The organism is Amycolatopsis echigonensis, assembly GCF_014174495.1.
Lineage (GTDB): Bacteria > Actinomycetota > Actinomycetes > Mycobacteriales > Pseudonocardiaceae > Amycolatopsis > Amycolatopsis echigonensis.
Map to the genome: position 1 here is coordinate 1 of NZ_JACJHR010000016.1, position 57473 is coordinate 57473.

Below are 57473 nucleotides of genomic sequence, written 5' to 3' on the forward strand. Positions count from 1 at the left end.
CCCGCGATGACCCCGACACACGGCCACGACTCACCGGGAGACGGCTCCCAGGAGCACAGCCCGACCGACCCCCCGACCGTCCCGATCCCGCTACCGCACAGGCGGCGAACACCGCGCCTGCGCACCCTGCGCCTCAACCTGCGCCACCGGCGTCCCGCTCGGCCGAGCACCGTCTGGCCGTGCGCGCAAGACGACCTCCGCGAGGGCACCGGACTGCTCGCCAACTGGCTGCTGACCGCGGTCATCAAGCTCGTCACCACCTACACCCAGCCCGGCCAGCGGGTGCTCCTGCTCGACCCCGCGCCCTACCTCGCCCCACCCTCGTCGTGGTCGCCAACCGGGGGCCGCAACCAGTCCCGGCCCGGCCCGTACGCCGGACTACACGAAGCGGGCTGGACGGTGGTCCGACTCGGCCGCGGCGTCCAAACCCAGACCGCAGTCGCGCACCCCGACCCGGTAGACGAACACTCCGCTGACGCGTCGGTCGAGTCCGAGTCCGGACCCCGACCGCGCACCGACAGTCCGACCACCGACCAGCCCGCCGGGCCGTCGACACACCGCCGTCCCGGACCGGACTCGACCGCGACCGGCGCGGGTCCGGACCGCTACGACCTCGTCATCACCGCGGCCGACCCGCGCACCCTCGACTGGTTCCGTCCGGCCGACTGGGCCGGTCTGCTCACCCCGACCGGCACCCTCGCCGTCATCACTCACAGTGACCGGTCCCGTGATCGGCTCACCGACCCCGCCGGCTCGTTGGTGCGCGCCGCGCAGCACGCCGGACTGCACTACCTCGATCGCATCGCCCTGCTGCGCGTCCCCGTCCGCGACGGCGCCCTCGCGGTCGCGACCCCGGCCCCGCACCCCCGACCGCAGGGGCCAGCGCGCCCGCTCGCGACGCCCGCTCGGCACACCCAGGTGCATGACGACCTCTTGGTGTTCACCCGCCAGCCGGCCCTGACCGACGCCGCCGACGGGGAGGAGACCTCCGATGACTGACCGCCCCACGTCGCCTTGGCCGCTCCCCCTGCCGCCGGGGGAGGAGCCGCCGATGCCGCCGCTGTCGGTCTGGCCCACCGGCCAGCGCGACCCGCTCGCGCAGCTGCGCGACGCCGGCTGTGTGTCCGGCACCGAGACCGACATCGACCGGATTCCGCCCGCCGTCGCCGCCCACGCGATCGCCACCTACACCCGTCCCGGCGACCTCGTTCTCGACCCGGACTGCGGCGCCGGCACCGTCCTCGTTGAGGCACTGCGCGCCGGCCGTCACGCGCTCGGACTCACCTCCCGCACCCGGTGGTGGACGCTCGCTCGCGCCAACGTCACCGCCGCTAAGACCGCGGGCGCGTGGCGCGACGGCTCGGTCCTCGACGCCCGACCGAAGGTGCTCGCGACCGTCCGGGCCGCCGGGTTGATCGGGCGAGTCGGACTCGTCCTGACCACCCTGCGCACCGCGCCGGACCGCGCGAACGGTCCGGACCGCGACCCGGTCGAGTCCGCCCTCGCCGACCTCGCCACGACACTGCTCTACTGCGAGCCGCTGCTGCGCTCCGGCGGACACGTCGCCATCGTGACGCGACCCCTGCGGAACCCGGACGGCGCGCTGGTCGACCTGACCACCCCGCTCATCGCCGCCGCGACCTCGGCCGGGCTGTCCCCGGTCGAGCGGTGCATCGCACTAACCGCCGGACTGCGCGGCAACCGACTGGTCACCCGCGCCTCACTGGCCGAGCGCCGCGCCGCCGCCCGAACCCGCGCCGCCGGTACGCTGGCCGCGCTCACCGCGCACCACGAGGTGCTCGTCTTCCAACTCGCCCACGACGCCGAACTCGCCGCCGCCGCGGCAGCCGGCACCCCGTGGCCGACCGAGGACGAGGTCATCCGGCCCGCCGTCAACGGCGCCGAGTACCCCGGCTGGAGGCGAGCGGCATGACCACCCGCCTGTACTGCCGCGAGTGCGGCTGGCACCCCGAGTTCCGCCGCAAGCGCACCGCGCTTCGCGCCGCCGCATACCACCATTGCACCGGCACACCGGTGGCCGAGACCCGTCCACCATGGTGGGCCCACCTGTGGACAAACCTGTGGACAAGTCAGTCGGGTGCAACCGCCGTCGACCCCGAAGCACGAGCGGATGACCAGTCCGATGACGACGTATTGGTCGATGCCCGCGGCAACCGAATCCAGTGGGCCCCACTCGCCGCGCACCACGCCGAGACCACCCGCCGCGCCCGTCAGGCGATGGTCGAACTCGTCCGCGCCGGCTACCAAATCGGGCCGCCGCCCTACGGCTACCGAGCCCTGCGCATCCGGGTCACCGACCCCAGCGGACACAGCAAACTACGCGCGGTCCTCGTCCCGGACTGGCAGACCGCCGCCGTCGTCAAACAGATCTTCACCTGGCGCGCCGACCACGGCATGACGTTCGCCGTCATCGCCGCACGACTCAACAGCGACCCCCACCAGTACCCCGCCCCTGTGCCCAACGGGCGCTGGACCGCCAAGGGGGTCCGGCGGGTTGTCACCAACGTCAAGTACACCGGGCGCCAGGTCTGGGCTCGCACCGTCGCCGGCCGCCCGGCGCCCATCGAGCAATGGGTCACCTCGGCGCCGAAGGTGCACGAGCCACTCGTCGACGAGCGCACCTTCCACCGCGCCCAGCCCGGCGCTGCTGAAGGTCCGTCCGGCGCGGCGGACTCGGCCGACTCCCCGCCGAGCGCGGCATGACCTCCCGTCGGTGGACCCTCGCCGTCGCCTTACGCCGACTCAGCGTTCTCATCTATCTGCACGCGAACCCAGTCGGTGGTCACCGACCAAAACAGTGCCTTGTCCCACCGCCCGAGGATGCCCGCCCACACACCGGTGATCCCGTACTTCTCCACGTCCGGGGCACGGCTGGGCAACTCGTCCATCCGCAACGCGCGCAGCGCACTCCACCGACTCTGCCGGGCCCAGAAGAAGACCTGCCGATCAGCCTTGCCGGGTACTTGGAGCTTTCGCCAGTTGTCCGGCTTGTCCGCCAGGCATTGCTCGATCGCTTCCGGCAGATCGTTGGGGCCATGGCACACCTGCCCGTGAGCCAGAGACATGAAGATCTCCGGCGGACGCAGGCCCTTCACGTCGAACGCGGTTGCCGAGACCACCCTCAACCGCGCCAGGCCGTGAAACGGGCACGACGGATCATCACAGAGGCCCTGGACACGAGAAGACCAACGACTCATCTCCGACTCGCCCCGGCGCTCCATCTCCACGAGTTGGTCTTCGATCCGGTCAGCCAGCCCGCGGAACTCGGTGTTCCGCTCGTCAGTCCGAAGTTGTTCGGCATGTCGACCATCACCAGCCAGGTCCTGGTCAACCGAGACGAGGGCCTCGATGTCGTTGCGCGGCTGGCACGCCTCAACACGACCTCCGCGCCTTCATCAGCCAGGCTGGTTACCTCCAGCGCGCCGTCCTTGCCGATGTTGAAGTCGTACCTGGAGCCGCGACCACCACCTTCGTCCCAAGGGGTTACCGGCACGCCGCGCACCGACTCCACCAGCCGTCGAGCTTCTTCCTCGCCCTCCTTGGACATCGCACGCTTCGTCATGGCCACCATGCTGGCATCCAGCCAGCCGCGCACGCACACCACTTCCTCATCTTCGGAGTCCCCGGCGGACTGTCTGCGCTTCGCGCTCAGCTGGTATCGGCTGATTCGAACCACGTTGGTTCGGCAGGACTGTTTGCGGACAGCGTGTCCCCCGCAGGTATTGGGGAGGGCCGCGTGATGGCCGTCGCCGCATTCGCCGCCGCGGGCTCACTGCTCGCCGCGGGACTCCGTGGTGTCCGGTTCGACGAGCGAGACATCGCGTGGCGTGTCGATTCCGAACAGCTCGTTGGGCGTGCACCGCAGCGTCGTGCACAGCGCCTGCAAGGTCGCCACTTTCACCTGGACCGGCTGCTTCTTGATCAGCACGTCAACCGACTGGAGGGACAGTTCGAACCCGGCGCGTTGGATGAGGAGTTCGCGCAGCTGGGTCGCCGTCCAGACGTCGCGGGAGGCCATGACTTTCCGCAGCCGCCACTCGATCTGCACCCGCTGCCGTCCCGTCCCCGTCGCTCCGAGGCGCTTCGCGCCGTCGCCAACCGACGCTCAGTGTCCCCGATGGCGACCGAAGCCGGCCGCCGCACGTTCGGCGTGTTCAGCAGACACACACCCATGCACAGATGACACTTGAGATACACAGGCTGCACTAGATCTATTCAGGTGTTACCTTAGTTGAATGGCGCACCTGTCCCCGGTTCAACAGAGAGGAGGTGCTTCGGCACCCATCACGTTCATCGCCATGCCGACGCGCCGCCGTTCGCGGTCAGCGCCGGTAGCGATCTTCTGGACTCGCGTCGACCGCCCACCTCGTGCTGACGAGGTGACCCAGCACCAGTTCGGCAAGGCACACAGTCCTACCGAACGGCAAGAGTCCAACACGGCCACGAGCGCCGGCCCCACACAGACGCATGCGGGGAGTAGAGGCCCGTTGGTCGTGACAGCTTTGGCGGTCCCAGCTCATTCAACGCACGTCATGGTGCGTGCCCGCATCGCCGCGAAACCCGCTTCGCGCGGATCGGCGACCGCAGGTGTCGGCAGCTGGGAGTGCCCGCTGTGTCGACGGTTCCTGTCGCCGACCAGCAGCCCTGTGAACCTCCGCCAGCCGCGGGCTTCACGGGCACGAAGGGGGCGCTCATGTGCGCTCAACCTCGCAACCCCGATCAGGCCGACAACAACTGCGCCGACGTTCCTGCTCCGGCCGACCAGGAGCAGCAGGGAAGCCCCGTCAACGCGCCGAGCAGGCAACCCCGACGGCGCGTTGGCGCGAGCAGAGCTGTGCGCAACGTGGTGGTGCGCGGTGTCCGCCGCGATCCCCCCGACATGCGCAAGCTCGCGCGGGTGGTCGCCAGCCTCGCGGCAGACCTGGCGCAGGCCGAAGCCAGCGAGCAAACACTGCCCGCCGAGCCAGGCACCTCAGACGCCAGCCACCCCGATCACCGCCGCGACGCGGCATGACGTCGCGCGTTCGCGTTCGCGCAACGAACCCAGCGGATCGAAGCCACTCGCCAATGACTCGAAAGGAAGGTTCACCACAATGCCGCCTGCCACTTGCGATCCCCGCAGCCGTCGGGCCGCACACCCACGGACTCGACGGCTGGTACGCGTCGGCCTCTACCCGCGGTGGCCCACGCTCCGCGAAAGCGATCACCTGCAGACCTACGTCGCGGCCCAACCCGGTTGGCACATCGCTCTCCGCAGCAGCGACTACGCATCAGGCGGCACGCTGAAGCGTCCTGGGCTGCAACGGGTATTGGCGGCAGCCCGATCCGGAGTCATCGACGTGCTCGTCGTCAACCACCTGTACAGCCTTTCCCGCAAGACGCAGCACCTCGCCTTCGTGCTCAACGAGCTGACGTCCCGAGGCGTGCGGGTCGTCTCGGCCGCTGATCCCGCCCTCGACACGGAGACCGCGCACGGCCTCTTCCTCGTACGCGTGGTGAGTGCCGTCGCGGAGATCGAGCAGACCGGCGCACTCGCAGATCGTCGCGACCGTCGTCGCCACGACCAGCAATCCGCCGACGAGTCACCGCTCGCCGGGTAACTGCAAATCCCGCCGGGGCCCACTGCGCCGACCAGCACATCCCCATCCAGACCGACTCGTAACGAGGTGTCATGACCACCGACTACGCCAACTCGGACAACGAACTCCAGCCGTCGGATGCCCCTGCGCCCACCACCCGCGCGGTGATCTACACGCGCGTGGCCTCGCTCGGACGGGCCGAGACCGACCACAGCGTCACGGCCCAGCGTGCGGCATGTCTGCGCAAGGCCAGGGAACTGGGCGTCTGGCTCATCGACGAGTACGTCGACCCAAACGCTCGACTCTGGCGACGGCCGAAACGCCAGCTGTTCCGACGCATGCTCGCGCGGTTCCGCAGCCGTCGAGAAACAGCAACCCGGCCATGAATTCGCCGCTCGCCGGGAGCGCGCGATCCAGCCGCCAGGACCCACTCGCCGGTTGCACGGTCCTCCGTCCAGGCCGCCCTCAGAAGGAGGTGTCATGACCAGCGCCTATGCCGACTTCATCGATGAACTGCAGCAGGACGTCACCATCCCCATCCAGCCGCCGATGGACGACCTTGCCCCCGGCACTCGCGCAGTGATCTACCTGCGCGTGTCCTCGACCGGGCAAGTCCGGACCGACTACAACCCGGAAGGCATCTCCATTCCGGCCCAACGGGAAGCGTGCTTGCGCAAGGCGCGGGACCTGGGCGTCACGGTCATCGACGAGTACGTCGAGCCCGGACGCTCAGCCATGGAGATGACTAAGCGCGAAGCATTCCAACAGATGCTCGCGCGGGTGCGCAGCCAGGGCGACGTTGACGTCATCATCATCTACCAGCTCTCGCGCATGGCGCGGAACCGCTACGACGACGCGATCGTCATGGCAGACCTGCGCAAGCGCGGCGTCACCCTGGTCTCGGCCACCGAGGCCATCGACGACACCCCGGTCGGCCAGCTGATGCACGGCATCCTGGCCACGTTCAACGAGTACCAATCCCGCCAGTCCGGTGCCGACATCGCCTACAAGATGGGCCAGAAGGCCCGCAACGGCGGCACGCTCGGCCGCGCGAAGCTCGGCTACCTCAACCACATCGACCACTCCGACGGCCGCGTGATCCGCACGATCATCGTCGACCCCGAACGAGCGCCCTTTGTCCAGCTGGGTTTCGAGCTCTTCGCCACCGGCGACTACACGCAAGAAGAGCTGGCTGACGAGCTCTACGACCGCGGCCTCCGCACCAGGGCCACCCGGCGACACCCAGCCAAGAAGGTCTCCGAGAACAAGATTTCGCAAATGCTGCGCGATCGCTACTACCTCGGATACGTCGAGTACGACGGCGAAGAAATCCAGGGGCGACACGAGCCCCTCATCGACGAGGACCTCTTCGACACCGTCCAGGAGATCCTCGAATCGCGCATGACGGCACAAGAACGCCGTCGCGTCCACCACCACTACCTCAAGGGATCGCTGTTCTGTGGACGCTGCCAACGCGACGGCATCAAGCGGCGGATGATCATCCAACGGACCATCAACTCGAAGGGTGCCGAGTACCTGTACTTTTTCTGCCGCGGCCGGCAAAAGGGGCTGTGCCAAGCACCCCACGTCAACGTCACACTCGTCGAGGACGCGGTTGAGCGCCACTACTCCGCGATTCGCTTCAGCCAGCCGTTCATCGCTGACATGCGCGACCAGATCGATGCCGTGCTCGGCGAGCAGGAAAAGTCCGCACGCCTGCTGCGCAAGCAAATCACCACACAGCTCAAGGAACTCGACACGAAGGAGGAGAACTTGATCGACCTCGCCGCCGACAGCACGCTGCCTCGGACCAAGGTCAAGGAGAAGCTGCGCGACATCGCCCGCGAGCGCCGCCGGCTGGAGGAGCGCCTCGACACAGCCAACGCCGACCTCACCGACAGCGCCCAGCTCGTCAACGCCAGCCTTGCCCTCCTCGAACAGCCCGACCAGCTGTACCGACGCTGCAACGACCAACAGCGCCGCCTCCTCAACCAGGCGATCTTCCACGCCCTCTACATCGAGGACGACAAGATCACAGACGGTGAGCTCCGTGAACCCTTCGGCGAACTCCACGCCATCCAAGGTCAGCGGACCGCCGCATCCAACGCGGAGGACACAAACAAAAGGACCACCCGCAACGCGGGTGGTCCTTGCACGCCGTCAAGCGTCACGGTCCTACTTCGTGGCCTTCATTCAGGCACTTGTTCTAGTAAGACCCCTAGGGTGGAGCTAAGGGGACTCGAACCCCTGACCCCCTCACTGCCAGTGAGGTGCGCTACCAGCTGCGCCATAGCCCCGAAGCAGAGGTGAACTCCGCATCTCGTATGGACATACAGTACACCCCGGCTTCAGCGCCTTCGCCAGGGGGTCGGTTACGTGCCGCAGGCGCGTGGGAGAGGTTTGCCGATCTGGTCGAATCGACTTTCCTGTCGACGGCTCCGGGCGTATTAGTGCAGGTCGTCTGCCCTTCCTGACTTTTCTTCAGGTTTTCGTTGAGTGCCGGTGTGTCCGCGGTTACATTCCTCACGCAGTCGTGACGTCGAGCCGACCGTCGCCATCTGGCGGACCGCGTCTCCGGCCGGGGGCCGCCTGGTGGTCCGGTCTCAGCGAGGAGGTGGCGATGAATCCCGAATCACGGAGAGTCGCGGCTCTAGCGCTGACGCCTCCGAACTCGGCTGGTTACTTTCCCGCCCGGAACGATGGAGCGCTGCCCGATCAGCCCATCGGGGCGAACGCATGGCCTGGCCAAACCGCGACGGCGAACGCTGCTCCGCCGCTCGCCACACCAGTCTCGCTCGCCCGCTCGTACACCGGCACCGGAACAATCGCGCACGATTGGCACTTCCACCTCACCCTTGAGGGCGACGACGAGGCGACCACCCGGCCCTCCCGCTTTGCCCCGGCAGAGGACAAGGACATCTCGGGAAACCGCTGGACCGCAGTCCCGCAGCGAGCGCCGTCCACCGCGCCTGACCCGCAATGGCCAGCACATCCGACTACGCAGGTTGTGGATCTTGGCTCCGGCCGCGTCTGCGAACCGCGCCCGGCCGGACTGGCTGCCGACCGTGCGGAGCCGCAGGAGCACGGCCGTCCTGACATCGCCGACCGGTCGTTCACACTGGCCTCTGTGGGTGGCACTACTTCTTCGCCGCCGGGACAAGTGGACCTGGGGCCGAACGTCGTTGTTTTCGATCCGTCGATGCCGTGCGCGAGCATCCAACGCAAGCTCGACGCGATCTTCGCGGAGCAGGAGAAGAACCAGTTCGGCAGTCAACGCTACGCGGTGCTGTTCAAGCCGGGCACATACTCCAACGACGTGAACGTCGGCTTCTACACCCAAATCCTCGGGCTGGGCAGCACACCCGACGCCGTGACGATCAACGGCGCGGTGCACGTAGAGGCAGACTGGCTTCCCCCGAACAACGCGACCCAGAACTTCTGGCGCGGCGCGGAAAACCTGTCAGTGAACCCCGTCGGGGGCGCGGATCAATGGGCTGTTTCGCAGGCGAGCCCGTACCGGCGCATGCACGTTCGAGGCGACCTTCGCCTCGACGACGGCGGCGGCTGGTCGAGCGGTGGTTGGATCTCGGACACGAAGATCGACGGCCAGGTCCGCTCAGGGTCGCAACAGCAATGGATCTCGCGTGATTCGCAGTTCGGCAGTTGGAATGGATCCACCTGGAACATGGTTTTCGTCGGAGTGGAAGGTGCTCCCGCCGGCAATTTTCCGGACCCGCCCTACACGACGATCGGCCAAACCCCGGTCGTCCGCGAGAAGCCGTGCCTCCAGGTCGATGAGTCCGGTGACTACCGGGTGTTCGTGCCGGCACTGCGAAGCAACACATCCGGGGTTACCTGGGAACATGACACCGCACCAGGTGCGGCGCTGCCCATCGACCAGTTCTTCATCGCGAAGCCTGGCGCTACCGCGGACCAGATGAACGCGGCGCTGACGGCGGGCAAGAACTTGCTGATCACCCCAGGCGTGTACCACCTTGATCAGCCGCTCCACGTGACCCGCCCGGACACCGTTGTCCTCGGGCTTGGCATCGCGACCTTGGTGCCAGACGGCGGCATCACCGCGATCGATGTCGACGACGTGGACGGGGTGAAGATCGCCGGCCTGCTGATCGACGCCGGAACGACCTCGTCGGCCATGCTCATGCAGGTCGGCGCTCCAGGAGCGGGCGCGGACCATTCAGCGAACCCGACCTCGCTGCACGACGTGTTCTTCCGCGTCGGCGGTGCCGCTGCTGGCAAAGCTCGCACCAGCCTCGTCGTCAACAGCAACGGCGTGATCGGCGACCACCTGTGGCTCTGGCGAGCCGACCACGCAGCCGACGACAGCCACGTCGGCTGGAGCTCTAATACTGCCGATACCGGACTGGTGGTGAACGGCAACGACGTGACCGTCTACGGGTTGTTTGTCGAACACTTCCAGAAGGCGCAGGTGGCCTGGAACGGAAACGGGGGGCGCACCTACTTCTTCCAGAACGAGATGCCCTATGACGTCCCCGACCAGGCAGCCTGGATGAACGGCGAGATTGCGGGCTACGCCGCGTACCAGGTCGCCCCGGAAGTGACCAGCCACCAAGCCTGGGGCTTGGGCAGTTACTGCTTCTTCAGCACGAACCCGTCGGTGGCCTGCTCGCACGCCTTCGAGGCACCGACGGCACCGAATGTGCGGTTCCACGACATGGTGACGGTTTCGCTCAACCACCAGGGAACGATCACTCGCGTGATCAACGACGTCGGCGAAACCACCCCGGCGGGGACGAAACCGGTGAACTTAGTGCGCTACCCGTAGCCGCCTCCTGGACAACCGGTGCCCGTCGCGGTGGCGGCCGCGACGGGTGCCGGTCCCTGGTCTTGTTGTTTGCCACGACAGCCGGCGGGACACCGTAGGCTGTGCCGTGTGAGCCAGCCGATCCTGATGACCGTCGACGACGACCCCGCCGTTTCGCGGTCGGTGGCGCGCGACCTGCGTCGCCGCTACGGCAAGGACTACCGCGTCATCCGTGCCGACTCGGGGGCCGACGCCCTCGACGCCCTTCGCGAGATCAAGCTCCGCGGCGACGCCGTCGCGGCGATCCTCGCCGACTACCGCATGCCGCACATGGACGGCATCGTCTTCCTGGAGAAGGCGATGGATCTTTTCCCCAACGCCCGGCGCGCGCTGCTGACGGCCTACGCCGACACCGACGCCGCGATCCAGGCGATCAACGTGGTCGACGTCGACCACTACCTGCTCAAGCCCTGGGACCCGCCCGAGGAGAAGCTGTACCCGGTCATCGACTCTCTCGTCGAGACCTGGCTCGCGGTCGGCGATCGTCCGGTGGAAGAGACGAAGCTGATCGGGCACCGGTACTCGGCGCCGTCGTTCCGGATGCGCGACTTCCTCGCCCGCAACGCCGTCCCGTACCGCTGGTACTCGGTCGACGACGAAGAAGGCAGCCGCATCCTCCAAGCCGCTGGGGCGTGCGAGACCGACATCCCGGTCGTGGTGACGCCGGACGGCACCGTGCTGAAACAACCATCGGGAAGCGAGATCGCCAACGCGGTGGGCCTTTCTACCCAGCCCGCGCAGGACTTTTACGACCTGGTGGTGATCGGCGGCGGACCGGCCGGACTCGGCGCCGCAGTGTACGGCGCTTCCGAGGGACTGCGAACCGTGCTGGTCGAGCGCAAGGCCACCGGCGGCCAGGCCGGGACCAGCTCCCGGATCGAGAACTACCTGGGCTTCCCGGACGGAGTGTCCGGCGCGCAGCTCACGGACCGAGCCCGCCGCCAAGCGCAGAAGTTTGGCGCCGAAGTGCTCACGGCACGCGATGTCGTGGGTCTGGAAGCGCGGGGGTCGAGCCGGGTCGTGATCTTCGGCGACGGATCCGAGATCGCGGCGCACTCCGTGATCCTTTCCAGCGGCGTCAATTACCGAGCGCTGGAAGCCGAGGGAATCGCGGAGCTGACCGGCCGCGGCGTGTACTACGGCTCAGCCGCGACGGAAGCACCTGAGTGCTCGAACGACCACGTGTACATCGTCGGCGGCGCGAACTCCGCGGGCCAGGCAGCGGTGTTCTTCGCCCAGCACGCCACCGACGTGACGCTGCTGGTGCGTGGCGCGTCGCTGGAATCGTCGATGTCGCACTACCTCATCGAGCAGATCGCTGCCATCGAGAACGTCCACGTCCGCACGCACACCACGGTCGTCAAAGCTCATGGCGACGATCACCTCGAAGCCATCACGGTCTGCAAAGACGGCGTGACCGAGAAACTGGACACGGAACACCTCTTCATCTTCATCGGAGCCGCTCCGCGAACGGAGTGGCTGGGGAAAGGCGTCCTCCGGGACGCCCACGGATTCGTCCGGACCGGCCCAGACCTCGTGGAAGACGGGCGCAGGCCGCCGGGATGGACTCTGGACCGCGATCCGCATTACCTGGAATCGTCAGTGCCCGGCGTGTTCGTGGCCGGAGACGTGCGCTCGCAGTCGGTGAAACGCGTGGCGTCCGCCGTCGGCGAGGGCGCCATGGCCGTGACCCTGGTCCACCGTTACTTGGAGGAACAGTGACTCAGCCCGCCTTGCCGCGCGAGGAACTGCGCAGCCTGTTCTTGTTCGAACATCTCTCCGACGCGCAGCTCGATTGGATCGAGCAGAACGCGGTGCGCGAGGAGTTCAAGGCCGACTCCGTGGTGATCCGCGAGGGCGACCCGGCGACGTGCTTCTACGTCCTGCTCAACGGCGCGCTGCGGATGACCCGCGTGGTGGCCGGAGCCGAGGTCGAGATGAAGCGGTCCGACCAGCGCGGTTCCTATTGCGGTGCAACGCAATTTCTGGCCTACCAGGACAGCGAAGCCACCTACGGTGCGACGATCTACGCCGTCAGCGACCTGACTTTCCTCACGCTTCCCGCCGCCGAGTTCGCCGTCGAATTCCGGCAGTGGTTCCCGATGGCGGCGCACCTGCTGGAGGGGATGTACCTCGGCTGGCGCAACACCGATGCGCTGGTGTCGTCGCGCCGCAGGCTCGTCGCCCTCGGTGAGTTGTCCGCCGGGCTCATGCACGAACTCAACAACCCGGCCGCGGCCGCGGTGCGGGCGACTGCCGCACTGCGCGAGCGCGTCGCCGGCATGCGGCACAAGCTGGCGATCCTGGCGAAGAAAGACATCGACCCGGATCTGCTCGAGCTGCTGCTCGACGTGCAGGAACGCCTGGTGAAACAGGTCGGCGACGCGCCCAAACTCTCCGCGATGCAGCAGGCCGATCGCGAGGACGAGATCGGCGATTGGTTCGACGACCACGGCATCGACCAGGGCTGGGACCTCGCCAGTATCTTCGTCGCGGCCGGGCTCACTCCGGAGAATCTCGACCGCGTTCTCGAGTCGGTGGGCGAAGGACTGCTCGACGGCGCGATCCGCTGGCTCGCGTACGCGCTCGAAACCGAGATGCTGATGGGCGAGATCGAAGACTCGACCAGCCGGGTTTCCACGCTCGTGGGCGCGGCGAAACAGTACTCGCAAATGGATCGCGCGCCGCACCAGTTCATCGACGTCCACGAAGGACTCAACTCCACGCTCGTGATGATGTCGGGCAAGCTCGGCGAGGGAATCCGCGTGGTCAAGGACTACGACTGCTCGATCGACCGGATTCCGGCCTACGCCGCCGAGCTGAACCAGGTGTGGACGAACATCATCGACAATGCCGTCAGCGCAATGGGCGGCGAGGGAACGCTGACCCTGCGCACCTGGCAGGTCGGCAAGCAAGTGCGGGTCGAGATCGGAGACACCGGGCCGGGAATCCCGGAGGAGGTGCGCCAGCGCATCTTCGAGCCGTTCTTCACGACCAAGGACGTCGGCGAAGGCACCGGCCTCGGGTTGGACATTTCGTGGCGGATCGTCGTGGAACGGCACTCGGGCGACATCAAAGTGACGTCGGAACCGGGCGACACGCGATTCGAGGTCTGCCTTCCGGTCGAGGAACAAGCGTCGCTCTGAACGCGTGCTGGTCTGTGGAGATCCGGCGCAAGGCCGGGATCTTCGGTTTCTTCGGAGCAGTTCTGCGGCGGCTGTCATCAGTGGTGTCCCCTCGGAGCGAACTGACGGCTCGCTTCCGAGGTTAACCGACCGCACCGACAGGATTTCCGCTCGTGTTCCAGTTTCCCTTGTGCGCCAACGGTTTTCGATATATCCCTGATCGGGTGATGATTTAGAACTGTTGTTCGAGCACTCTGGAACGCGGCAGTGCTGCATCCAGTGATCGGGCCCAGAGGGGGTCCGGTGGGTGCCGCCGCCGGTTCAGGGGAGGGACCGTGATCCGAATCCGGGAAGTGTCAGTGTCATTGCCGCTGTCGTCAGCCAGGTCAGCAGGTCCGGCAACGGAATCCGGGCGAGCCGCCCGGGCCATTCGTCGGCTGCGATCGTCAGCGCGAGCTTGTCTTCGTCCGGCCGGATTCCGGTCAGGCGCAACCCTTTCGGCAGATCCGGGAGGGGGAGCACGATCGGCCGGATCCGCTTCGGCGGACGCCTCGTCCACCGTCCGACATGGAGCGCGGTCGGCGTCAGCACTATCGCTTCGTCTTCGATGTCTGCGGCGAGAGTCAGAAACCCCCAGTGCGGACGCTTCCGCCAGCGCACCCGGAACCCTTCCGCATGCGGCGTCGCGACCAGATCCGGACGTGCCGCGGCGACCCGATCCCGCACCACGGTCCCGCTCATTTCTATCTCGAGCTCGACAGATCCGGGAATCACCGCAGGCGAAGGCAATCCTCGAAGCCGTACGTCCTTGGCGAGCACAGTTACCCGCCGCAGCGGAATGCGGTCGACGTCTGGTTGTGCGGGCGTCTCGGCAGTTGGCCGGGTTGCCGGGTCGGCTTCGCGACCGGTGGACGCCCGTCCGGAGTCGCGTCGAGAAGTCGGTCGTTCAGCTTCGGATCGTCGCGCGCTTGGTGCGTCAGGTCCCGAGGTGGGGTTACCTGCTGCGGCACCTGGTGTGGCTTCCGCGATGCGGCGATCATGTTGCGATTGACCAGAATCCGACGATGCCGTGTTCTCTTGTGGACCGGACAGGCGTGCGGCAGTTCGGTCGTCGGTGGACTGTGCGACGCGGTCAGGCGCAAGACCATCCGCATCCGGCGGGCCGTCGTGCTTGCTCGTTTCGTCGGCGAGGGACTGAGTGCCCGGCGCAGCAGGCGCACCGGACGCGTCCGCGGTGGTCGGGTCCGTCTTTTCGCCACGCGCGTTCGACGTTGCTGCGGCCGCTCCCGTTCGAGACGAACGGGCAGTGCCGGCAAGGCTGCCAGGGCCGTGCTCAACGGGGCTCGCCGAGCTGTTCGGAACGGGCCAGTCGACATCTTCCGCGACAATGCGGACGTCCCCCACCCGACCGGTGGCCAGACGAAGCGAGTCCGCCGGATAGTCGAGTTCGGTGAGGGTCAGGCCCACTTCGTGGCCTTGCACCGTGGTCGTAAGGCGACGGCCCACCAGTTGCTCGGTGACGGTCCGGGCGAGTGCGGCCGGGGTCGCGGGCACTGCGGGCAGCAGTGCTCGGCCCGCGGCGGCCAGGCCCGACAGTTCGGGCCAGGGCACCCAGGCATCGAACCATCGGCCTTCGCTCATTCGGCCATCGTATGGCGGTCCTGAGGAGACCGCTCCTCGCTGTGGCATGAGCCGCGTAACAGAGGGGAAGTAGCCGACCACGCAAGCCGACCGAGCAACAGGCGGCACGGCAAGTGTTGCGGTCCTGGTGATTCTGGCCACCACCGGCCAGAATCCCGTGGCGACGAGACGCTTGGCTTTGCATCCGGCACCTCACCGGCAGGGCGGCGAACTAGGCTTGGCGAATGTCTGAACACGGCCAGGAGCCGTCTGGTGCCGAGACCGTCGAGGACCGCGTCTACCGGCGGGAAGACTGGTACGCGGAGGAGTTCGCGGCGCGTCGGTTCGCGCGCTGTGAGTTCCACCAGGTCGACCTCACCGAGGCGATCACGCGCGGTGTCACCTTCCTGGACTGTGTGTTCGGAAACGTCCAGTTCAACGCTTCCCGGCACACCGACTCGGCGTTCACCGGTTGCGTGTTCAAAGGGTGCAACCTGTTCGATGCCGAGTTCACCGGGTGCAAGCTGGTCGGCAGCCGATTCCAGGACTGCGACTTGCGCCCTCTGCGCGTGACCGGCGGAGACTGGTCTTTCGTCGGCTTGAACGGCGCGGACCTGCGTGGAGTCACGTTCCAAGGGGTCCGGATGCGGGAAGCGGACCTGACCAAGGCGAAGTGTTCGGGAGCAGTGTTCACCGACGTGGATCTGTCCGGGGCGGAGCTGCAGGACATCGACCTCACGCGCGCTGAGCTTCGGGGAAGCGATCTGTCGTCGCTCGACCTGACTCGTGCGCTGCTGACCGGCGCGATCGTGTCTCCGGAACAGGCGGCGGTGCTCGTCACGTCGCTAGGGCTGCAGGTCCGCGGGTAGTCTCGCGTCTGGAGGACTGAGCTGTCGGATATGTCCGGAGGGAGCGCGATGGGCATCGTCACACCAGGCTTCACCGGACGCGCCCGCGGTGCCAATCCGCGGCTGCCGCCAGGGCAGTATCTCGCCGAAGACTTCCCGGTTCTCTCGGCAGGCCCCACCCCTCGGGTGAGCACAGAGCGATGGGAGTTCGCGGTCGTGACCGAGCGCGGCGAACGTCGCTCATGGTCGTGGCCGGAACTGATGGCGTTGCCGAGCGAGAAGATCACAGTCGACATCCATTGCGTCACCCAATGGTCCAAACTGGACACTCATTGGCGTGGCGTGCCAGTGGACGCGCTCGTCGGGGATCTCGATACGGCCGCTGATTACGTTATGGCGCATTCCTACGGCGGCTACACCACAAACCTTCCGCTCGCGGACCTCCTCGGCGGGCAAGCCTGGATCGCCTACGAGTACGGCGGCAAGCCGCTCACCCCGGAACACGGCGGTCCCGCCCGGCTGCTGGTGCCGCACCTCTACTTCTGGAAGTCCGCGAAATGGGTGCGTGAGCTGCGACTCGCGACGAAGGACGACCCGGGCTTCTGGGAAGCGGCCGGTTACCACGACTACGGAGATCCATGGCGGGAACAGCGGTATCAGGGCGACTAGCGTGGCGTGTCGCCAGGCTCGCCGAGATCCGGCAGGAGACACCGACCGCGCGCACGCTGGTCTTCGACATCCCAGGATGGCCGGGGCACCTCGCGGGACAACACGTCGACGTTCGCCTCACCGCAGCTGACGGCTACACGGCACAACGCAGTTATTCGCTCGCCGCGCCCGCGAACGGGGATCGAATCGAACTGACCGTGCAACGGGTAGCCGACGGCGAAGTGTCCGAACATCTCACCGGCCCGTACGCGGTCGGCGACCCGGTCGAAATCCGCGGTCCGATCGGCGGCTGGTTCGTGTGGCGTCCCACCGATTCGCCCCCTGTCCTGCTCGTCGCCGGCGGCGCGGGCATCGTCCCGCTGATGGCGATGATCCGGGCTCGGCGCGAAGCTGGCAGCAAAGCACTGTTCCGGCTGGTCTACTCGCTGCGTACCCCAGCGGAGCTGTACTACGCCGAGGAACTTCGCCGACCATACGCGGGCTTGGACATCACTTACGTCTACACGCGGGAACTTCCGGAAGGACAGTCCGGCATTCCGCGGCGCATCGACGTTGCGACGTTGAACACCGCCGCGTGGCCAGCTGACTTCGGTGCCACGACGTACATTTGCGGGCCGACCGGGTTCGTAGAGACCGCCGCGGACATCATGCTCGCGTTGGGACACTCGCCGCAGTCGATCCGGACTGAGCGTTTCGGCCCCAGCCGGGACTGAGGCCGTCCACGACTCAGTGCACGGTCGGTTTGGCGAGCAGTTCGCGCAGGGTCGCGAGAAGTTCGCGACGGTCTGCGGCACCGAGTTTGCCGCGGATGCGCGCCATGTGATGTTCGACAGTCTTGCCGGAGATGAAGAGTTTGCTGCCCGCTTGTTTGTAAGTCAGACCGTCGACGACCAAGCGGGCGACCTCCAGTTCGCGTTCGCTGAGTGCACTCAAGCCGGTCGCCGCGCCTGGCGTCGGGGTAGTGGACTCAAGACGCCCCGTCGTGCCCTGGAACTGCCGAGCCGCCTCGAGTAGCTGGACCATCGCCTTGCGGTCAGAGGTGCGGATCGCGGCTTGTCCGGCCAGCCGGGCCGCGTCCCAGCGCAGGTCCAGTTCGTGAAGTTCCGCGGCTGCTGCGGAGATTTCTCCTGGATCGAACGTGCCGCTGAGCACCGCGAGCCAGCACCCGGCGGCGCGGGCGAGCGCGGCTGGGTAGCGGCCGCAGTCTGCGAAGTGGTTCAGTGCTGCCAGTTGCCGTTCGGCGGTGGCGCGGTCTTCCGTGGTGATCGCGGCGTGCAGTTCGTGCCAGCACAGCGAGACCGTCCACAAAGGAGGATTGCCGAGGCGGTCGAGCATGGCGTGCGCGCGCTCCAGCCGACGGGACAGCTTGGCGTGCGCGCCGGTCCGAGCGGCTGCGATTGCCAGTTCGCCCAACGGCAACAGCGTGAACAAGTCCACTTGCTGTCGCATGGACGCCTGATATGCCCGCTCCCACGACTGTTGCAGTCCGACCAGGTCACTCGCTCGCCGGGCGAGGCCGAGTTCCAGGGTCGCGAAGAACAACTCGTCGCGGGCTTCGAGTTTGGTGCCGGCGACGGCGTCTCGGTGTTCAGTCGCGGCGGCGAGATGGCCGCCGGTCATCGCGACCCAGCCCAGCAGCAGCCGGTGCCGGGTCGCGAGCAGATCGCCGCCGACACTGCTGGCTAATGCTCGTTCCAGCACTGATTCTGCGAGCGCCAGCTCGCCCGCGTGCAGACCGGCGAGTGCCGCGAGTGCGGCGGGACTGTCCGACAGCGGTGCGCCGCCGACCGCTGGTTCGAGCATCGCTGCGGCGCCTACGAGCGTCGGCAACGCCTCTGTTCCGCAACCGAACACCGATTCGACGATCCCGCTCGCTGTTCGCGCTGCGGCCCCGGTGAACAACGTCGGCGCGACTCCCGGCATCGGGACGTTGGAGACAGTTTGGCCGTCGGTGGCCTGGCCAGTTCCGACGAGGGCGATCGTGGCGAACGCGTCCACCGCGCCAGGGCCTACCCAGCGATAGCTCTCGCCGTTTGGTTGAGGCGAGGTGGGGAACGGGGGTGGGGAAGAGGGATCTGTAGGCACTCCCGCAGCGTTCGCCTGGTGGGGGAGCGCGGAACCTTGAGAGTTTGTCGAGTCGGCTGGCGTCAAGTGGTCTGTGGCTTGGGGGTTCGTTGCCGCAGCGAGGCTCTCGTTGCCGGGACCGGTGGAGTCATGGCCACCGGAGTTGGAGGCCGGAGTAGCTATGTGTTGACGAGACCAGTTGTCCGTGGCTGCGGCCCAGCGGTACAGCTCCGCGGTTCGGGCCAGTTCGCCGCGGTGGGCCAGGACAGTCGCGGCGATCTCGGCACCAGCGGCTCGGGCTTCGGGGTCTTCGCCGGACAACATGCCGTCGCCCAGGCGGAGAGCGGTGTCCAGATCGCCGGACAATGCGGCGGCGCGGGCCCAGCCGGTGGTGGTCGCGGCATCGCGGGCACCGGCCTCGGCTGCGGCTTCGAAGAGGCGCGCGGCGTGCTTTGGGTCCGTGGGGAGGGCTTCGTTCGCTGCGGTTGCGAACGCGGTTGCCGCGGAGGCACCGGAGCTGCCTGCGTCGAGCAGGGAGGTCGCGAGGTCAAGGACGGGCAGGCCGCGAGTCAGCTGTGCTTCCACGAGTTGCTGCAGCACCGCTAGGCGTCGGGCGGGCGGTCCGTATGCGCGGACTGCTTCGGCGGCGGCAGGTAGGAGGACGTCTTCGGCGTCGAGGAGGCCGGTGGCGCGGGCTCCGTCGACGACTTCGGGCAGTTCATCTGGTGTGCGCTCCAGCAGCGAGCAGAGCAGGTCGAGGTTGCGGGCCGCGCCGGCTTCGGCGGCGATGAGGTAGCGGAGAACGTCGTCGTCGAGTGTGGCCAGCTCAGCGCGGAAGTCGGCGAGGCGGGCGGTTACGACCCGTTCCACGAGACGAGGAACACCGCCGGTGCTGGCGTGCAGGGCGGAGGCGTCGGCAGTGCGGCCGGTGAGTTGTTTCGCCAGCTTGCCGACTTCGTCGACAGTCAGCGGCGGCAGCAGCAGCGTTTCGCCGAGAGCTCGCAATGCTTGCGCGCGAGGGTTTGGACGGTGTGCCACCACGAGCGGCCCCTCCTTGGCGGCCGCGAGCATGGTGAGTCTGGTCAGGTCTTCGTCGTCGAGCTGGTCGGCGTCGTCGATGACAGTGGCCTCGACGCCCGCTTCGCGGTAGCTGCGGTCGAGGGCATCCAACAAGGCAGTCTTGCCGTAGCCGCCAGGTGCGACGACCACGAGCCGAACTGGGGCCGCGGGGGTGTCGGCGAGTTCTTCGAGGAGGCGGCGGGCTGCGGGGTGGACGGCGTCGTTGCCGGTTTTCGCCAGCAATGCGTTCAACAGTGACCTTCACCGGAGGGAGCTGTGGCTGGGTGGGCGCACGAGCTCAGGACAGGGGGACGGGGAGAAACGGGTTCCTTGTCGGCGGTCGCTTCGTGTGACGTGAGGACCGCGATCAAGATCGAGGAGCTGATCGCCAGCACTGCTGCCGCAGCGGCGAGCGGTCGCCATCGACGCAACAGTTTGGCAGCACCCTCCGGCTCCGGCAGCGTGAATGGAGTGATCTCCACCGGCGGCCGCTCGGGTCTTTCCGGAAGCTCGGGTTCGCGGTCGACGCGCGGCAGCAAGGTGGTCTCGGGGGCGGGGGCTTCCCTCCGCGCGAGAGGCCTCGTCCGTTGGCTGGCGAGGACCCCGGCGCCGATGGCGGCCGTATCCGCGGGTTGCGGGCCGAGGAAAAACGGGCAGGGCAGACGTCCGGGGAGGGCGCCGTGGCCGGGTTCGCCGCAGAACACGATGCCGGCCAGCGACTCGGGGGCGACGTTGGCTGCCTGCGCGAGGCTGAACGCGGTGCTGACCGCGGAACCCGGCGCGACGCCTTCGCTGCTGTTCCGGGCGATCCAGCCGCTGGCTCCCGAGGCGGTCGCCAAGGTGACCGTGACGCCATCCGGACCGAACTCGCACACCGCGGCCGTCCGGTCGCCCGCACCGGGTTCCGGGAGGTGGGCGTACAGGGCGGCGACCGCGCTGGGAACGAGAGTGACCGCGGAGAACCCGGACTCCGCGAGCGACTGGCGCAGGAGTTCGCGTCGGTAACCGCCCCAGTCACCGGGGTGGGTGATGACGAGCTGGCGCGGCGGTCCGCCGGCCTGGCTGGCCGCGACGTCGGCGATGCCCTCGATGAAGACGGTCGTCAGGGATTCCGGGGTGAAGGGTTCGCTGCCGATGAACACCGGCACGTCGTCGCCGATGCGGCGGTGGAAACCGGTGACCAGCCGGGACGGCACGGCAGCACCGGCTTGCGTGGCCGCATCGCCGGTGAGCAGGTAGCCCTCGTCGTCGAGGAAGAGTGCGGTCGCCGTCGCGGGCGAGGTCTCGCCCAGCCACAGCGGCTCGGGATCGTCCCACCGGTCACCTTGCCTGCGGCGGAGCGCGGCGTGGGTCCGGACAGTTCCGAGGTCGATGCCGAGCACGTAGGGCACCGCCGCTTCCTCCCTTCGTCGCAGTCCGGGTTCGGCCAAGGGGCGTAACTCACTGAACGGATACGCATCCTCACCCGTTCGGGTCAGACGGGCAAGAGTGGGGTGGGATTTAACCCAACCGGGTTCCGCGTGTCCGATCCCCTAACTCCCTAACGATCTCATATCGACCCCCTAACGGCTGAGCGAGGCGCGACTGGGTGTAAACCCCGATGTGAGCGGGGGCGCCCCGTCCCTACGTTGAGCGCCACGCCTGGCCCGGGAGGGCCGGGCTTTCCCCGTAATCACTACAAGTGGAGATCCCCCCATGGATTCGGTGCAGACTCTGCACGACTTCACGCTCACCTTGCTCCAAGACCCGTCCGCGCTCGCCGCTTTCGGCCAGGACCCGCAGGCCGCGCTGGCCGCTGCTGGGCTGGGCGACATCAGCGCCGCCGACGTGCACGAGGTCGCGCCGCTGGTGCTCGACTACGTCCCGGTGGACCACCTGGCCTCGCTTGGCCACCTGCCCCAGGCGGGCAACCTGACCACTGCGCTCGGCGACGGCCCGCAGGGCGCGATCGAGCAGCTGCAGGCGCTCACTGCTTCGCTCGGCGCCTCGGGTGGCAGCGCGTCGGCCAGCGGCGAGGCCGCTGGCGGTGCGGAGGCGTCCGCGGGCGGCCCGGCGCTTCCGGGCCTCGGCGAGCTGCCGGCGGTCCCGGGCGTGGGCGAGCTGCCGGGTGCGGGTGCGGTGCCGGGCATCGGCGACCTGCCCGTCGTCAGCGACGTGGCTGGCACTTCGCCGCTGCCCGCGGCCGGTGAGCTGCCGGGCCTCGGCGAGCTGCCGGCGGCGCCGGGTCTCGGCGAGCTTCCGGGCGTCGGCCACCTGCCGGGTCTTGGCGAGCTGCCGGGTGCCGGTGCGCTTCCGGGCGTTGGCTCGCTGCCTGGTGTCGGCGACGTCGCCAGCGCGGTTCCGGCGCTTCCCTCCGCCGGCGAGCTGCCGTCCGTTCCGGGGCTGCCCGCGGCGCCGGGGCTCGGCGAGGTGCAGAACGCCGCCGCGTCCGTCACCGCCCTGGCGCAGAACCCGGCCAGTGCGCTCGCGCTGGGCAACGACCTGGCCAGCGGCCTGGACTCCAACGCCGTCGCGCAGGCCAGCGGCCAGGCGGCCACCGCGGCTGAGGGTGCTGTCTCGCAGGTGCAGCACGTCGGCGGCGAGCTGGCGGCGGCTTCGCCGGTCAACGTCGGCGACCTGCCGGTCGCGAACTCCGGCGCACAGTTCGCCAACCACGCGGCCGAGGCCGGCGGCGGGATTGCCGGGCACGTCAGCGACGCGGTCGGGACCGCCACCGACAACGTCGGCAGCCTGAGCAACACCCTCAGCGCCAACGGGCTGAACCACGCTGTGAACGGTGTCACCCAGCAGGCGCACTCGCTCATGTCGCACGGTGACTCCGAGCGTTCCGACGCGGTCAACGAGACGCACACCGGGACCGACGCCGGCGTCGGCATGGTGCACGACACCGTCTCGTCGGTCTCCGACCTCGGTCACCAGGGCCTCGGCCTTGACCTGCACGCCGGCGCGGAGTCCCCGCACGGCGGCGGTGAGCTGCACATTTCCCTCTGACCAAGGGTGATTCGCGGGTGGCTCCGCGGTCTGGGCGAGACCGCGGAGCCACCACCCGGTTCGGATACTCCCCGTACACGGGGGACACTGGTTCGCCGTGACGGCTCCAGCTTGGCTCGAAGTGCTCGCCGAGACCGCGGATGCCTGCCGGACGCACGGCCGGGAAGACCTGGCGCAACGTCTTCGCCGGCGTCAGGACCGGCCGCCGGGGGGCACGCGGGTCGCTGTGCTCGGCTTTCCCAAGCAAGGCAAGGGCTACCTGGTCAACGCGGTGCTCAACGCGCCGGTCTGCCCGGTCGGCGACGCGGCGACTCCCGCGGTGCCGATCGAAGTCGGGTATGCGGCCGAACCCGGTGCGACGCTGGTCGGACGCGCCGACGAACGCGTCCCGGTCGACATCGAGAAGCTGACCGGCGAGGTCGGAGCCCGACCGGCCGGGTCGCTGCGGCGGGTCGAGGTCGGGGTCCCGCGCGACTTGCTTTCCGCGGGCTTGGTGCTCATCGACACTCCCGCGATCGGTGACCCGAGGTCGCCTCGCACGGCTGCGGCTCTCGACGTTCTCGCGGACGCCGACGCGGTCATTCTCGTTTCCGACGCTGCCGCTCCGCTGGACCAGGCCGAGCTGGCGTTGGCGCGGCACGTCCGGACGTGGTGTCCGCACGTGGTCATAGCGCTGACCAAGATCGATGTCAGCGCCGGATGGCGCACGGTCGCCGAACAGAACCGGACCGCGCTCTCCGCGGCCGGGATCGACTCGCCAGTGCTGCCGGTGTCGGCGACGGTTCGTTTCGCCGCGGCCAAGGGCGGAGATCAAGACCTCAACGCGCGGTCCGGGTTCCCCGAACTGCTGTCCTGGATAGCGACGCAGGTGTCGCGACCGGCGGAGAGCACGGCCGCGTTGCTCGCCGCGGTGAGCGTGCGCGCAGCGGCGGCCGAGTTGGTCGAGACGTTGCGGGCGCGCGCCGAGGCCGCCGGGCAGGAAGCAGGCGTCGACCAGACGACGTTGCTGCAACGCTCCCAACGTCGCGCTGACGAACTGCGCCGACGCAACAGCCGCTGGCAGAACCTGCTGGCGGACGAAATCGCTGACCTGCAGTCCGACGCGGAGTACGACCTGCGCGAACGCACCAGGAAGATCGTCGAGACGATCGACGAGACCTTCGACCGCGGGGACCCGGTGAAGGTGTGGGACGAGTTCGGCCCGTGGCTGGACCGCACGCTCGCCGAAGCCGTCGAGACGACCTACACGTTCGCGGCCGAGCGCGCGGAATGGATCGCGCAGGCCGTGGCGGCGGCCTTCGGCGCGCAGTACGACCTGCCGGAACTGGCCTTGACCGACTCCGGCGCGGACCGGATCGCCGAAGTACGGCAGCCGCGGATCGAACGGTTCAAGATCGGGCAGAAGGCGTTCACCGGTCTGCGCGGTTCGTACGGCGGCGTGCTGATGTTCGGCCTGGTGACCGGGTTGGCGGGGTTGCCGTTGATCAACCCGGTGTCGATCGGCGCCGGCGTCGCGTTCGCGGCGAAGACGATCAGCGACGAGGGCGGCATGCGGCTGCAACGCCGGCAGGCGGTGGCCAAGATGACCGCGCAACGGCACGTCGACGACGTGTTTCTGCGGTTCAGCAAGGAATGCCGCGACGCGATCCGGCATGTGCAGCGACGGTTGCGCGACCACTTCACCGAGCTCGCTGACGCTCTTGCCGACGAGTTGACGCGCGAACGCGAGATGATCATCGCCGGCTCGGCCGAGCGGGAACGGCGCAGTGCGGCGCTGCGGCGGGAGATCGACCGGCTCGCGGGATTGCACAAGCGGGCTGGGGAGTTGGGGATGCTGGCTAGCCGGGTGCCCAAGGAGTTGCCTGCGTGACCTCGGCGGGGAGAGCACGGTGTTCCGGCGGCTCTCCACCCGCCGGGGTGCCAGGCAACTGGTCGCCTGAGTGACTGCTTGTGCAACGTCGGGCGGTTCGGCGGCTCTCCGCGGACGGGGGCTGAGCAACCGGTGGCCTAAGGGACTGCTTGTGCGACGTCGGTCGAGATGGCTCATGGTTCTGTGCGGAGAGGGAATGCTGGCCGAACGGGTGCCTGAGGAGTTGGTTGCGTGGCTTCGGTTTGATGGCTGGGTGCGGGGCGTTTAACCGTGCTCGTGGCCGTCTTCGGGCTTGAGTGACCTGAATCTCCGATGGGGTTCGGTGCTGGGCTTCGGAGTCGCTGCGGAGCGGGTTCCGCATCATGGGGCATCTGGCGCGTTGAGCCGTTTTGTCGTGTCGCAGGCGGTTCGGCGGGTCCGGACGAGTCTTGCGTGGTGGATCCGCGCCGGTTGAATGGTGGCTTGCTTCGGTCGCGGGAGCTGGGGCGGGAGATGCGGAGGGCTCGGTCGTCGGAAATGTGCCGTACTTGGGCGGTTGACGTCGGCTGGGTTCGCAACAGCGGGCTTCGGTGAGCGGCGTATTGCCGGGTAGTCGAGGATGTTCGGGGCTGTGCCGGTGAATCGAGCGAGGAGTGGTGTCGCGCGTGGTTGAGGACGTTCGGGCTCTTTTGGCGGATGCTTGTGCGTACTACCGCGACAGTCCGCGGGCTTCGGCGTTGCTGGGGGAGGCTCTTGACCACCTCGACGAGCCACTTCGGGTAAGCATCGGAGGGCCTGCGGGGACGGGGAAGACCACGCTGGCTGCCGCGTTGGGGGATTGGCCGACGCGGGCGTTGCGCGATCTGGAGTTCCTCGATGCGCCGCATCCGTCGACGCTCACTGACGCGTCTGTACAGCTGCTCCGTCACCTTGAGCCCGACCAGTTGGCGACGCTGCGTCCGACAGCGCCTTCGGCGTTCGCGCGGCAGACGGCCGTTGACACGATCCTTGTGCTTGCGCGTGCGGACGAGACCGGCGCGGGGCGGATTGACGCACTGCTCACCGCGAAGCAGATTGCGCGGCGCGCGTGGCGCGAAGACCCACTGTGCAGCGGGTTTCAAGGCGTGATCGCAGTGGCGGCGCAGCTTGCGTACGGGGCGCGCGCGTTCACTGATGACGAATTCGAGCTTCTCGCGGCCTTCGCGGCTGTGCCGCGCGAGGAATTGGAACGGTATCTGCTGTCGGTGGATACCTTTACTGATCCGGCGTTTCCGGGGCCAGTGTCGGTCGAGACGCGACGGTCGTTGGTGGTGCGCTTCGGGTTGTTCGGAGTGAAGCTCGCGCTGACGCTGATCCGTACGGGCTGCGATGACCGCGTGAAGCTGTCGGCGGAACTGGTGCGGCGTAGTGGTCTTGGCGAGCTTCGCGACACCATTGCGGGTTGTTTCGCTGCGCGTGCGGACGCGTTGCGTGCGCGGACGGCGTTGATTCGGTTGGAGACCGTGTTGAACGCGGAGCCTCGTCCGCACAGTGACCGGCTTGCGGCGCGGGTGGAGCGGTTTTCGGCCAGCGCGCATGATTTCCGCGAGTTGCGGTTGATCGCGGACATTCGCGGCGGGCGTACTGCGTTGGCGGGGGAGTCGGCGGAGGAAGCTGTGCGGTTGCTGGGTGCCGAGGGGACGGCGTCAGAGGAGCGGCTGGGGCTTGCGGCGGGCACGGATCCGCGGGAGATGTATGAAGCCGGTCTCGACGCGGTGATGCGGTGGCGGCACGAGGCGGAGCGGCCGGACCGGGCGCTGGCGGAGCGGGCCGCGGCCCAGGTTGTGGTGCGCAGTGCCGAAGGATTGCTGGCGCAGTTCGTTTGACCGGGACGGTTGGCCGCGGATGACAGACTGGGGCGGTCGGCCGAACCTCGGAACCTCAGGCGTTGCCCAGCACCCGCCCGATGGTGAGTTCCAGCACGACTCGCTGCGGGTTCTCACGCGGTTTCCGGTACCGCCGCGCGTAGCGCTCCTCGGCGTCGCGGACTGAAGCAGCATCGTCGAGGAGCCGGACTCGGCCTTCCAACGTGGACCAGGTCCGGCCCTCGAATTGGCACACCGCGGCGGCCAGCCCCGTGTCGCCGGCGGCGCGGATCAGGCGGGCCTTGTACGAGGTGCCGGAGGCGATCACGCGGGCGATGCCCTGCTCGAAGTCGACGGTCACTCCTACCGCTACTACGTGCGGCGTTCCGCTGGGGCGCACCGTCGTGAGCGACGCGAGCCGCCGTTCGGTCCAGAACTGGCGGAAGCTCTCGTCGAGTGTCATGTCCGCACGCTAGACGAGACAGAAATTCAACTGCTTGTTGACCTCTTTAACAACCAGTTGTAGCGTCCCGCGGAACCAACGACGTCCTGGAGGGTCCGCATGTGGTCGCTTCGTTCCCGTGCCTGGCAGGCCGCACTGCTCGGCGGCCTGCTCGCGTTCGCTACTGCCTGTGGAGGAGGCCCTGACGGGGCAGGCGGCGGGCAGCAACAGCAGAAGCCGAGCGCTGTTCCGGACAACACGGCGCTGCTCGGGGCGATCAAGGCCGACCCGCAGCTCGCCGGTGCGCTGCCGGCGGCTGTCGCGCAGGCCAAGACCATGCGGCTGGCGTCCAACATCCAGTCGGCGCCGAACAACTTCTACGCGCCGGACGGCAAGACGCCGATCGGCTACGAGGTCGATCTGGCGAAGGCGGTCGGGGCGAAGCTCGGGGTGACCGTCGCGTACCAGGATCTCGCGTTCGGTTCGCTGATCACGAGCCTGCAGTCCGGCCGGGTCGATCTGACCATGGCCGCGATGAACGACACCAAGGAACGCCAGAAGCAGATCGACTTCGTCGACTACTTCTCGTCCGGCATCACGATCATGATCCGCAAGGGCAATCCGGACGGCATCACGGGGCCGGACACGTTGTGCGGCAAGAATGTGGCAGTCGTCCAGGGCACCAGTCACCAGAAGTTCGCCGCCGCGCAGAGCGCGAAATGCACGCAGGCGGGCAAGCCGGCGATCACGGTCACCGCGACCGACAGCGACAACCAGAACCAGAATCAGCTGCGCACCGGTCGCGTCGCGGCGATTCTCAACGACCTGCCGAGCGCGGTCTACATCTCGCGCACCGCGGGCGACGGCAAGTTCTTCGAGGTCGTGCCGGGCCAGCCGATCGAGGGCGGGCCGTACGGAATGGGCTTCGCGAAGAGCAACACGAAGCTGCGCGACGCCGTCAAGCAGGCTTTGCAGTCGCTCGTCGCCGACGGGACCTACGGCAAGATCCTGCAGTCCTGGGGCGTCGAGCAGGGTGCGATCAAGGAGGCGGCCGTCAATGGCGGAAGCTGAACCGCTGCCGATCGTCCGGCTGCGGCATTGGGGTCGCTGGGTCAGCGCGGCGGTGATCGTCGCACTGCTCGTGCTGCTGGGTTTCGCGCTCGCGCAGGCGCAGATCGAGTGGAGTTCGGTACCCGACTTCGTCTTCTACCGCGTGATGGCGCTCGGACTGCTCAACACTGTCGTGCTGGCGGTGATCGCGCAGGCGATCGCGATCGTGCTCGGGATCCTGATCGCGTTGCTGCGGCTCAGCGCCAACCCGGTCGCGAAGTGGTTCGCGGCGGCTTACATCTGGCTGTTCCGCGGGCTTCCGGTGCTGCTGCAGATCCTGATTTGGTACAACCTGGCGCTGATCTTCCCGACCTTCTCGATCCCGCTGCCGTTCGGCGGCTACCTCGTCCACGAGCCGACGAACGTGCTGATCAGCGCGTTCACCGCGGCGTTGCTCGGACTGGCGCTGAACGAGAGCGCGTACATGGCGGAGATCGTCCGCGCGGGGCTGACCAGCGTCGACACCGGGCAGACCGAGGCGGCGAAATCCATCGGCATGACGCCGGGCGCGACGCTGCGCCGGGTCGTGCTGCCGCAGGCGATGCGCGTGATCATCCCGCCGACCGGCAACGACTTCATCAACATGCTCAAGGGCACGTCGATGGCGTCGGTGATCGGCGTGACCGAGCTGATCCACGCGGCCAACAACATCTCGTCCAACAATCTGCTGGTGATGGAGACGCTGATCGCGGCGGCGATCTGGTACATGGTCGTGGTGACTGTCGCCGGTGTCGGCCAGCATTACCTCGAACGCTCGTTCGGGGCAGCCGACCGGAGTCCCGTCGCGCGCGTCGGGAAGGCATTCAAGGGGATGCCGCTGGTGAGGGGTGCGCGTGTCTGAACCGCTGCTGAAAGCTGTCGGGGTCCGCAAGAACTACGGGCACACCGAGGTGCTCAAGGGCATCGACCTGGAGGTCCGCAAAGGACAGGTGGTGTGCCTGCTCGGGCCGTCCGGGGCGGGGAAGAGCACGTTTCTGCGCTGTCTCAACCATCTCGAGACGATCGACGGCGGCCAGGTCTGGGTGGACGGCGAGCCGATCGGGTTCAAGCTGCGCGGCGGCAAGCTGTACGAGCTGCGGGAGAAGGACGTCGCGCGGCAACGCCGGGACATCGGCATGGTTTTCCAGCGGTTCAACCTGTTCGGGCACCGGACCGCGCTGGAGAACGTCGTCGAAGGGCCGGTCCGGGTGCTCGGCGTCGATCCGGAGAAGGCCCGGAAAGAGGCACTGGACCTGCTCGACCGGGTCGGGCTCGCGGACCGGGCGGGTGCTTACCCGGGGCAACTGTCCGGCGGGCAGCAGCAGCGCGTCGCGATCGCGCGGTCGCTGGCGATGAAGCCGAAGCTCATGCTGTTCGACGAGCCGACGTCCGCGCTGGACCCGGAGCTGGTCGGGGAGGTGCTCGCGGTGATGGGTACGTTGGCTCGGGAGGGGATGACGATGGTGGTCGTGACGCACGAGATGGCCTTCGCCGCGGAGGCCGCCGACGAGGTGGTGTTCCTCGCCGACGGCGCGGTGGTCGAAACCGGGCCGCCGGAGCGGGTGCTGAAGTCCCCGGAGCACGAGCGGACGCGGCAGTTCCTCGCGCGGGTCCTCTCGTGACCCGGATCCCGCCCCGGTACCTGCTCCAGTTCGACGAGCCCGCGGGGTACCTGGATTTCGCGCGGTTCGGACCGCCGTCGCACGCCGTGCTCGACACCACCGCGCGGCTGCTGGAGGCCACGACCAAGGCTGGTCCGTCCACAGTGGACGAACTGATGCGGCAGGAGATCCGCGCGAAAGCAGCGGCCGCGCGGCTCTGCGGCAGCGACACCGACCACACCGTGCTGCTCCCGCACACCAGCCTCGGCCTGTTCCAGGCAGCGTTCAACAGCCACGGCGAAGTGCTCGTGTCAGCTGCGGAGTTCCCGGCCAACACGTATCCGTGGGCGCGCGCGGAGCAGGCCGGGCGGGTGCGGATGCGGCGGCTGGAAGGCGGTTACGTCACTGCCGACCGTCTCGCGGAAGCGCTCACGCCCGAAACCGCTGTCGTTTCGGTGAGCGCGGTCGATTTCCGTACTGGTTATCGGGCTGATCTCGCCGCGTTGCGCGAGGTGGTGGGCGATCGGCTGCTGGTGGTTGACGGAATCCAGGGCTTCGGGGTTGTCGACGAGCCGTGGGGAGTCGCCGACGTGCTCGTGGTCGGCGGGCAGAAGTGGCTGCGGGCGGGCTGGGGCACCGGGTTCGCGGTGCTGTCCGACCGGGCGCTGGCGCGGATGGACCCGATCCTGTCCGGCTGGACCGGCGCGCGCGACCCCGGTCTGTTCGACAACGAGATCCACCCCGCCGACCCGACCGCGGCGAGCTGGTCGATCTCGAACCTCAGCCCGGTCACGTCCGGCGCGTTCGCGGCGGCGCTGGAACTGGTCGAGGAAACCGGCGTCGAGGCGATCGCGGGCCGGATCACCGAACGCGTCGGCGAGCTTGAGGAAGTGCTGCGTTCGTTCGGTGCCGAGATCGTGTCGGCGACTGAACGGCGGGCCGGAATCCTCGCGTTCTCGTTGCCGGACAAGCCGGCGGAGCAGGTCGGGGCGGCGTTGACGGCTGCCGGGATCGCGGCGACGGTGCGTCCGGAACACGTCCGGTTGTCCCCGCACGCGTCGACCCCGGCGGCGGCCGCGGATCTGGTGCGGGACGCGTTGGAAACGCTGCTGCGGCCTCGCCGGGTCGTGCCGGTCGCGTCGGCTTCGGGCACGGCGACGCATGAGCTGCTCACCGCGCTGATTCCGGCGGTGGACGGCCTGGCGGCGATGCTCGGGCCGGGCAACGAGGTGCTGCTGCACGACCTGTCGCGGCTGCCGGATTCGATCGTCGCGATCGCGGGGGAGCTCACCGGCCGCTCGGTCGGCGGTCCGATGACGGATCTGCTGCTCGGGCTCGTCCGGCGCGGCACGACACAGGACCTGACCAACTACCGCACGCACAGCCCGGACGGTCGCGAGATCCGGTCGTCCACGTTGTTCCTGCGCGACGCCGACGGGACGGCGATCGGGTGTCTGTGCGTGAACAGCGAACTGCCCGCCGCGGCGCAGACGTCGGAGGAACGGCGGGAGGAGACGTTCCTGCCGGACGTCGACAGCCTGCAGCGGTTCCTCGTCGGGCGCGCGATCGGGAAATCCGGGATTCCGGTCGAGCTGATGAAGAAGCGGCACAAATCGGCGGTGGTCCGCGAACTGGACGAGGCCGGGTACTTCCTGATCAAGGACGCGGTGGACCATCTGGCCACGCAGCTCGAGGTGACGCGGTACACGATTTACAACTACCTCAACGAGATCCGGGCTGGATAGCCGGACCGCCCGGGCTTGCCGCCAAGCCCGGGCGGGCAGTCAGTTCAGGAACTTCTCCACCGCGTCCGCGGCTGCGGCGATCCCGCCGTGGGCACGGATTTCCGCACGCAGCTCGGCCAACCGCGCGGCGACGTCCGGCGAACTGCTGACTTCGTCGACGGCTTCGCGCAGGGACTTGGCGGTCACCTGGTCCGCGGGCAGATGTTTGCCAACGCCCAACGCCTCCAGCTGCGCGGCGTTGCCGAACTGGTCGACGGCTTGCGGGATGGCGACCGTCGGCACGCCGTACCACAGGGATTCCGTGCAGCCGCCCATTCCGGCGTGCGTGATGAAGGCGGACGCGGCGTCGAGAATCGCCAGCTGTGGCACCGTTTCGTGGACCTCGACCGACTCCCGCAGCGGGCCGAGGTCGTCTTTCGAAACGTGCTTGCCGATGGAGAGCACGACGTGCCAGTCCTGGAATTCGGTGATGCAGTGCCGGTAAACGTCGAGCTGGTCGTTGTACGCGGTGCCGAAGGATACGAGCAGCACGGGTTTCCCGTCGGACGGCGGAGTCCAGCGTTCGGCTGCGCGCGCCGGGTCGAGGCACGGGCCGACGAACTGGACGCGGTCCTCCGGCACGCGGTCGGCGTTGGGCTGCATCGCGCGGGGGATCAGCGACAGGATCGGCACCGGTCGGGCGAGCCATGTCCAGGCGTCTTCGGTGACACCGTGTTCCGCTAGCCACTCGGTGAACGTCCGGTGATAGTCCATTCCGGACGGTGAGGTGCGGATCGGTTTGAGGACATCGGCGAGTTCTTCCTCGTACCCGTCCCAGGCGACGTAGGTGGGGGAGAGTTGCACCGCGGGCACGTCGTAGCGGAGGCCGAGCAATGGTGCGCCTAGGCCGCCGATGTCGTAGAGCAGCAGGTCGGGCCGGTCTTGGTCGAAGGTTTCGGTCAGCCGCGGGTGGATCGCGATGGCCTCGTCGAGGAAGACGCGCATCGCATCGGCCGGGTCTTCCGGCCATTCCGCGTCCGGGCCGAGCGGGAAGATCGTGGGATGCGCGACGATGTCCGCGCCGGTCGCCTCGACCAATCCGGCGAGCGGTGCCCCCACGACGTAGCTGACCCGGTGCCCGCGCTGGACCAGTTCGCGGATGATCCCCAGCGACGGGTAGACGTGGCTCGGCGCGGAACAGCCGACCATGACGATGTGCTTGCCCATAAGGCGAAAGTGTCCTTTCCGGACGAGATGCGGTCCGGCACGCAAGGAAGGGGCAGCCCGGTGGCGGGCGGCCCGGAAAGTCGTGCCGGGATCAGGACAGGCGGCAGCGGGCGAAGATCATCATGGACCGGGACGGTAGTGCGGTCGGTCGCGGGGAGCAACCGGATTTGCCGGGCATAGCCGTCACCAGCTTGCCGTGGTGAACAACTCGGCATTGCCCACTACTTTTCAGCGCAACTAACTTTGTGTTACAAAGTCCAGTACACCGGAGCTCTGGGGGACGAGATGACGGAAGCGTTCAGGCTGACCGGCCTGGTGAAGCAGTTCAAGCAGGTCCGCGCGGTCGACGGCGTGTCCTTGGCGGTGCGGCGGGGCGAGGTCGTCGCGCTGCTCGGGCCGAACGGTGCGGGCAAGTCGACCACCATCGACATGCTGCTCGGGCTTGCCTCGCCGGACGAGGGGACCGTGCGGGTGTTCGGCGGTGCGCCTCGGGCGGCGCTCGATTCCGGGCGGCTCGCGGCGATGGTGCAGAACGGGTTCTTGCTGCGGGATGTCACGCCGGCCGAACTGGTCGAGTTGCATCGGTCGATGTTCCGGAATCCGTTGCCGGCCAAGGAGGTTTACGACCGGGCCGGGATCGGGGAGTTCGCCAAGCGGCGGTGCGGGAAGCTGTCCGGCGGGCAGCTGCAGCGGGTTCGGTACGCGCTCGCGCTCACCGGCGATCCGGAGTTGCTGATCCTCGACGAGCCGACGGCGGCGCTGGACGTCGACGCGCGGCGCGAGTTCTGGGCGTCGATGCACGAGTTCACGGCGGCGGGGCGGACCGTGCTCTTCGCGACGCATTACCTCGCCGAGGCCGAGGACTACGCGGACCGGGTCGTGTTGATGCGGCACGGGAAGGTCGTCGCGGACGGCGCGGTCGACGAGGTGCGCGCGAACGTGTCCGGGCGAGTGATCAGGGCAGTCGTACCGGGCGCCCGCGAGGAAGACCTGGCTGTGCTGGACGGGGTCGCCAGCGCACGTGTTCAGGGCGATCGCACGGAACTGGGCTGTACCGACTCCGACCTGGCGATCCGGGCGTTGCTCACGACGTTTCCGCAGGCTAGTTCAATCGAGATCACCTCCGCGGGGCTCGAGGAAGCGTTCCTCGCCCTCACCTCCGACGAGCCGCAGGGAGCGCTCCGATGAACCTCGTCTACCTCCGCTTGGAGATCCTGCGCATCATCCGCAGCCCGCAGTTCGCGCTGTTCACCATCGCGGTCCCGCTCGGCATGTTTCTTCTGTTCGGCGGGCTGTTCGGCGACCAGGTCGGGGCGGGTGGCATCAAGGCCAGTGTCACGACGATGATCAACATGGGTGCGTACGGAGCGATGAGCGGAGCGTTGTTCACCGGAACCCGCGTCGCGACCGAGCGGACTGACGGCTGGCAGCGGCAGCTTCGGCTCACACCCATGCGCGGACCGGGCTACCTCGCGGTGAAGATCGCGTCTTCGATGGCAATGGCATTGCCGGTGGTTTTGGTGATCTTCGCGGCGGGTGCGCTGCGGGGAGTGCAGCTCACCGCGGCGCAGTGGCTGCTCAGCGGTGTCTCGTTGTGGCTGGGCGCGCTGCCGTTCGCGGTGCTCGGGCTGCTGCTCGGGTTGTTCGGCAAGGGCGACACGGTCGGCGCGATGACCGGCGCCTTGATGCTGCCGCTCGGCGTGTTCGGCGGGTTGTGGATGCCGCTCGCGTTCTTGCCGGAATGGATGACCTCGCTCGCGCACTTCTTCCCGACGTACTGGCTCGGCCGCGTCGGCACGCTCCCGGTGGATCACGCCGGCGGGCTCGGTGTCGCGGTCGGCGTGCTGGCGGCGTGGCTGGTCGTGCCCGCGCTCGTGGTGGTGCGGCGGTTCCGGCTGGGCCCGGTGAAGGTCGCGTGACGTGTTAGCTTCCGTGCTGCATGCGGGGTCAGTACGGGGGAAGGGCGGTCCGGGGTGAACGACGACGCGGAAGACCCCGTCGAGGACGAGCGCGAGCCGCTGTCCGCGGCGGAGTCGCTCGAACTCATCGCCCTTCAGCACGAGCGGACGCGCCGGGAGCTGCGAGTCAGCCCGGCGCGTCTGTTCGGCGTCTGGGCCTTCACCTGGCTCGTCGGCTGGGGCCTCGTTTATCTCTCCGACGAGCGATCGGCGGCGCTGCTGCCCGGATGGGTCGCGGCGATCGTCGTCGCGGTGCTGATGATGGGCGCGATCGCCTACTCCGCCTGGCACGGCAGCAAACCCAGCCGGGGGATCCGCGGTCCGTCCCGGCGGATCAGCGCGATGTACGGCTGGTCGTGGGGAATCTCGTTCGCCGCGATGTGCCTGATCGACATCCGGATCACCAAACTCCTCCCCGAAGGCTCGGATCTCGTGCCGCTGCTGTGGTCGGGCACGTCGCTGCTGCTGACCGGCGCGCTCTACCTCGCGGGCGGAATGCTGTGGCAGGACCTGCGGCAGTACTTCCTCGGCGGCTGGATCATCGTGTGCGGCGGGGCAAGCGTCCTGGTCGGCGTGCCGGGCAACTTCCTGGTCCTCTCGCTCGCCGGCGGCGGCGGATTCGCGGTCGCGGCGCTGGTCTACGTGGTGCGGCCCCGTGACTGATCTGCCCGAGCTCGACCCCGTCATCCACGCCCAGGCGCGGCTGCGCGTCACGGTCGCGCTCGCCGGGCTGCGCTCCGCCGACCAGATCACCTTTCCGCGGCTGCAGCAGTTGCTGGAGATGACCGCGGGCAACCTTTCGACGCATCTGCGGAAACTCGAGGACGCCGAGTACGTCGAGATCACCAAGGCCTACGAGCACCGCACGCCGGTCACGCTGGTGCGGCTCACGAGCAAGGGCCGCGCCGCGTTCGAGAGCTACACCAAGGCGTTGCAACGACTCCTGGACGCTGGAACCTGACATGTCCCGCTGGGTCGTGCACCTGGACCTCGACGCGTTCTACGCCTCCGCCGAGCAGCTCACCCGCCCGACGCTGCGCGGGCGCGCCGTCGTGGTCGGCGGCACCGGACACCGCGGCGTCGTCGCCGGGGCGAGCTACGAATCCCGCGAGTACGGCGTGCGTTCGGCGATGCCGATGTCCCAGGCCCGGCGGCTGCTTCCGGCCGGCGGCGTGGTGCTTCCGCCGCGGTTCCGGTTGTACGAAATCCTGAGCAAGGAGGTCTTCGACGTCGTCGGCGAGGTCGCGCCGGTGCTGGAACGGATTTCTCTCGACGAGGCGTTCGCCGAACCTCCCGCGCTGGCCGGCGCGTCGGTCGGGCAGGTGACCGAATGGGCCGAGAACCTGCGGACGCGGATCCGGGAAAAGACCGGGCTGACCGCGTCGATCGGCGCGGGAACGGGCAAGCAGGTCGCGAAAATAGGTTCGGACCGCGCGAAGCCGGATGGCCTGCTCGTCGTGCCGCCGGGAACTGAACGCGAGTTCCTGGCTCCGCTGCCGGTGCGTGCGTTGTGGGGGATCGGCCCGGTGGCGGAAGCGAAACTGCGCACGATCGGCGTCCTCACCCTGGGCGAGCTGGCGGCGTTGCCGGAGCCGGACGCGGTGTCGACGCTCGGCGGCGTGGTCGGCCGCGATTTGCGTCGGCTGGCGAGCGGATTCGACGACCGTCCGGTCGCGGAACGCGGCGAAGCCAAGCAGGTGAGCGCGGAGACGACCTTCGACGTCGACGTGGTCGACCTCGTGCGATTGCGCGCGGAGGTAAGGAAAATCGCGGCTGGCGCGCACGCCCGGCTGGTGAAGGCGGGCCGCGTCGCGCGCACGGTGGTGATCAAGCTGCGGCATACGGACATGAGCACGGTGACCCGCTCCGAGACCACCGCGTCGCCCACGGACGACCTCGAACAGCTTGCGGCTACTGCGGAACGGCTGCTGCTCGACCCGCAGGAGTTCGGCGGAGTGCGGCTGGCCGGCGTGGCGTTCAGCGGGCTTTCGGTGCCGCATCAGGACGCCTTGTTCAGCTTGACCGTGCCTGCTGCGACGGAGGAGCCGGTGGTCACTTCGGTGCCGTCTCCGGGCGGGAGCGCGCCAGTGTCCTCGTCGGGATGGCGTCCGGGAGACGACGTGGTGCATGCCGAGTACGGCACGGGCTGGGTGCAAGGCGCGGGGCACGGGCGGGTGACCGTGCGGTTCGAGACGCGCACGTCCGGCCCCGGCGTCGCGCGGACTTTCGACCAGACCGACCCGGCGCTGACTCGCGGAGAGCCCTCCGACTGCCTGGCCTGAGCGTTTTGCCTGGTCACGACCAGGGTGTTAACCCACACGAGTGATGCGGAAGGATGTGCCGGGCAGTCGGGCAAAGGGGATGATCATGACGAACATACGCCGCGCCGCCGCCCTCGCTGGGGTCGCGCTGATGCTGACGGCGTGTGGGAGCGAAGCCGCCCCGCCCCGGTCCTCGGCCGAACCGTCGTCGGCGACGGCCGCCTCGCCGGACTCGTTCACGGTCGTGGCGACCGGGGATGTGCTGATCCACCCGCGGCTCACCGAGCAGGCCGAGGCGGACGGCGGCGGGAAGATCGACTACCGACACCTGTTCGCCGGGGTCAAACCGCTGGTGTCCGGCGCGGATCTGGGGATCTGCCACCTCGAAACGCCGCTCGCGCCGGAGGGCGGGCCGTACCGCGGGTATCCGTCGTTCAGCGCGCCGCCGGAAATCGCGGACGCGTTGAAGGACACCGGATACGACACCTGCTCGACCGCGTCGAACCACACGCTCGACCAGGGTGCGGCGGGTGTCCAGCGGACGCTGGACAAGCTCGACGAGACCGGGCTGAAGCACACCGGCTCCGCGCGTTCGTCCGAAGAGGCGGGGAAACCGCTGATCCTGGACGTGCACGGGGTGAAGGTCGCGCAGCTGTCGTACGCGTTCGGGTTCAACGGGATCAAGCGGCCGGCCGGGAAACCGTGGCTGGCCAACGAAATCGACCCCGACGAGATCCTCTCCGCGGCGCGCGAGGCGAAGGCGGCCGGGGCGGAGGTCGTGATCGCGAGCCTGCACTGGGGCGTCGAGTATCAGCATGACGTGACTGCTGAGCAGACGCAGTTGGCGCGGAAGCTGACGGCGTCGCCGGATCTCGACCTGATCGTCGGACATCACGCGCACGTGGTGCAGCCGTTCCAGAAGATCGGCGGCAAGTGGGTGGCGTTCGGGCTCGGCAATGAGGTCGCGCGGCACGACGAACCTCGCGGGTCCACCGAGGAAGGGGTCGCGGCGCGGTTCCGGTTCAGCCGGACTGGCGGGAAATGGACGGTCGACAAGGCCGAGTATGTGCCGACGCTGATCGATCTGGGGCCACCGATTCGCCTGCGGGACCTCACGACCGCGCCGTCGAGTCAGCGCGGCAAGGAAGCGCTCGCGAATACCGATGAGGTGGTGCTTTCCCGGGGTGCTGGGGAGGAAGGGCTGAACCGCCCGGGCCGGTGACGGTTCCAGGCCGGTGCTGCCTGACGGTGGCGTCGGGTGCGCCGAACGGCCTTGGGTCGTCCTCGCGTGTGGCCGATGCTGAGTTGGGACAACATAGGGCGACCGGAAACGAGTTTCAGCGCCTGTCGCTTGTCGTGGTTACCCGTCGGCGAGGCGTTGGATGGTGGTGCTCAGCCATGCCTGGAGTTCGGCGGGGTCGCCGAGTTCGGAACGCAGGACCCGGAGGCGGGTCGAGACGCCGAGCACGAAGGCGTCGATCGCCGCGGCTCGGTCGCGGGCGTCCGCGTCGTCAAGGCCGCTGCCGCGCAGGTAACGGTGCAGCGGCTCCAGCGAGTTCGTGTCGAGGAAGGCGGCCAACGCCTCCGCCGCCTCCGGGCGCTCGCCGGACGCGCGTTGCAGCGCGAGCAGCGGATCCTCCTCCGCCGCGGCGAACCAGCGCTGGACGATGCTTGCCGCGAGACGCGAGCCCAACGCTGAACGGTCGCCGTCGAAGGAGTCCACGACTGGGATCTCCGTCCGGGTCGCCGCCAGGAAAAGACCGTCCTTGCCGCCGAAATAACGCGTGATGAGGTTGGGCGACACACCGGCCGCATCGGCCACGCCCTTGACCGTGGTCGCCGCGTATCCGTGCCGGGCGAACTGGCGTCGTGCGTGCTCCAGGATCCGCTGCCGGGTGGCGGCGGCATTGCGCGAGCTCATGTGTACGAGCATACACATCTTGTGTACGTTGATACACATGGACAGCGGAACGCAGGAACGACTCCGGCGGACGCGGCGCGTCGCGACCCCGTGGCATGCCGACGGGACGCGCGGCATCACCGGCGCCCGCCTCGATGAACTGCTCGAACGCTGGGCGAACGGGTACGACTGGGGCGTGCACGAGCGCCGCATCGGCGAATTCCCCTGGACGACGGTCCAGGCGAGCGACACCGAGCTGCGGGTGATCCACCAGCGGGCCGCGGATCCCGGCGCGCCGGTTGCCGTGCTGCTGCACGGCTGGCCGGACTCGGTGCTGCGGTTCGAGCGCGTCCTGCCTCTGCTCGCGGACCTGCACGTGGTGGTCCCCGCGCTGCCGGGCTTCCCGTTCGCGGCTCCGCTCACGATGCCCGGCATGTCGGTCAACCGGATCGCCGGGATCGTCGCGGACGCTCTGGACGAACTCGGGTATGCGCGGTACACGGTGTCCGGCGGCGACGTGGGCGGCACCGTCGCGGAACTCCTCGCGGCCGAACACCCGGACCGGGTGGCCGCCCTGCACCTCACGAACGTCGCCCCGCAGCACGCGTTCACGGCGGACCCGGCGAAGCTCGCGCCGGACGCGAAGGCCTACCTCGACCGAGCGGCGCGGTGGTTCCGGACCGAGGGCGGGTACATCGCGGAGCAGTCGACGCGGCCGAACACGCTCGCCGTCGCTCTCGGCGACTCACCCGCCGGCCTCGCTGCGTGGATCGTCGAGAAACTGGAGTCCTGGTCCGACGAATCGGCCTTCACCGCGGACGAACTTCTCACCTGGGTCACCGCTTACTGGGTCACCGGCACGATCGGCACCTCATTCGCCACCTACGCCGAACCGGCCACGCTCCCCGACCGGATCGACACGCTGACCGTGCTGTCGGTGTTCTCGCGCGACATCAAACCGGAGCCGCGAAGCTACGCCGAGGCGTTCCTGAACATCCGCGCCTACGTGGAACACAACGCCGGAGGCCACTTCGCAGCCTGGGAACAACCCGAGGCCTACGCCAGCGACCTACACCGTGCGGTCGAACTGGGCCGCTGAACAGACCTTGCGGATCCGTCACCACGGGCACTCCGCCCGCACGTACTTCCAGCACGCTCGAACTAGCGAAGACGACCCTGGCTTTCACTTTATTTATGAGGTCGACATGAAGCGACCGGCGAGAAAATGAAGTCGGTTGCTAGACCCTGCAGGCGATCGAGGCCGCCGTGGGATGTGCCTCGAAGCGGCATCAGGACGATTGCCCTGGGCAGGCGACCGCACTGGTTGGGTCGCTTGGCTGGGCTGGCGGCTTGGGCGGACGACCGTTTAGGCCGGGCGATCGTCGGGTCGGGCGATTGCCCGGGGCGAATGATGGTTCGGGGCCGGGCGACGGCCCGGGTCAGTGGTCCCGGCGGGTGATGAGCTCGGCCAGCGCGGTCAGCTCGGCCGTTGCTCGCGGGGCTGGGTTGGCGGCGGTCAGGGCGGTCAACGCGTCGGTGAGCAGCTCGTCGGCCTGGGTGTGGCTCCAAGACCGGCCACCGGCTTCGTCGACCAGTGCCGCGGCTTTGGCGAGGCAGTCGTCCGGCAGGGGCTGCCGGTAGAGCATCGCCAGTTCCTGTCCGGCTGAGGTGCCTGACGTGAGCGCCGCGACCACGGGCAGCGATTTCTTGCGGCTGCGCAGGTCTGAATAGACCGGCTTGCCGGTGACCGCCGGGTCGCCCCAGATGCCGAGGAGGTCGTCGACGTGCTGGAAGGCCAGGCCGAGCGACCGTCCGAACCGGCCGAAGCGTTCGACGTGTTCGCCGCGGCCTCCGACCACCAGCACGCCGAGTGTGCACGCCGCGCTCAGCAGGGCCGCCGTCTTTCCCTTCGCCATTCGCACGCATTCCGCCACTTCGACGTTCGTCCGCTGTTCGAACGCCAGGTCCTCGTGCTGGCCGTGCAGCAGGTCCAGCACCGCGGTGCTCAGGAGACGCGCGGCGGCTGGACCGTCCGGGGACAGGACGTCGAAGGCCAGGGCGAGCAGGGAGTCCCCGGCCAGAACCGCTTGTCCGGTGCCGAACACGGTCCACGCGGTGGGGCGATGCCGCCGGGTGCGGTCGCCGTCCATGACGTCGTCGTGCAGCAGCGAGAAGTTGTGCGCCAGTTCGACGGCCACCGCGGCGGGGATCGCGTCCTCCGGGTCTCCGCCGCAGGCTTCCGCGCACAGCAGCACCAGCGCCGGGCGCAAGGCTTTGCCGCCGGACGCGGTCGTCGGCGTTCCGGTCTCGTCCCACCAGCCGAGGTGGTAGCCGGCGATCCGGCGCATCGACACGGGCAGCCGGTCGACCGCCGCCCGCATCGCCGGTTCCCACCTGCTCCGGCTCCAGTCCAGCACCTCGGCCACGGAGCGGGCCCCGGTCCGCGCGTCCACCGTCGTCATCGTTCTTTCGCTTCCGGACGCGGCGCAATGGCCAAAGTGGACAGTGCGGAGGGGATCGGAACGGTCACTGCTAAACCACCTTACGTCGAAAACGCCGGAGAGGTTTTCCGGGAGGGGGTGAAGAATGCGAATCGTGAGCGGCACCGCGCATCAACTTAGCAAGATGGACGATCCCGACAATCACTCGATCGGGTAGCCGAGCTCGATTCACCTGTTTGCCGAAGCTCCTTTTCGGACATTGCCGGTGCTGTTGTCCGGCTGACAATCAAGAGCGCGTCACCGTCGGTCTGCTGCCGTAACCCGGTCGAGTGCGGACGACTGGTATCCGAGCTGTTTTCCTTGCCGAGCAAGAGCAAACGGGGGAACGCGTGCCCGGACGGCTGCTCCGATCCGGCGAACCACGGCGACGGCGGACGGCCACCCGGCTGAATCGCGGGTTTCGCCGTTGTCCGTTCCGGAATCGGCTGGATAGCGTCGGCCAGCGCATTTCCCCGCGAAAGGAACCGGATGAACGTCTACGTGACCGGGGTGTTCTGGGTCGTCGGCGCGGCGATCGCGGCCGCGGTGATCGGCTATCTCGTCCGGCGCTTCGGCTGGGACGAGGGCCGCCGCGACAACAACGACGCCGCGGGCCAGGTGTTCACCATCGTCGGCGGGCTGCACGCGGTGCTGGTCGCGTTCGTGCTGATCTCGCTTTTCGACGCCGTCACGGCCACGCGCGAGGGTTCCTACACCGAGGCGGAGGGCCTCGTCGCCGCCACCTGGTCGGCGCAGGCGCTGCCCGGGGACACCGGCGAGCAGGTGCGGCGGCTGGCCATCGCGTACGCGACGACGGTGTCGAAGCAGGAGTGGCCCCGGCTCGTCGACGACGGGCCGGTTCCGGACACCGGCTGGACGCAGCTCGACCAGATGCGCCGCGTCGTCGCCGACGCGCAGGCCAGGGACGACTGGACGAACAGTCGGAAGGAGGACGCCGCCGCACAGCTCTGGCAGGTCTACCAGGCCCGGCAGACCCGGCTCACCGGCGCGGAAACCGACGGTGTCGGCTCGGTCATGTGGTTCGCGCTCATTCTGGGCAGCGTGATCTCGGTTCTGCTGCCGAACCTCTTCGGCGGCACGCGAATGGCCGCGCATCTGGTGATCGTGTCGACGCTGGCCGGCACGATCGTCCTGCTGCTGTATGCGATTTACCAGCTGCAGAACCCTTATGCCGGAGGCGCGAACGTGCGCCCGGACGCGTTCACCACGGCGATCTCGCGGCTCGGCTGACCGGTGCGAGGTTCCCGGTACCTGACTGTGGTGGCCGCCGCGGCCGTGGTCGCCGGGCTGCTCGTCGCGTCCGGGTGGCTGGCTCCGGCTCGCCAGCGCGCGGCCGCGATGTCCTGCCAGGTGCTGCAGGTCGAAAGCCGGGACGGGTGGTCGTCCGACATCGTGCGGCTGACGTTGCCCGCGGGCGCGCGACATCTGTTGCACCACAGTCCTTTCGCGCTGAACGCCATCGCGTATTCGGCTGCGCAGGACGTGACGTACGGCGTCGCTGACGGCCGCTTCCACGACGGCTGGCACGCGGTGCGGATCGATTCCGACGGCGAACTGACCGACCTCGGTCCGGTCGGCCGCGACACCCACCACGGCGTGTGGAGCTGGGTGACCGGCGCGACGGCCGGGGCGATGTCCGGCAATTCCTGGTATGTGAAGCGGGGAACCATTCTGTACACAGTGGACGTTGATCCGCGCGGCTCCGGTTATCTCACCGCGACCGGGCCGGTGTTGCTGCGTCCGTGGTGGCTCGCCTCGGAAATCGACGACTTCGCGTACAACCCGGAAGACGGTCTGCTGTACGGGGTTTCGTCCGCTGCCGACGGCGCGGTGGTCACGGTGAATCCGGTGAGCGGACAGGTCGCGAAGGTGCCGGGGGAGCGGTTTCCGGACGCGACTTACGGTTCCGTCGTGTTCGGACCGGACCACAAGCTCTACGCGACCGCGAACTGGATCGACGGGCGGAGCGTCACGTACCGGATGGACGGCGGTTCGGCGGTCGAGGTGAGCACTGGGCCGCCGTTGGTGACGTCCGACGGGGCCGGGTGTTTGGCGGAACCCCCGCCACCGCCTCCGCCACCCCCGCCGACCCCGTCCTCGCCTTCTCCGACACCGACACCGGCACCCTCCTCGACGCCGACGACCTCGGCGAGCCCTACGCCGTCTTCCAGCCCACCCGCGCCGACGCCACCGTCGTCATCCCTGGCACCAACCCAGCCGAACCCGATCACGCCCACCCCACCCCCGCGACCGCCGGACGCGATCATCCAGCCCATCCCGATGCCCCAACCCCCGGCACCGTCCCGCGCCGTCCCGCTGAAGGCAGCCCGGCAACCGCCCGGGAAACACGCGACTAAAACGCACGACAACGTCAAGAAGCAGCGGCGTTGGGGCCTCGCCACAGTCCTGCTGATCGTCGGAGGAGGTGCGGTAGCGGCTCGAGCACGGCGCGCTCGTTAATGCGGCAGTCGTCTCGATGACCGACGCTGTCCAACTCGGCCGTCGAGACTCCGTCAGGCGTCGAAAACGACGCCAGAGGAGGAGAAAGCCGATGAGACGCGTGAAGATCGGGCTGGTCGCCGGGGTGCTGGTGCTGCCGCTGGCCGCCGCGGGCCCGGCCGAGGCCAAGGACCGCCCGGACGGCCATTACCGGGTGCGGGCCGGGCACACGCTGCAGGTGCGCGGCGACGCGCAGCGCGACGGAGCGGTGGTCCGGCACACCGATCCCGGGCACGGCGCGCTGACCATCGGCCCGGCAGGATCGTTCCGCTACACCCCCGCCGCCGGGTTCACCGGACGCGACACGTTCACCTACACCGTCAGCGACGCGGTCCGGCTGTACCCGACGAAGTTGCCGCCGCTCGGCACTGTCGGCGGCGTCAAGATCACCGGCGGCGGGTACGGGTCCGCGCTCACTCCGGTGCCAGGTTCGCGCGACGAGTTCTACGGGCTCACCGACCGCGGCCCGAACGTCGACGCGCCGGACGGGTCCAAAGTGGAGCCGCTCCCGTCGTTCACGCCCGCCATCGGCAAATTCCGCCTCCGGGGCGGAAAAGCCGTGCTGGAGCGGAACATTCCGCTGCGCGCGGCCGACGGTTCGCCGTACAACGGCCAGGTCAACACCTTGGCGAGCACTGGCGAGACCATTGTGGATCTCAACGGTGCCAAGCTGCCCGCGTCGCCGAACGGCTACGACTCGGAAGGGCTTGTCGCGCAACGCGACGGGACGTTCTGGGTATCGGACGAGTACGGCCCGTTCATCACGCATTTCCGCGCGGACGGCCGCGCGATCGAGCGTCTCTCGCCGTTCGACGGTTCGCTGCCGAAGGAACTGAAGAACCGCGTGCCGAACAAGGGCATGGAGGGGCTCGCGCTCACCCCGGACGGCGGGACGCTCGTCGGCATGATGCAGTCCGCGCTGCAGCAGCCGGACCTCACGAAGAAGCCCAGCAAAGTTCCCGCGTTGCGGATCGTGACGGTCGATCTCAAGACCCGGGCGACGCACGAGTACGCCTACCTGCTCGACAACCCGGACGAGACCGGCACCGCGGTTTCCGAGATCACCGCTCTGTCCTCGACCCGGTTCCTCGTGGACGAGCGGGACGGCAAGGCCGAACCCGGTGCGTACAAGAAACTGTTCGAGGTCGACCTGAGCAAGGCGACTGACCTCGGCCCGGCGGCGAAGGTGCCGGGCGCGACGTACGACCCGGCCAAGGGCGGGCTGCTCGTCGACGGCGGCAAGAGCATCGAGGCGTACGTCGGCAAGGCCACCACCGCGGAGGCGGCCGACGCCTTGGCGAAGGTCGGCGTGACGCCGGTGGCGAAGAAGCTGTTCCTCGACGTCGGCGGTCTGGTGACCGGGCTGGACCCGAGCGGCGGCTTCTTCGGCCACGACAAGGTCGAAGGCGTCGCGACGACCGACGGCGGCCGTACCGTGGTGATCAGCAACGACAGCGACTTCGGCATCGACGGCGTCGCGAACTCGGCGGCTCCCTACACGCTGCACGCCAAGACACAGCCGAACGGCCGCCAGGACGACGGCGAGTACCTGCAGGTGGACATGGCGAAGCTGCCGGCACGGACGCGCACGCTGACGGTGACCGTCGACGTGCGCTGAGCCCGTCAGTACTTGAACTGATCCACGTTGTTCTGCGTGATCAGCAGGGGATCGCCGAGCAGGACCGTCCGGGAGGCCGCGTTGTAGCGCACCGCGGGGAGTTCCGGGCTCACGTTGTTCTTGGGCCGGAGCGGGGCGCCGGTCGCGAGCTGCTCGGCGGTCCAGGCGGTGAGGTAGCCGAGGGATTCGACGTTCCACAGCACCGTCATGGAACAGGAACCGTCGACCAGATACGGCTTCATCGTTTGCGGCGTGCCCGTGCCGACGGTGTAGACCTGGCCGATCTTCTGCTGATCACGCACCGCTCGCGCGATGCCCGGCGTGGCCGTCGTGCACTGGCCGATCATGCCGGTGAGCTTCGGATGCCGGTTGAGGATGTCTTTCGCCAGCTTCGTGGCGGTGGTGGTGTCCTCGTCGGCGTACACGGTATCGACCAGCTTGGCTTGCGGATAGCGTTGCGCCGCATACGTTTTCTCGGCTTCGATCCACGAGTTGAGATTCGCCGCGGTGCGCCCGCACGAAACGATCGCGTACTCGCCGGCGCCGCCGGTCTTCTTCATCAGCGAGTCGACCAGCGCGGAACCGATGCCCTCGGCCGTCGTCTGGTTGACGAACACCTCGCGCTGCGAATCGGCGGCGTCGGTGTCCGTGGTGAGCACGTGGATGCCCTTCGCCCGCGCTTCCGCGATCGTCGGGGCCAGCTCCGCCGGATCGTTCGGGGCCACCGCGATGACGTCCACCTGTTCGGCGATGAGCTGCCGCAGGATCGCCGTCTGCGCGGCCGGGTCGACCGACTCCGGGGCGCGGAGGAACCACTTCGCGCCGAGCCGTTCGGAGGCCAGCATGCCCCCGGCGTTCATCGCGTCGAAGTACGGGATGCCGCCGATTTTCGGCACGAAGGCGATTTTCGCCGGCTCCGGGGCCGAGTCCGGCAGGACCGGCGAGCAACTGCCCGCCAGTGCCGCCGCGGTCGCCACCAGCGCCGCGCCCAGCACGAGCGTTTTGGTCCGCCCTCGCATCCCCCACCGTTCCCCGGCTATGTGGCCTGGCAGCCGAAGGTAGGGCCAGCGGCGGCAAGGGGTCAACCGAACGCGACCAAACGGTTACGCAAGAGAGTTCAACCGCCGGACGGCGCAGCCTTCCCTCCGCCCGCCGGCTGTGTCGTGAAGCTATGCCGGACGCGCCGGGGGACCGTCCTCACATCGGGCAACCTTGCGCTATTGATACCCCTAGGGGGTATAGTTGGCGGCATGAACGAACATCAGCACGGAGCTTCTTGGTCCACCGCCGCCCAGGCGACGCTGCACTGCCTCACCGGCTGTGCCATCGGCGAAGTGCTCGGCATGGTCCTCGGCACCGCGCTCGGCCTGCACAACGCGGCCACGGTGGTGCTGTCCATCGTGCTGGCGTTCGTCTTCGGCTACGCCCTCACCATGCGCGGCGTGCTCAAGTCGGGCCTCGCGCTCGGAGCCGCCTTCAAGGTCGCGCTCGCCGCTGACACGGTGTCGATCGCGGTCATGGAGGTCATCGACAACACCGTCGTCGTGGCGATCCCCGGTGCGATGGATGCGGGATTGTCGAGCGGATTGTTCTGGCTGTCGCTGGCGTTGTCGCTCGCGATCGCCTTCGTGGTCACGGTTCCGGTCAACAAGTGGATGATCGGCCGCGGTCGCGGGCACGCCGTCGTGCATGCCCACCACCATCATTGAGTTTCAGCAGGACGGCACAGCCGCATCGGCTCGGAGATAGGCCTCGGGCACATAGTGTCCGGGGCCGATCCGGTTCCAGCGCGTGGTGCCGTCCACCGGATCGCCTTGCACGGAACACTCGATCGGCACCTGAGCGGAGTCGGCGGCCAATCCTGCCGGAGGCGCGTCGTTGTTCGCGGACGTGCGCACGACGAGCGGAGCGCCGCCGGTCACCACGCCGGTGGCCGGAGCGCTGCCGGTCCACAGGAAAGTGACGTCCACGTAGCTGCTGCCTTTGAGGCCGAGGCCGTCCCAGAACGTGCCGTCGGCCAGATCGAGACCGGCCGGATTGCGCACCGTGCGGCCGTGTTCGTCCTTGCCGCCGTTGAAGCCGTCTTGGTACGCCGCTTGTGCTTCCGGCACGCCCTGCGGCAGCGAACCGAAGTTCGCGCGGCGGTCGGCGGGGTTCCAGTAGTCGTCGTGTTCGTTCCACGGACCGACGTCCCACACCGGCGCGTACTCGCAGCGCGCGCCGTCGGTGCGGCACACCCGGACGGTGAAGGTCCCTCTTCCTTTGGAGGACACCGTTTTCGTGGACGGGAGCGCGACGAAATGGTCTCGTTCGGTGATCCGGTGCCCGCTCGAGGTGGTGCCGCCGACGAGTCCTTCGCGGGTCGCGTAGAGGCGGTAGGTCAGCGGTCTTTCCTGCACTCTTCTGCCGTGGTGAGGTTTGGCCGAGGCGGGCGCCGGAGTCGACAAAGCGATAAGCGCCAGTGCCAGAAGGACGTGACCAGCCGCTTTCCTGGTGTTCATGAGCGCATCGTGGCCCGGCGCGCGGGTTTGGCCGCGCAACCGGGCCCGCGCGTCAGGCGGACACGATCCGCTGCGGTCCGGTCCGGTGCGGCTGGTCTTCGACCAGGGGGCCGACGGACAGTTCCCGGCGGATGGCCCGCGCGCGTTCGGCGTAGCTGCGGGACCGTTCGGGTTGACTGAGCGCGGAATGGAGTTCGCCGAGCAGCTGGGACACTTCGGCCTCGGAACGGCGGTCGCCGTTGCGGCGGTGCACGCTCAGCGAGTTCACCAGCAGCAGTTGCGCGTGCGCGAGATCGCCGCTGTAGAGGCACAGCGCGCCCAGGTTCTGGTTCGCGTAGCCGACGCAATGGTCGTCGCCGAGATCGGTGAACACGGCGATGGCGCGCGTGACGTGTTCGCGGGCTTCGGTCAGGTTGCCCTCGCGCTGGTACAGAAGCCCTAGTCGTTGCAGCGCATGGGCTTCCCGGTGCCGGTCGCCGATTTCGCAGGACAGCTCGAGCGCGTCGGTGTACCAGCGGCGCGCGGTCGCGTAGCACTTGCGCGCGACCCAGATCGAGCCGATCGCGATCCGGATCACCGCTTCGCCGTGCGGGTCGCCCGCTTCACCGAACAGCCGGAGCGCTTCGTGGCAGGGTTCGAGCGCGCGGTCGGTTTGGCCTTGCATCCGCAGCACGGTGCCGAGACCGGCGTAGGCCACGCCGAGTCCTTGCTGGTCGCCGATCCGTTGGTACAGCTCGCGTGCTGCCTCGAACGCGACCATCGCGTCCGCGTCGTTGTCCTGGTACAGCAGGACTTGGCCGAGATTGCGCTGGACGACTGCCTCGCCGCGGACCGAGCCGGCCCGGCGTGCGGCTTCCAGCGCGATCAAGTGGGTGGCGTGCCAGTCGTCTTGGTGGCCGCGAAGGTCGAAGTACGGCGTGAGGGCGACGGTGAGCCGCCAGGTCAGGTCGTCGAACCCGAGTTCGGCGGCCAGCCCGACGGCGGCGACACACGTGGCGCGTTCGGCGGCGAACCAGGCGGCGGGGCCGGTCAGCAGGCGATCCGCGTCCGGCGGCAGGGCCAGGTCCGTGTCGTCGTGGTACTGGCCGAAGAAATGGATCGGCATGCGTTCGGCGGCTTCCACTGCCAGCGCCAGATATCCCTCCAGCACGCGGCCGATCGCGACGCGGGTTTCCGCGGGCTCGGCCAGCTCCGCGGCGTACACGCGCAGGAGGTCGTGCAGGCGGTAGCGCGGTTGGCCCGCGACGTCAGTGGCGACTAGTTCCACCAGGTGTGCGTCGACGAGTACGTCGAGGACGTCGTCGGCGGACTGGCGGCCGAGGACGGCGGCGACGGCCCAGGCGGGGAATTGGACCGGGCCCAGCGCGCCCAGCCGGCGGAAGGCTGCGGCGGCGGACATGGGCAGGAGGTCGTAGCTCAGGGTCACGCTCGCCCGGACGGCCAGATCGCCGACGCGCAGCTCGTCCAGGCGGCGGTGTTCGTCGTGGAGCCGGTCGGCGAGAACGCGCAGGGACCAGGTCGGCCGGTGGGTGAGCTTGGCCCCGGCTACCCGGATCGCCAGCGGAAGATGTCCGCATTGGCGCAGGATCGCCGCGGCGTCTTCGGGTTCGGCCGCTACCCGTTCGGGGCCGACGATGCCTTCCAGCAGGCGCGCGGCTTCCGGCTCGGGCAGCAGGTCGACGTCCACGGGCAGCGCGCCGGCGAGGTCGGGCAGGCGGATCCGGCTGGTGACCAGAACGGCGGACGCGCCCGCGCCGGGGAGAAGCGGGCGCACCTGCGCGGCGCTGCCCGCGTCGTCGAGGACGACGCACATCCGGCGTCCGGCGAGCTGGGAACGCAGGAGCGCGGAACGTTCCGCCAGATCCCGGGGAAGGCCCGAATCCGGAATGCCCAGGGCGCGCAGGAGTTCGGCCAGGACGCTCATCGGCGAGCGCGGCGACGACGAGGTTCCGGCCAGGTCCACATGCAACTGTCCATCCGGGAAAACCGTGCGGACTTCGTGCGCTACCCGTACGGCGATGGAGGATTTGCCGATGCCTGGTGCGCCGGACAGAACGACGACCGTGGGGCGTTCCGCTTCGGCGTGGCGGCGGAGTTTCGCGACCAGGTGCTCGATGACCTCGCCGCGGCCGGTGAAATCCGGAAGATCCAGGGGGAGCTGACAGATCGGCGGGACTTTGGCACAGGGAACTTCGAGAGTGGTGCGGAGTTCGCGCAGCGCCGCGCCGGGGCTCGCGGACAGTTCGTCGGCGAGGGTTTGCTCGACCAGTTCGTAGGCTTCCGCGGCTTCGGTCGTTCGGCCCGCGTCGCGGAGAGCGGTGATGAGGTGATGCCAAAGTTCTTCGCGCAGCGGGTGTTCCGTGACGAGGGCGCGGAGTTCGGCGATGACTTCGTTGTGCCGGCCCAACGTTAAGCGGGCGCGGATGCGTTGTTCCTGTATTGCCAGGCGAAGCTCGTTCAGACGGGCGACTGTCGGGCCCCAGGTCGGGTCGTGGGGGAGGCCTTCCAGCACTTCGCCGCGCCACAGCGAGTGTGCTTCGTCCAGCAGGGCCAATGCGGTTTCCGGATGGTCCTGGGATTCCCAGGCTTGGGTGGCGAGGCGGGTGAAGACGAGGTGGTCCAGTTCGTCTTCCGAGACGGTGAGGAGATAGCCCGAGGCTCGGCTGGTGATGCGATCGGCCAGGTCGGGCGAGGTTTCGGCCAGGCGTCTGCGCAGGGAGTGGACGTAGGTGCGGATGTTGGCGGCCGCCGAGCGCGGGGCGGTGGTCGGCCAGAGGACTTCGACCAGCGCTTCGGTGGACACGACGATGTTGGGCTGCAGCGCCAGCGCGGCCAGCAGCAGCCGGGGCTTCGGACCGCCCAGCGGTACGGCCCGGCCCTCGGCGACGACCTCCAGCGGCCCCAGGATCCGGAAGGTCAGCGAAATCAATTTACCCGCCTTGGCGGCAAGGTCCCCATGGTCGGCATGCTAGGAGCGTTCGCGCCGGTTAGCTAGATCCACTCGGGGAGGAATACCCCATAAGGGGTGATATCGAGGGCGGATGTCACGGGGTGTTCGGGTTGGGCGGGGTGAATTGTTTTCACGTGTTTCCCGTGGGGGGTCGCGGGCGGCTCGTCGCCTGGGGGCGACATTGCATGTGGGTGGTGTGGTGGGGCACCCCGAAGCTGGATTGTGCTGACGGTTCGGGGGTGCTTGTCAAGGCGGGAAAGATGCCTTGACAAGCACTCCCGAACCGCAGGGAGGCTTCGTATCGGGGTGCGGGGGTGGTGTGGGTGTTTGGTGAGTTGGGTGCGTTGGTGCGGTTTCGGGTGGGGATTGGGTGCCTGGCGAGTTGGGTGCATCGGCTTCGGGTTTGAGGTGGGGCTTGACCTCCAAGGTGGCGTTGGGTGCATGGGGCGTGCCGGACCCGCATTGGTGCGGTGGGGTGGTGCGGGGTGGGCAGGAGGGTGAGTTCGGGGTGCGGGTGATCAGGATTGTGCGACCTTCGTAGGTGGCGGCGCGGGCTGTCTAGTGCTCCGAGGGGAGGGCGGGAAAACGGGCGTTTCGCTGATTTCAGCACATTCCGCTGTGGACAGTGCGGATGAAACGGACTTTGGTCGCACTTGTCCCTTGTGTCGCGATGAAGGGAGCAGATAACGGTTCCGCACCGGGGAGCCGGACGCTTCCCCGGCGGGCGGGGGAGTCCTAGTCTCGTTCCGGCGGCGGGCGGGGTCCAGGCCGCGCAACACGAGGGAGTTGCTGTGCGTAGAAGCGTCACCATGTTTCTTTCGCTGGCGGTGGTGGGCGGCTTGGCCGCTTCGCCTGCCGTGGCGTCGGCTCAGGGGCGGGCGGACATTCCGCAATCGCATCCGGCTTGGGCCAATCCGCAGTCCAAGGTGGCCGACACGGCCGCGTCGTCCACTATGGACTTTCGGGTTTACTTGAACCTCAAGGATCAGGGCGCGGCGGAGGCGGCCGCGCAGTCGGTCTCCGATCCGAACAGTCGCGGCTACCGGCATTATCTGTCGCCGGACCAAGTGCGGGACCAGTTCGCCGCCACCGACCAGACGGTGTCCGCGGTGAAGAATTGGCTGTCCGCAAGCGGATTCAGCATCGGCGAGGTGCCGTCCAACCGGGCGTACGTCGAGGCGACCGGTACCGCCGATCAGGTGCAGCGCGCGTTCGCCGTGACCCTGGGCAAGTACCAGGTCAAGGGACAGACGTTGCGCGCGGCGGACAAGGACCTGTCCGTTCCGGCCGCGCTGGCGAGCGACGTGCTCGGCGTGGTCGGCGTCGACCAGGCGACGAACCTGTTCAAACCGGACCACACCGACGGGGCTGACCCCTCGGCGACCAAGCAGTCCCGCGTGCAGGGCAGCCCGTCGACCGCGCCGCCCAGCAACGGGTTCCGCAACTCGGGTCCGTGCAGCGCTTACTACGGCGAGAAGACCGACACGACTGACCCGGCGTACAACGGCAAGCAGCTTCCGTACGCGCCGTGCGGCTACACGCCCGCGCAGCTGCGTTCGGCGTACGGTCTGGACCAGGTCGCGAAGGTCGGTGCGGACGGTCGCGGCACCACGATCGCCATCGTGGACGCGTTCGCGTCGCCGACGATCTACTCCGACGCCGCGGAGTACGCCAAGCGCAATGACCCGGCGCACCCGCTGACCAAGCAGCAGTTCAAACAGCACATCTTCCCGCCGAACCAGGCGCTCGAGCCGCCGGACCAGTGCGACGCTTCCGGCTGGTACGGCGAGGAAACCCTGGACGTCGAGGCTGCGCACGGACTCGCGCCGGGTGCGGACATCCTGTACGTCGGCGGGCAGGACTGCGAGGACCTGTCGCTGGACACCGCGCTGAACTACGTCGTGGCGGGGCACAAGGCCGACATCATCTCCAACTCCTACGGCGACACCGGCGAGGACATCCCGGCCTCCGAGGTCAAGGTGTTCAACCAGATCTCGATGCAGGCGGTGCTCGAGGGCATCGGCGTGTACTTCTCCTCCGGCGACAACGGGGACGAGGTCGCCCGCCTCGGCACGCCGTCGCCGGACTTCTCGGCCTCGGCTCCGTGGGTGACCGCGGTCGGCGGCACGTCGCTGGCGGTCGGCCAGGACGGCAAGCGGATGTTCGAAACCGGATGGGAGACCGGCAAGTCGACGCTGGTCAACGGCGCCTACGCCCCGGCGTACCCGGGTGCCTTCAACGGCGGCGCGGGCGGCGGCACGAGCCGGCTGTTCGGCCAGCCCTTCTACCAGAAGGGAATCGTGCCCGACGCACTGTCCACGAAGAACCAGACCGGCGGCGCGAAGGGACGCGTGGTCCCGGACATCTCCGCGGTCGCGGACCCGAACACCGGCTTCCTGGTCGGCCAGACGCAGACCTTCCCGGACGGCGTCTACTACGACCAGTACCGGATCGGCGGCACGAGCCTGGCGTCGCCGGTGTTCGCGGGCGTGATGGCGGTGGCCGACAGCCTCGACCACTTCCACCACGGATTCATCAACCCGGTGCTGTACCAGCTGACGTCGCGCACGTCGGCGATCCACGACGTCCAGCACGTCGACGGCGCGGTGCAGCGCGTGGACTTCGTCAACGGGGTCGACGCCTCGCAGGGGCTGAAGACCTCGGCCAGGGTGCTCGACTACCCGAACCTGACGATCCACACGACCAAGGGCTACGACGACGTGACGGGTCTCGGCTCGCCGAACGGAGTGGCGTTCCTGTTGCTGGTGTGACCGAGGGGTGAAGGAAGGGCCTGCCGGGGATTTCCCGGGCAGGCCCTTTCTTGCGTTCACGGCACGCGGACCGGCGGATGCCGCAGCGCGCGGACGGCGGGAGAGCGCAGCGGGGAGAGCGCGGCGACGGCGATCAGGATCCCGCCGACGAGGACCACCTGCGGCGCACCGAACGCCGCACCGAGCGGTCCGGCCAGGAGTTCGCCGACCGGAATGCCCGCGTATGACCCGAAGTCGTCGAACGCGGCCATCCGGGACAGCAGGTGCCCGGGGATGTTCTCCTGCATCGTCGTGTCCCAGGCGACGCTCATCACGCCCGCGCAGAACCCGGCGACGAACGTCGCCCCGGCCAGCACCGCGAAACCCGCGTGCAGGCCGAGCGCGATCAGCGGCAGCACGGTCAGCGCGGCGCTCGTCAGTCCCAGCGGCAGCAGGCGTCGCGGCGCGAGCCGGTACATCACCAGCCCGGCCAGCAGCGCGCCCACCGCGCGCACGCTCAGCACCGCGCCCCATCCGGCCGCACCGATGGTGGTCTGCGCGATGCCTGGCCCGAGCACCAGCCAGCCGCCGGTGAAGACGATGTTGTACACGGTGAACGCCGTGACCACCCGCCACAGCCAGCCGATCCGCCAGAACTCGCGCCAGCCGGTCCGCACGGTGTGCAGCAAGCCGATCTGCTCGCTCGCGCGCACCGGGGGCAGGGTGACCATCTGGTACAGCAAGGCGGCGAGGACGAACGAGATCCCGTCCGCGGCGATGGCCCAGCCGCCGCCGACCGTGCCGACCAGCACGCCCGCCACGGCCGGACCGGCGATCTTGGTGACGTTCTTGCTGGTGGACAGCAGCGAGTTCGCCGGGCGCAGCGCCTCCGCCGGGACGATCTGCGGCACGATCCCGCGCAGCACCGGCGTGGTGAACGCGGTGCAGACCCCGCCGAGGAACTCGGTCGCCGCGACGGCGGCCAGCGAGTAGGCACCGGTGAGCAGGATGGCCGCGGCCGCCAGTTGGGCCGCCCCCGCGCCCAGGTTCGACAGCCGCAGCACCCGGTTGCGCGGAAACCGGTCGCCGACCGCGCCGCCGACGAGCAGGAAGGCCAGCCGCGGCACGATCCCGGCGGCGAGCACGACGCCGAGGTCGGTGGGACTGTGGCTGCTGCCGAGGACGGCGAACGCGAGCGCCACCGGAGTCATGGCGCTGCCCAGCAGCGAGACCAGCCGTCCGGTGCAGAAAACGGCGAACGCGCGATGGCGCAGCGGCGAGCGCGGTCCTTCCCCCATCCTCGCGATCCTGCCGAGAACGGGTCGGGAACGCCACAGAGTAGTGGCGCGGCCGGGTACTCCGGTTCAGACTCACGGGTCAGCCGGGAGAAAGGGCACGAAATGAGCGGGATCGACGCCGACGTCTTCGGGGGCCGGATGCCGTCCGGAGCAGGGGATTTCGCGATCGAAACACACGGAATCACCCCGATCCCGGCGGCGAACCGGTTCGGCAGGCCGTGGCGGCTCGCGGGGGTGTGGTTCGCGCCGAACCTCACCATGACCGCCGTCTTCACCGGCACCCTCGGCGCGACGCTCGGGCTCGGCTTCACCACCGGGTTCGTCATCGCGCTGATCGGCACCGTGGTCGGCTCGCTGCCGGTCGCGTGGCTGTCCACCTGGGGTCCGCGCACCGGAACCGGTCAGCTGCCGCTCGCGCGGCTTCCGTTCGGCGGCGGCGTCGTGCTGCCCGGCCTGGTGCAATGGCTCGGCTCGATCGCGTGGGACGCGCTGGTCGGGTTGTTCGGCGGCGAAGCGCTGGCCCAGCTGACCGGATTGCCGTTCTGGGCCGCGGTGCTCGTGGTGCTGGTGCTGCAGTGCACCCTCGGCGTGTTCGGCTACGCGGTGATCCACCGGGTCCAGGCCGTGATGAGCGTGGTGCTGGTTGTCGCATTTGTCGCGCTCGCCGTAAAGGTGGTGCTTGATCACCCGATTACGTTCGCCGATTCCGCGACGGGCGGCGATTTCGCGGGTGCCGTCGTGCTGTTTTCCACTATTACGCTCAGCCTCGCTATTTCGTGGGCTCCTTATGCGTCGGATTTCAGCCGTTACCTCCCCGCTTCGACGCGGCCGAGCGGCGTCTTTTGGTTCACGCTGCTCGGCCTGACCGCGTCGTACGCGCTCGGCGAGGGCATTGGGCTCGCGCTCGGTACCGCGTTGGGCGACCAGACCGCGGCCGGAGTGTCGACGCTGCTCGGCGGCGGTGTCCTGGGTGCGGTGGCGTTGCTGGTGATCGCGCTGGCCGCGGTGTCGTCCAACGCGATGAACGACTACAGCGGCTCGCTCGCGCTGCAGACCGTCGGCGTGCGGGTGCGCCGTCCGGTGTCGGCAGTGGTCGTGACGGTGCTGGCGTTCGCGTTGATTCTCTGGATGCACAGCGGCGACCTGGCGGCGAAGTTCCAGAACGTGCTGCTGGTGGTGAGTTACTGGATCCCGCCGTTCCTGGGTGTCGTGGTGCCGGACTGGCTGCGCCGCACGCGGCGTAGCCGGGAGGTCGACGTGCTGGCTGAGCTGCGACGTCCGGTGCGCGGCTGGGCCGCGATCGTGGCGTTCGTGGTGGGTTTCGCGGCCGCGGTGCCGTTCATGAACACGACTGTCTACACCGGACCGGTCGCCGCCGCGCTGCACGGGGCGGACCTGGCGTACTACGCCGGGTTCGTGGTTTCGCTGGTGGCGTACACGCTGCTGCGCGGCCGCCGGCCGGTTGACCTCCAGTAAGGTAGAGGTCGCACGCTGGCAGGTGCCTACTTCTGGAGGGACCAATGCCAGCAGCTGTTGTCACCGGCGCTTCCGCCGGTCTGGGCCGGGCGCTCGCCGCGGCTCTCGTCCGTCGCGAATGGACAGTCCTGGGCACCGGACGCGACCCGGGGACGCTGCGCGCCGCCGCGGCCGAGGCCGGGTTCGCGCCGGTGCCCGGCGACGTCACCGACCCCGCGCACCGCGCCCGGCTCGCCGAAGCCGCCGGGCCGCGGCTCGACCTGCTCGTCAACAACGCCAGCACGCTCGGCGTCAGCCCGCTGCCGCCGCTGGCCGAGTATCCGCCGGACGAGCTCGAGACTGTCTTCCGCACCAACGTTTTCGCGCCGCTCGCGCTCACCCGGCTGCTGTTGCCCTCGCTCACCGCGGCGAAGGGAGTGCTGGTGAACATCAGCTCCGACGCCGCCGTGGAGGCGTACGAGGGCTGGGGCGGCTACGGTTCGGCGAAAGCCGCGCTGGACCACGTGAGCGCGGTGCTCGGCGTGGAGAACCCGGACCTCGCGGTGTACGCCGTCGATCCCGGGGATCTGCGCACGGCCATGCACCAGGCCGCTTTCCCGGGCGAGGACATTTCGGACCGGCCGTTGCCGGAGACCGCGGTACCGGCTTTCCTGCGGCTCCTGGAGGAGCGTCCGCCGAGCGGCCGGTTCAAGGCGGCGGATTTGCGGGTGCGGTCATGACCGCACCGCGCACCCGATTCGACCTGGCCGAGGACCGGAGCGCGTCCGCGCCGCCCGAAGCGCGCGGCCTCGCCCGCGACGAGGTGCGGCTGCTCGCGGCCGGCCCTGAAGGCGTGCGGCATGCCGTCTTCCGCGACCTGGCGGCGTTCTTGGATCCCGGGGATCTGTTGGTAATCAACACTTCCGGCACGCTCCCCGCTGCCGTGGACGCCGTCCGGGACGACCACGTCATCGCCGTCCATTTCTCCACCGAACTGGACGACGGCACCTGGGTGGTCGAACTCCGCGCGCCCGACGGCCCGCTCCTCGACGGCCACGCGGGGGAGCGGCTCAGCCTGCCCGCCGGTGCCGCCGTCACGCTGCGGGAGCCGCACGTCGCCGGTGCGCAACGCTTGTGGCGCGCGAAGATCGAAGTGGAAGGCGAGGTCCCGCGGTATCTCGCGA

48 protein-coding genes, 1 tRNA gene and 1 pseudogene (1 of these 50 running past the window's edge) are annotated in these 57473 nt (G+C 68.7%); 35 read left to right on the forward strand and 15 right to left on the reverse strand.

The features are described 5' to 3' along the window. The 3 genes from H5411_RS13525 to H5411_RS13535 form a co-directional block, all read left to right on the forward strand. A partial coding sequence (locus tag H5411_RS13525) for a hypothetical protein (RefSeq protein ID WP_183123955.1) occupies window positions 1-999 on the forward strand: 999 nt, incomplete at its 5' end. Next, window positions 992-1933 (forward strand): DNA methyltransferase, encoded by a 942-nt coding sequence (locus tag H5411_RS48425; RefSeq protein ID WP_110341514.1) that lies wholly within the window; start codon window positions 992-994, stop codon window positions 1931-1933. The genes H5411_RS13525 and H5411_RS48425, both read left to right, overlap by 8 nt. Then, a complete protein-coding gene (locus tag H5411_RS13535; protein ID WP_110341516.1) occupies window positions 1930-2724 on the forward strand; it encodes a recombinase family protein in 795 nt (264 codons plus the stop codon). Before H5411_RS48425 ends, H5411_RS13535 begins: the two co-directional genes overlap by 4 nt. Before the next feature lie 29 nt (window positions 2725-2753). On the opposite strand, the gene H5411_RS13540 is transcribed toward H5411_RS13535, so the two are convergent. The 3 genes from H5411_RS13540 to H5411_RS13550 form a co-directional block, all read right to left on the reverse strand. After that, window positions 2754-3248, reverse strand: coding sequence for a hypothetical protein (locus tag H5411_RS13540; RefSeq protein WP_110341518.1), 495 nt, complete (start codon window positions 3246-3248; stop codon window positions 2754-2756). After that, the gene (locus tag H5411_RS13545; protein WP_146240091.1) at window positions 3215-3616 is read right to left on the reverse strand and encodes a hypothetical protein; all 402 of its coding nucleotides are present in this window, start codon (window positions 3614-3616) and stop codon (window positions 3215-3217) included. The genes H5411_RS13540 and H5411_RS13545 overlap by 34 nt, the downstream gene beginning before the upstream one ends. 174 nt (window positions 3617-3790) lie before the next feature. Then, window positions 3791-4069 carry a helix-turn-helix domain-containing protein gene (locus H5411_RS13550; protein WP_110341522.1) on the reverse strand — a complete coding sequence of 93 codons (279 nt, stop codon included), beginning with the start codon at window positions 4067-4069 and terminating at the stop codon, window positions 3791-3793. Window positions 4070-4855: 786 nt separating this feature from the next. Between H5411_RS13550 and H5411_RS13555 the strand changes: the two genes are divergently transcribed. From H5411_RS13555 to H5411_RS47545, 4 genes and pseudogenes are all read left to right on the forward strand, one after another. Then, window positions 4856-5035, forward strand: coding sequence for a hypothetical protein (locus tag H5411_RS13555; protein WP_110341524.1), 180 nt, complete (start codon window positions 4856-4858; stop codon window positions 5033-5035). A 79-nt stretch (window positions 5036-5114) separates the two neighbouring features. After that, a complete protein-coding gene (locus H5411_RS13560) occupies window positions 5115-5621 on the forward strand; it encodes a recombinase family protein (protein WP_110341526.1) in 507 nt (168 codons plus the stop codon). Window positions 5622-5692: 71 nt separating this feature from the next. Next, window positions 5693-5986 carry a recombinase family protein gene (locus H5411_RS13565; protein ID WP_110341528.1) on the forward strand — a complete coding sequence of 98 codons (294 nt, stop codon included), beginning with the start codon at window positions 5693-5695 and terminating at the stop codon, window positions 5984-5986. 163 nt (window positions 5987-6149) lie between these two features. Beyond that, window positions 6150-6941 (forward strand): annotated as a pseudogene (locus tag H5411_RS47545) (recombinase family protein); the annotation flags it as partial. A gap of 883 nt (window positions 6942-7824) precedes the next feature. Here H5411_RS47545 and H5411_RS13575 read toward each other — a convergent pair. Further along, window positions 7825-7897, reverse strand: a tRNA-Ala gene (locus H5411_RS13575). A gap of 92 nt (window positions 7898-7989) precedes the next feature. On the opposite strand from H5411_RS13575, the gene H5411_RS13580 reads away from it, so the two are divergent. The 3 genes from H5411_RS13580 to H5411_RS13590 all read left to right on the forward strand — a co-directional run bounded on the left by H5411_RS13580 (window position 7990) and on the right by H5411_RS13590 (window position 13592). Further along, window positions 7990-10407, forward strand: coding sequence for a coagulation factor 5/8 type domain-containing protein (locus H5411_RS13580; RefSeq protein ID WP_312878216.1), 2418 nt, complete (start codon window positions 7990-7992; stop codon window positions 10405-10407). Between the two features lie 108 nt (window positions 10408-10515). Continuing rightward, the gene (locus H5411_RS13585) at window positions 10516-12168 is read left to right on the forward strand and encodes an NAD(P)/FAD-dependent oxidoreductase (protein ID WP_101435457.1); all 1653 of its coding nucleotides are present in this window, start codon (window positions 10516-10518) and stop codon (window positions 12166-12168) included. After that, window positions 12165-13592 (forward strand): ATP-binding protein, encoded by a 1428-nt coding sequence (locus tag H5411_RS13590; protein ID WP_101435456.1) that lies wholly within the window; start codon window positions 12165-12167, stop codon window positions 13590-13592. Before H5411_RS13585 ends, H5411_RS13590 begins: the two co-directional genes overlap by 4 nt. A gap of 300 nt (window positions 13593-13892) precedes the next feature. Here the strand turns inward: H5411_RS13590 and H5411_RS47550 are convergent, their stop codons facing one another. Continuing rightward, a complete protein-coding gene (locus tag H5411_RS47550; RefSeq protein ID WP_246368955.1) occupies window positions 13893-15212 on the reverse strand; it encodes a hypothetical protein in 1320 nt (439 codons plus the stop codon). Window positions 15213-15436: 224 nt separating this feature from the next. Between H5411_RS47550 and H5411_RS13605 the strand changes: the two genes are divergently transcribed. From H5411_RS13605 to H5411_RS13615, 3 genes are read left to right on the forward strand one after another with little or no spacing between them, the layout of a single operon-like run. Beyond that, window positions 15437-16060: a pentapeptide repeat-containing protein gene (locus H5411_RS13605; protein ID WP_183123956.1), complete on the forward strand. Its 624-nt coding sequence runs from the start codon at window positions 15437-15439 to the stop codon at window positions 16058-16060. 48 nt (window positions 16061-16108) lie between these two features. Further along, entirely contained in the window at window positions 16109-16708 is a 600-nt protein-coding gene (locus tag H5411_RS13610; RefSeq protein ID WP_183123957.1) for a sulfite oxidase-like oxidoreductase, read from the forward strand. Beyond that, a complete protein-coding gene (locus H5411_RS13615; RefSeq protein ID WP_101435453.1) occupies window positions 16678-17421 on the forward strand; it encodes a ferredoxin reductase in 744 nt (247 codons plus the stop codon). Before H5411_RS13610 ends, H5411_RS13615 begins: the two co-directional genes overlap by 31 nt. 13 nt (window positions 17422-17434) lie before the next feature. Here H5411_RS13615 and H5411_RS13620 read toward each other — a convergent pair whose 3' ends face one another. Together H5411_RS13620 and H5411_RS13625 are read right to left on the reverse strand one after the other, a co-directional pair. Continuing rightward, a complete protein-coding gene (locus tag H5411_RS13620; protein ID WP_183123958.1) occupies window positions 17435-20083 on the reverse strand; it encodes a helix-turn-helix transcriptional regulator in 2649 nt (882 codons plus the stop codon). After that, window positions 20080-21222 (reverse strand): Hsp70 family protein, encoded by a 1143-nt coding sequence (locus H5411_RS13625; RefSeq protein WP_101435452.1) that lies wholly within the window; start codon window positions 21220-21222, stop codon window positions 20080-20082. Before H5411_RS13625 ends, H5411_RS13620 begins: the two co-directional genes overlap by 4 nt. A 304-nt stretch (window positions 21223-21526) precedes the next feature. Here H5411_RS13625 and H5411_RS13630 point away from each other — a divergent pair, with 304 nt between their 5' ends. From H5411_RS13630 to H5411_RS13640, 3 genes are all read left to right on the forward strand, one after another. Beyond that, window positions 21527-22822, forward strand: a complete 1296-nt coding sequence (locus tag H5411_RS13630) for an IniB N-terminal domain-containing protein (RefSeq protein ID WP_183123959.1) — start codon at window positions 21527-21529, stop codon at window positions 22820-22822. A gap of 97 nt (window positions 22823-22919) precedes the next feature. Continuing rightward, window positions 22920-24692 carry a dynamin family protein gene (locus H5411_RS13635; protein ID WP_183123960.1) on the forward strand — a complete coding sequence of 591 codons (1773 nt, stop codon included), beginning with the start codon at window positions 22920-22922 and terminating at the stop codon, window positions 24690-24692. 644 nt (window positions 24693-25336) lie between these two features. Beyond that, window positions 25337-26536 carry a GTPase gene (locus H5411_RS13640; protein WP_183123961.1) on the forward strand — a complete coding sequence of 400 codons (1200 nt, stop codon included), beginning with the start codon at window positions 25337-25339 and terminating at the stop codon, window positions 26534-26536. 55 nt (window positions 26537-26591) lie between these two features. Here the strand turns inward: H5411_RS13640 and H5411_RS13645 are convergent, their stop codons facing one another. After that, window positions 26592-26978 carry a pyridoxamine 5'-phosphate oxidase family protein gene (locus H5411_RS13645; RefSeq protein ID WP_183123962.1) on the reverse strand — a complete coding sequence of 129 codons (387 nt, stop codon included), beginning with the start codon at window positions 26976-26978 and terminating at the stop codon, window positions 26592-26594. Window positions 26979-27077: 99 nt separating this feature from the next. Here H5411_RS13645 and H5411_RS13650 point away from each other — a divergent pair, with 99 nt between their 5' ends. The 4 genes from H5411_RS13650 to H5411_RS13665 are packed head-to-tail and all read left to right on the forward strand — an operon-like array spanning window position 27078 to window position 31392. Then, a complete protein-coding gene (locus H5411_RS13650) occupies window positions 27078-28028 on the forward strand; it encodes an ABC transporter substrate-binding protein (protein ID WP_183123963.1) in 951 nt (316 codons plus the stop codon). Beyond that, a complete protein-coding gene (locus tag H5411_RS13655) occupies window positions 28015-28908 on the forward strand; it encodes an amino acid ABC transporter permease (protein WP_183123964.1) in 894 nt (297 codons plus the stop codon). The genes H5411_RS13650 and H5411_RS13655 overlap by 14 nt, the downstream gene beginning before the upstream one ends. Next, the gene (locus H5411_RS13660) at window positions 28901-29668 is read left to right on the forward strand and encodes an amino acid ABC transporter ATP-binding protein (RefSeq protein ID WP_312878219.1); all 768 of its coding nucleotides are present in this window, start codon (window positions 28901-28903) and stop codon (window positions 29666-29668) included. Before H5411_RS13655 ends, H5411_RS13660 begins: the two co-directional genes overlap by 8 nt. Then, window positions 29665-31392, forward strand: a complete 1728-nt coding sequence (locus tag H5411_RS13665) for an aminotransferase class V-fold PLP-dependent enzyme (RefSeq protein ID WP_101435445.1) — start codon at window positions 29665-29667, stop codon at window positions 31390-31392. The genes H5411_RS13660 and H5411_RS13665 overlap by 4 nt, the downstream gene beginning before the upstream one ends. 39 nt (window positions 31393-31431) lie before the next feature. Here the strand turns inward: H5411_RS13665 and H5411_RS13670 are convergent, their stop codons facing one another. Next, window positions 31432-32598: a macrolide family glycosyltransferase gene (locus H5411_RS13670; protein WP_183123965.1), complete on the reverse strand. Its 1167-nt coding sequence runs from the start codon at window positions 32596-32598 to the stop codon at window positions 31432-31434. A 285-nt stretch (window positions 32599-32883) separates the two neighbouring features. Here H5411_RS13670 and H5411_RS13675 point away from each other — a divergent pair, with 285 nt between their 5' ends. The 6 genes from H5411_RS13675 (at window position 32884) to H5411_RS13700 (ending at window position 38039) form a co-directional block, all read left to right on the forward strand. After that, window positions 32884-33786 (forward strand): ABC transporter ATP-binding protein, encoded by a 903-nt coding sequence (locus H5411_RS13675; protein ID WP_183123966.1) that lies wholly within the window; start codon window positions 32884-32886, stop codon window positions 33784-33786. After that, window positions 33783-34517, forward strand: coding sequence for an ABC transporter permease (locus tag H5411_RS13680; protein ID WP_183123967.1), 735 nt, complete (start codon window positions 33783-33785; stop codon window positions 34515-34517). The genes H5411_RS13675 and H5411_RS13680 overlap by 4 nt, the downstream gene beginning before the upstream one ends. A gap of 54 nt (window positions 34518-34571) precedes the next feature. Then, entirely contained in the window at window positions 34572-35219 is a 648-nt protein-coding gene (locus tag H5411_RS13685) for a hypothetical protein (protein ID WP_183123968.1), read from the forward strand. After that, window positions 35212-35517: a winged helix-turn-helix domain-containing protein gene (locus tag H5411_RS13690; RefSeq protein ID WP_101435439.1), complete on the forward strand. Its 306-nt coding sequence runs from the start codon at window positions 35212-35214 to the stop codon at window positions 35515-35517. Before H5411_RS13685 ends, H5411_RS13690 begins: the two co-directional genes overlap by 8 nt. A gap of 1 nt (window position 35518) precedes the next feature. Beyond that, window positions 35519-36838: a DNA polymerase IV gene (locus tag H5411_RS13695; RefSeq protein ID WP_183123969.1), complete on the forward strand. Its 1320-nt coding sequence runs from the start codon at window positions 35519-35521 to the stop codon at window positions 36836-36838. A 79-nt stretch (window positions 36839-36917) separates the two neighbouring features. Then, window positions 36918-38039, forward strand: a complete 1122-nt coding sequence (locus H5411_RS13700) for a CapA family protein (RefSeq protein WP_376772143.1) — start codon at window positions 36918-36920, stop codon at window positions 38037-38039. A 138-nt stretch (window positions 38040-38177) separates the two neighbouring features. Here the strand turns inward: H5411_RS13700 and H5411_RS13705 are convergent, their stop codons facing one another. Next, a complete protein-coding gene (locus tag H5411_RS13705) occupies window positions 38178-38738 on the reverse strand; it encodes a TetR/AcrR family transcriptional regulator (RefSeq protein WP_101435437.1) in 561 nt (186 codons plus the stop codon). Window positions 38739-38775: 37 nt separating this feature from the next. Between H5411_RS13705 and H5411_RS13710 the strand changes: the two genes are divergently transcribed. After that, window positions 38776-39816, forward strand: coding sequence for an epoxide hydrolase family protein (locus H5411_RS13710; RefSeq protein ID WP_183123971.1), 1041 nt, complete (start codon window positions 38776-38778; stop codon window positions 39814-39816). A gap of 340 nt (window positions 39817-40156) precedes the next feature. Here H5411_RS13710 and H5411_RS13715 read toward each other — a convergent pair whose 3' ends face one another. Then, the gene (locus tag H5411_RS13715; protein ID WP_183123972.1) at window positions 40157-41179 is read right to left on the reverse strand and encodes a family 2 encapsulin nanocompartment cargo protein polyprenyl transferase; all 1023 of its coding nucleotides are present in this window, start codon (window positions 41177-41179) and stop codon (window positions 40157-40159) included. A gap of 507 nt (window positions 41180-41686) precedes the next feature. Here H5411_RS13715 and H5411_RS13720 point away from each other — a divergent pair. The 3 genes from H5411_RS13720 (at window position 41687) to H5411_RS13730 (ending at window position 45335) form a co-directional block, all read left to right on the forward strand. Further along, window positions 41687-42448 (forward strand): bestrophin-like domain, encoded by a 762-nt coding sequence (locus H5411_RS13720; RefSeq protein WP_183123973.1) that lies wholly within the window; start codon window positions 41687-41689, stop codon window positions 42446-42448. 3 nt (window positions 42449-42451) lie between these two features. Continuing rightward, on the forward strand, window positions 42452-43678 hold the full coding sequence (locus H5411_RS13725) for a DUF6923 family protein (RefSeq protein WP_183123974.1): 1227 nt from the start codon (window positions 42452-42454) through the stop codon (window positions 43676-43678). 91 nt (window positions 43679-43769) lie between these two features. After that, the gene (locus H5411_RS13730; RefSeq protein WP_183123975.1) at window positions 43770-45335 is read left to right on the forward strand and encodes an esterase-like activity of phytase family protein; all 1566 of its coding nucleotides are present in this window, start codon (window positions 43770-43772) and stop codon (window positions 45333-45335) included. 5 nt (window positions 45336-45340) lie between these two features. Here the strand turns inward: H5411_RS13730 and H5411_RS13735 are convergent, their stop codons facing one another. Further along, window positions 45341-46354, reverse strand: coding sequence for an autoinducer 2 ABC transporter substrate-binding protein (locus tag H5411_RS13735; protein WP_183123976.1), 1014 nt, complete (start codon window positions 46352-46354; stop codon window positions 45341-45343). 231 nt (window positions 46355-46585) lie between these two features. Between H5411_RS13735 and H5411_RS13740 the strand changes: the two genes are divergently transcribed. Beyond that, window positions 46586-47044: a DUF4396 domain-containing protein gene (locus tag H5411_RS13740; protein WP_101435430.1), complete on the forward strand. Its 459-nt coding sequence runs from the start codon at window positions 46586-46588 to the stop codon at window positions 47042-47044. Between the two features lie 3 nt (window positions 47045-47047). Here H5411_RS13740 and H5411_RS13745 read toward each other — a convergent pair whose 3' ends face one another. Further along, window positions 47048-47734, reverse strand: coding sequence for a hypothetical protein (locus tag H5411_RS13745; protein WP_312878222.1), 687 nt, complete (start codon window positions 47732-47734; stop codon window positions 47048-47050). A 154-nt stretch (window positions 47735-47888) separates the two neighbouring features. Continuing rightward, entirely contained in the window at window positions 47889-50765 is a 2877-nt protein-coding gene (locus H5411_RS13750) for an AfsR/SARP family transcriptional regulator (protein WP_183123978.1), read from the reverse strand. 830 nt (window positions 50766-51595) lie between these two features. On the opposite strand from H5411_RS13750, the gene H5411_RS13755 reads away from it, so the two are divergent. Further along, a complete protein-coding gene (locus H5411_RS13755) occupies window positions 51596-53557 on the forward strand; it encodes a S53 family peptidase (protein WP_220816903.1) in 1962 nt (653 codons plus the stop codon). Window positions 53558-53613: 56 nt separating this feature from the next. On the opposite strand, the gene H5411_RS13760 is transcribed toward H5411_RS13755, so the two are convergent. Then, entirely contained in the window at window positions 53614-54834 is a 1221-nt protein-coding gene (locus H5411_RS13760; protein ID WP_183123980.1) for an MFS transporter, read from the reverse strand. Window positions 54835-54936: 102 nt separating this feature from the next. Between H5411_RS13760 and H5411_RS13765 the strand changes: the two genes are divergently transcribed. The 3 genes in view from H5411_RS13765 to H5411_RS13775 are tightly spaced (at most 44 nt apart) and all read left to right on the forward strand, a layout consistent with a single transcriptional unit that may run on beyond the window. Then, complete coding sequence (locus tag H5411_RS13765) at window positions 54937-56310, forward strand: purine-cytosine permease family protein (RefSeq protein ID WP_183123981.1); 1374 nt, start codon at window positions 54937-54939, stop codon at window positions 56308-56310. Window positions 56311-56354: 44 nt separating this feature from the next. Next, complete coding sequence (locus tag H5411_RS13770) at window positions 56355-57029, forward strand: SDR family NAD(P)-dependent oxidoreductase (RefSeq protein ID WP_183123982.1); 675 nt, start codon at window positions 56355-56357, stop codon at window positions 57027-57029. Continuing rightward, window positions 57026-57473 carry the start of an S-adenosylmethionine:tRNA ribosyltransferase-isomerase gene (locus H5411_RS13775; RefSeq protein WP_183123983.1) on the forward strand. The gene runs 578 nt beyond the window's last position, so only the first 448 of its 1026 coding nucleotides appear in the window; the start codon lies at window positions 57026-57028; its stop codon lies off the right edge, out of view. Before H5411_RS13770 ends, H5411_RS13775 begins: the two co-directional genes overlap by 4 nt.

Bases quoted from the DNA above. Each gene is read 5' to 3' on its own strand.
- H5411_RS48425 (WP_110341514.1), top strand. From the start codon at position 992: ATGACTGACCGCCCCACGTCGCCTTGGCCGCTCCCCCTGCCGCCGGGG.
- H5411_RS13535 (WP_110341516.1), top strand. From the start codon at position 1,930: ATGACCACCCGCCTGTACTGCCGCGAGTGCGGCTGGCACCCCGAGTTC.
- H5411_RS13560 (WP_110341526.1), top strand. From the start codon at position 5,115: ATGCCGCCTGCCACTTGCGATCCCCGCAGCCGTCGGGCCGCACACCCA.
- H5411_RS13565 (WP_110341528.1), top strand. From the start codon at position 5,693: ATGACCACCGACTACGCCAACTCGGACAACGAACTCCAGCCGTCGGAT.
- H5411_RS47550 (WP_246368955.1), bottom strand. From the start codon at position 15,212: ATGAGCGAAGGCCGATGGTTCGATGCCTGGGTGCCCTGGCCCGAACTG.
- H5411_RS13605 (WP_183123956.1), top strand. From the start codon at position 15,437: ATGTCTGAACACGGCCAGGAGCCGTCTGGTGCCGAGACCGTCGAGGAC.
- H5411_RS13610 (WP_183123957.1), top strand. From the start codon at position 16,109: ATGGGCATCGTCACACCAGGCTTCACCGGACGCGCCCGCGGTGCCAAT.
- H5411_RS13615 (WP_101435453.1), top strand. From the start codon at position 16,678: ATGGCGGGAACAGCGGTATCAGGGCGACTAGCGTGGCGTGTCGCCAGG.
- H5411_RS13630 (WP_183123959.1), top strand. From the start codon at position 21,527: ATGGATTCGGTGCAGACTCTGCACGACTTCACGCTCACCTTGCTCCAA.
- H5411_RS13645 (WP_183123962.1), bottom strand. From the start codon at position 26,978: ATGACACTCGACGAGAGCTTCCGCCAGTTCTGGACCGAACGGCGGCTC.
- H5411_RS13650 (WP_183123963.1), top strand. From the start codon at position 27,078: ATGTGGTCGCTTCGTTCCCGTGCCTGGCAGGCCGCACTGCTCGGCGGC.
- H5411_RS13655 (WP_183123964.1), top strand. From the start codon at position 28,015: ATGGCGGAAGCTGAACCGCTGCCGATCGTCCGGCTGCGGCATTGGGGT.
- H5411_RS13670 (WP_183123965.1), bottom strand. From the start codon at position 32,598: ATGGGCAAGCACATCGTCATGGTCGGCTGTTCCGCGCCGAGCCACGTC.
- H5411_RS13675 (WP_183123966.1), top strand. From the start codon at position 32,884: ATGACGGAAGCGTTCAGGCTGACCGGCCTGGTGAAGCAGTTCAAGCAG.
- H5411_RS13680 (WP_183123967.1), top strand. From the start codon at position 33,783: ATGAACCTCGTCTACCTCCGCTTGGAGATCCTGCGCATCATCCGCAGC.
- H5411_RS13695 (WP_183123969.1), top strand. From the start codon at position 35,519: ATGTCCCGCTGGGTCGTGCACCTGGACCTCGACGCGTTCTACGCCTCC.
- H5411_RS13700 (WP_376772143.1), top strand. From the start codon at position 36,918: ATGATCATGACGAACATACGCCGCGCCGCCGCCCTCGCTGGGGTCGCG.
- H5411_RS13705 (WP_101435437.1), bottom strand. From the start codon at position 38,738: ATGAGCTCGCGCAATGCCGCCGCCACCCGGCAGCGGATCCTGGAGCAC.
- H5411_RS13710 (WP_183123971.1), top strand. From the start codon at position 38,776: ATGGACAGCGGAACGCAGGAACGACTCCGGCGGACGCGGCGCGTCGCG.
- H5411_RS13715 (WP_183123972.1), bottom strand. From the start codon at position 41,179: ATGACGACGGTGGACGCGCGGACCGGGGCCCGCTCCGTGGCCGAGGTG.
- H5411_RS13720 (WP_183123973.1), top strand. From the start codon at position 41,687: ATGAACGTCTACGTGACCGGGGTGTTCTGGGTCGTCGGCGCGGCGATC.
- H5411_RS13730 (WP_183123975.1), top strand. From the start codon at position 43,770: ATGAGACGCGTGAAGATCGGGCTGGTCGCCGGGGTGCTGGTGCTGCCG.
- H5411_RS13735 (WP_183123976.1), bottom strand. From the start codon at position 46,354: ATGCGAGGGCGGACCAAAACGCTCGTGCTGGGCGCGGCGCTGGTGGCG.
- H5411_RS13740 (WP_101435430.1), top strand. From the start codon at position 46,586: ATGAACGAACATCAGCACGGAGCTTCTTGGTCCACCGCCGCCCAGGCG.
- H5411_RS13755 (WP_220816903.1), top strand. From the start codon at position 51,596: ATGTTTCTTTCGCTGGCGGTGGTGGGCGGCTTGGCCGCTTCGCCTGCC.
- H5411_RS13760 (WP_183123980.1), bottom strand. From the start codon at position 54,834: ATGGGGGAAGGACCGCGCTCGCCGCTGCGCCATCGCGCGTTCGCCGTT.
- H5411_RS13765 (WP_183123981.1), top strand. From the start codon at position 54,937: ATGAGCGGGATCGACGCCGACGTCTTCGGGGGCCGGATGCCGTCCGGA.
- H5411_RS13770 (WP_183123982.1), top strand. From the start codon at position 56,355: ATGCCAGCAGCTGTTGTCACCGGCGCTTCCGCCGGTCTGGGCCGGGCG.